Source organism: Allobosea rubneri (assembly GCF_032464875.1).
GTDB classification, from domain to species: Bacteria; Pseudomonadota; Alphaproteobacteria; order Rhizobiales; family Beijerinckiaceae; genus Allobosea; species Allobosea rubneri.
Genome location: NZ_JAWDID010000006.1, coordinates 113545 through 157338, shown reverse-complemented (window position 1 = coordinate 157338; position 43794 = coordinate 113545). Strand labels below are relative to the sequence as shown.

Sequence of the window (43794 nt, the reverse complement as noted above, 5' to 3'; positions counted from 1 at the left end):
CGTCAGGACGCGGCGCGTGCGGAAGCGGCCCGCCGGCAGCCGGACGCAGCTCCGGCCAAGTCCGGCTGGCTCTCCGACCTGCTCAACCGGGCCTCGCGCGACGAGCGTGCACCGGAAACCTCGAAGCCGACCGCCCACAGCATCGAGAAGCTCGACTCGCTCTCGGTCGACATCGCCCGGATGATCGACCATGACGCGGCCGTCGAGCTCTGGGATCGCTACAAGCGCGGCGAGCGCAACGTCTTCACGCGCCGCCTCTACACACTGCAGGGCCAGCAGACCTTCGACGAGATCCGGCGCAAATACCGCCGCGACGCCGAGTTCAAGGAGACCGTCGACCGCTATATCGAGGAGTTCGAGCGCCTGCTCGGCGAGGCGGCCAAGGATGACCGCGACTCGATGGTGGCCAAGACCTACCTGACCTCGGAGACCGGCAAGGTCTACACCATGCTGGCCCATGCCAGCGGGCGCTTCGAGTAAGCGCCCCCTCCTTCCGGACCAACAAGATCGAGGGCCGCCCGTCAGGGCGGCCTTTTCCTTGCCGGCGGCTAGCGCAGGCGGCGCGCGGGCGCCGTCCCTTTGCGAAGCCCGCAGCCCCGCCTATCTACGAGCAATGAGCAGGATCGCTTTCGACAACTCCTACGCGCGGCTCCCCCCGCGCTTCTTCGCATCGGTCGAGCCGACAGCCGTCAGCGCGCCGCGCCTCGTCAAGCTCAACGAGGCGCTGGCGACAGAGCTCGGCCTCGATCCGGCCTGGCTCAGCAGCCCACAGGGCGTTGCGACGCTGGCCGGCAACAGCCTCGTCGAGGGCGCGATGCCGATCGCGACCGCCTATGCCGGACACCAGTTCGGCGGCTTCAACCCGCAGCTCGGCGACGGCCGCGCCATCCTGCTCGGCGAGGTGGTCGACCGCGCGGGCCGCCGTCGCGACATCCAGCTCAAGGGCGCGGGCCCGACCCCGTTCTCGCGCCGGGGAGACGGCCGGGCCGCGCTCGGGCCGGTTCTGCGCGAGTACATCGTCGGCGAGGCGATGGCGGCGCTCGGCATCCCGACGACGCGGGCGCTCGCCGCTGTGCGGACCGGGGACTGGGTCAGGCGGGAGCGGATGCTACCCGGCGCCATCCTGACGCGCGTCGCCGCCAGCCATATCAGGATCGGCACCTTCCAGTTCTTCGCGGCGCGCGGCGATGTCGAGGGGTTGCGCGTGCTCGCGGACCACGCGATTGCCCGGCATTATCCGGACTGCGCCGGCAGCGATGCGCCCTATCTTTGCCTGCTCGAGGCCGTCATCGCGGCGCAGGCCGCACTTGTCGGGCAATGGCTGCTGATCGGCTTCATCCACGGCGTCATGAACACCGACAACATGTCGATCGCCGGAGAGACCATCGATTACGGGCCGTGCGCCTTCATGGACAGCTATGATGCGGGCACGGTGTTCAGCTCGATCGACGAGCATGGCCGCTACGCCTACGGCAACCAGTCGGCGATCGCGCGCTGGAACCTGACCCGCCTCGCCGAGGCGCTGCTGCCCCTGCTGGCTGAGGACGTCGATCAGGCGATCCCGATCGCGCAGGCGGCGCTCGACCGCTTCGAGCCCCTGTTCCAGAGCGGGCTCGTCGCCGGCTTCCGCCGCAAGCTCGGCCTCGCCACGGAGGAGCCCGAGGACATCGAGCTGATCAGGACGCTGCTGGAAACGATGCAGCGCGGGAAGGCCGACTTCACGCTGACCTTCCGGCGTCTGAGCCAGGACGCGACGTCTCTTGCCGATGGCGAAGCTTGCCGTCACCTGTTCGCTAACCCCGCCGAATTCGATGGCTGGGAAAGCCGCTGGCGCCAGCGGCTGGAGAAGGACACGCTCTCGGCCGAGGCGCGGCGGGCGGCGATGCGCGCCGTCAATCCGCTCTTCATCCCGCGCAATCACCGTATCGAAGCGGTGATCCGGGCTGCCGAGGAACGGGACGACCTCGCACCTTTCGAGGAACTGCTGTCCGTGCTGGCAAAGCCCTATGAGGAGCAGCCGGGGCGCGAGAGCTATGCCTTGCCGCCGGCCGCCCATGAGCGCGTGCTGGCGACCTTCTGCGGTACCTAGAGCAGCGCCGCGCCCCGAAGCGCGGAAGTGCTCTATCCCTTTGATTTACCGTACCTTCTTCACGCGAACAGGCACCCGCCTCGGCCGACGACGTTCCGGCTTCGCTACGCGCCGGAGGCGGCTCAATCTCGCGGCAGGAGGCCGGCGCGCAGCAGGTCCTTGGGACGCCCGAAGCTCTCGACGATGGCGCGGAGCTCGCCGCGTTTGGGAACGTGGAGCTCAACGCCGCCGATCTGGACGGCCTGCCGCGTCGCAGGAACAACCGCGCGCCAGGCATCTCCGGAGCGGACTGCGAAACCCGCCATGAACTCGACGGGAAGCGGAGCACCACCCCAGGCCAGATAGAGCTCGGAGCGAAACCGGGGATGCGGCGCGGGAGCGCGGAGTTCGAGACCGAGATGGCGCGCGATGCGCCTGGCATCCGCGGCGCTGGTCAGGACATCGACGTCGGCGACGTCGCCGACGCGCCCGCCATGCAGGGCAATGGCGGCGCTGGCGATGATCCACCACGGCTCCCGCGCGACAGCCAGGATATCGGCGGCGGCGACGAGCGTGTCGTGCAGGGCTCCGGGCAAGGCGATATGCGCCGCCCCGGACATCGGCCTCAGCCGCGCCCGGCCCAGCGCACGATATCGATCAGCACCTGCGACAGCGCCTTGTCGAGGGCATGCGCCGCTGCGGCGCCATCGACGGCACCGGCCGGAACGCGCGCCGAGAACAGCTTGGCGCGCTGGATCTTGCCGGTGCGGTCGCCGACCAGTTTGGCGGTGATCTCGACCACGGCCTGACCGCTGGCGGCCTCGATATTGAAGCTGCGGATGTCGGTGTTGAGCTGGACGTCGGGCACCATACGCTCGCCCGGCCGGCTGACCGAGGCGATCCGGCTGCCATTCTCGAAGGTCTGGATCAGCCGGGTCTGGACCAGCCGCGGCACCCGGTCGGCCCATTGCGCGCTGCCGAGGAAGGAGAGCGCGCCGGCCGAATCCTTGACGATGAGCCGGTCGGAATCGAGCGCCTGCACCGTGGTCGGCTCGGCAACGACGAGGGCCGCCTGCGAGCCGCCGACGCGGCCGAAGTCACGCGGTGCCGAGAGGTCGAAGGTCGTCGGCGTCGGGCCGCCGCCGCAGCCGGCCAGCAGCAGGGCGACCGCGATCGCGCCGGAAGCGGCACGCGCGCGAGCGGAAAGCGACGAAAGCGGGCTGGGCATCAGCATCGAACTAGCGCGATCCACCATATTGGGGAAGCGGCGGGCGACCGCCGAAGATGAACTGCTGGGGATTACGCTCGAAGCTGCGCAAAGTTCGGTTCACTTCGGAGAGAGTCCGCTTGCCGTCGGATGCCAACGTTTCCAGATCGCGCAGGCCGGGGCCGGTGAAGCGGTTGATCCCGGTGGTGATCTCGGCCGTGCGCTTGTCGAGATTGTCGGCGAGGACGCGAATCGACTTTGCGGCATTACCGACCTCGGCGAGAGCACCCTGCCCGTCCTCGGCATTGAGGAAGGACTGCGCCGCCTTGAGGACGCCCTCGACCTGATCGGCGGCGCGATTGAGCTTCTCGGTGATCGAGGCGACGTCGCTGACCACCTTCGAGACATCGTTGCTGGAGCCGCCGAGCGCCGCGGTGAACTTGTCGATGTTGTTGATGATGTTGGATATCTTCTGGTCGTCGACCGAGCGGACGACTTCCGTCAGCTCCTCGCTGAGCACGCCGAGCTTCTGGGTCAGCGGCGAGATCGTCTCGGCGATCTGCCCGAAGCTCGCCATCAGCTTGTCGATGCCGTCGGCGTTGTTGCCGAGCGCCGCCGAGAACTTCTCGACATTGCGGACGGTCGCGGTGATCGAGCCGGCGTTCTCCTTGATCAGCCCGTCGAGGCTGCCGAGCACTTCGTCGGCCTTCTGCGCGACGTTGCGCACGGATTCGATGATGTCCTGGAACTCCGAGCGCTCGGCGTAGATCGTCGGCAGCTTCTCATCGGGTTTCACCTCGAGCATCGGCGCATTCGGCTCGCCGCCGATCAGCTGCAGAGCCACCACACCTGCCAGCCCTTGCGCTTCGATGCGCGCCCTCGTGTCTTTTCGGAGCGGCGTCGTGTTCTCGACCTCGATCACCCCGTAGATGCGGCTCGGATCGTCCGGCTGGAGGCCGATCTGCTTGACCTCGCCGACGCGAAGGCCGTTGAAGAGCACGCTCGAGCCTCGTGCCAGCCCGGTCACCGAGCCGGTGAAGATCACCCGGACGTCCTGCTTGCGGCCGGTGCCGCCACTACCGAACCAATAGACGAACCCGAACATCGCCGCGATCACCGCGAGCGTGAACAAACCGACCAGAGCATAGTTGGCGCGAGACTCCATGATGCTCCGTCAGGTCCTCAGATTGTCTTTCGGCAATCGGGCCCGGGCCCGCTCGCCACCGAAATAGGCTTTCAGCCAGGGATGGTCGGAGGCCAGCATGTCAGCGAGCGAACCAACGGCGATGACACGCTTGTCCGCCAGGGCGGCTATTCTGTCGCACGCAACGAAGAGACTGTCCAAATCATGCGTTACCATGAACACGGTCAGTCCCAAAGTCTGCTTCAGCGTCATGATCAGTTCGTCGAAATCCGCCGCGCCGATCGGGTCGAGCCCGGATGTCGGCTCGTCTAGGAAGACGATCTCGGGATCGAGGGCGAGCGCACGGGCGAGCGCCGCGCGCTTGATCATGCCGCCCGAGAGCTCCGAAGGCGCCTTGTCTGCGGCGTCCGGCGGCAGGCCGACCATCTCGATCTTGAGCATGGCAAGCTCATCAAGCAGGCGCGGCGAGAGCTTCAGATATTCGCGCATCGGCAACTGGATGTTCTGCTTGACGCTGAGCGCCGAGAACAAGGCGCCATGCTGGAACATCACGCCGAAGCGCCGCTCGAGCGTCCGGTGCGCCCGCTGGTCGAGCTTGTCGACATCCTCGCCGAAGACCTCGATCGTTCCGCGCTGCTTGCGCACCAGGCCGAGGATGGTGCGGGTCAGCACCGACTTGCCCTGGCCGGAGCCACCGACGAAGCCGAGGATCTCACCGCGCATCACGTCGAGGTCGAGCCCGTCCATGATGACCTTCTCGCCGAACGCGACCTTGAGGTTGCGCACGCGGATGACGGCATCGGCCTCACCGGGAGAAGCATCCTTCGCCGGGGTCGCCGACATTGCCAGATCGCTCTGCATCGCGGCTGCCTGCCCTCTCAGAACCGGATCGAGGCGAAGAACATGGCGAAAAGCCCGTCGACGACGATGACCATGAAGATCGCCTTCACCACCGAGGCCGTGACCTGACGCCCGAGCGATTCGGCGGAGCCCTTGACCGCGAGGCCCTCGATCGAGGCGATCAGGCCGATCACGAACGCCATGAACGGGGCCTTGATGAGGCCGACCGCGAAATGCTGCCAGGTGATCACGGATTTCAGCCGGGCGAGGAAAGTGTCGAGGCCGATGCCGCCATAGAGCCAGGCGACGAGCCCGGCCCCGACCAGCCCCGACATCGCCGAGATGAAGGTCAGGATCGGCAGCGAGATCATCAGGGCGAGGATGCGCGGCACGACCAGGACCTCGATCGGCTCCAGGCCCATGACCCGCAGCGCGTCGATCTCCTCGCGCATCTTCATCGAGCCGATTTCGGCGGTGAAGGCCGAGCCAGAGCGGCCGGCGACCATGATCGAGGTCAGGAGCACGGCGAGCTCGCGCAGGATCAGGATGCCCGTCAGATTGACGACGAAGACCGCGGCGCCGAACTGCTGCAGCTGGAAGATGCCCTGCTGCGCGACGATGCAGCCGACCAGGAACGAGATCAGGATGATGATCGGCGCGCCGCTGAAGGCGATCAGCTCGATCTGGTTGATCAGGGACGGCCCCCGGAACTTGCGCGGCCCGAACAGCGCTCCGACGCAGGCGATCATCACCTCGCCGAGGAAGACCGCACCACCGACCAGGTCGCGACCGAAATTGGTGACCGCCTTGCCGATGTTGACGAGCACGGTGACAAGGCCGGTCGGTCGTGCCGGCGGCTCGTACTCGGTGGCGCGCAGATTGACCTCGCGCAGCAGCACGCCGTGCTCGGGGCGGCGGCTCGCCAGCTCGACCCCGGCGCCTGCTGCCTCGCCGTCCTCCTTGAGGCGGGCGAGGAGATAGGCGCCGAGCGTGTCGAGGCGCCCGATAGACGAAAGGTCGAGCCGCGCCTGCCGGACGGCGGCGACGCGCGCTGCCATTTCAGCGATCAGCTCTTCGAGACGCGGCGCGCGATCGGCGCTCCAGCTGCCAGCCAGGGCAACCGCCAATACGCCGTCATCATCGCGATAGATCGCCTGCGGTTCAGCGTCGTCGACGGCAGCCATGAGGGTTTGCGCGCCCTTTGCGATCGAATCTGTCACCCCCGGCCTGTATCGCTGCGCAACCTTGCAATGGCAAGCGTCGCCAGCCCGGCACCAATCAGCGCGACCGGAACCATGGCAAGGAAGACACCGGGACCGAGCAACCGGTAGAGATAGCCGGAGAGCACCGTCAGCGAGCCCATTGCGAGCGCGCCTACCGCCACCAGCCGGCCCTGCGCCGCAGCCCGGCGTGTCTCCGGGGCCAGGGCCGAGACCGCGGCGAGCGCGCCGAGATGAGCGCAGGCGAAGCTGACACCGTGCAGCAACTGAAGCCCGACCGTAGCGGAAAAGCCGGGATCGAGCGCCATGGCGCCGAAGCGCAGCGCAGCCGCCAGAGCGGCAACGATGATCCAGCGCAGGCCACCGGCACCGCGCGCGGCGATACTCCCGACGAACAGGAAGACGCCGATCTCGGCGACGACGGCAATCGCCCAGAGAAAGCCGATCCTTTCGTCGCTGAAGCCGAGGCTACGCCAGTGCAGCGAGCCGAAGGCATAAAGGGCGGCATGGGTGGCGTTGACGCAGGCCGCGGCCGTCACCGCCAGCCAGAAAGTGGTCGAGAAGCCGCGGACCGCCGCGCCCTGTTCGCCTGCTGGCGCGGCCGTGGCCGGAGGCGGCGGCGCCTGCAAGGCCGCGAGCGCCGCCATCAGACTGCAGCCGGCCAGCACCAGCGGGATCGGCCAGGCGCCGTGGCGCGCGACGAGGTAGCCACCGGCGATGTTGCCGAGGACGAAGGTGACCGAGCCCCAGAGCCGGACCCTGCCATAGTCGCGCAAACGGCCGGCGCGAACCTGTGTCGTCGTCAGGATGTCGGCGAGCGGCACGACTCCCGAGAGTGCGACCGCCGCGAGCGTGGTCACGAGCGCGATCGGGACGAGCGTATCGAGCCTGGAGAGCCCGAAATAGGCCGCGGCCGCGCAAGCGTTCAGCAAGGCCAGCAGCAGCACCGGCGGGATATGCCGATCGGCGAGACCGGTGATCCAGGATGCCGCCAGCACACGAACCAGGATCGGAGTCGCCAGAACGTAGCCGATATCGACGTCGCTCAGCCCCTTCGAACCGAGCCAGATCGGAAAGAACGGCAGATAGAAGCCGATGCCGACGAAATTCAGCCCGTGCATCAGCGACAGGCGCGCGGCAAGCCAGCGGCTGGGGCCCGACCCGGATGATGAGGAGGAGGACATGCCCTTGGCAGCGATTTCTTAAAGAATCACCAGCAGATTGCCGGATGGGCATCTTCGATCGGCCAGACGCGATTTGACCAGCCCGTGGAGAGCAGCCTTGCCATGAGCGACGCGCGTTCGCTGACCCCGCTGAGCGAGATGGACTACGCCGCCATCGCCGATGCGGTGATGGAAACCTCGCGTGGCCGGTGGTTCCTCGCCGAATATGCCAAGCGCAACCGGCAGGCCGACACCGAACAGGTGCTTTCCGCCATAGCAAGGCTCGAAGGGCTTTTCGCAGCACCGAAGCCGGTCTTCGATGCCGGCATCGGCTTTCCCGAGGCAGCGCGGGCGATCGCCGAGCTGCGCGAGGATCTCGATCGTGCCGGCGTCGGCAACCTGTCGTCGACGCGGCTTTCGGGACGGATTCACGAAGCCGCGTCCAACATCATCGCTGCCGCCGAGGGCATTCAGGAAGCCGCCTGGACGCTGCGCGAAAGCGGCGCCGCCCCGGACATCTGCGACCGGCTCGACCGCCGCGCGACCGAAATCTACAGCGCTACCGCGACCGTCGAAGCTTCTGCCGACCAGATCGAGAAGATGGCCGACACCGTCGCCATGCTCGATTCGAGCCTGCGCGCCGTCGTCGACGGCGCGAGCTTCGCGCTGGAGTCGTCCGCCGCGCCGGCGCAGGCCGATCCGCCATCCGAACCACGGGTTCAGCCGCTGACGCGGCCCTCGCTGACCGATCCCGGCGATATCGACATCGTCGAGATCGACACCCACAGGCGGGCTCCGCTGGCGCAGGACGGGACATTGTCCGGCAAGGTGCCGGGGCTGCGGCGCTTCGCGGGTCGTCCGATCGTCGACGAGGACATCGTCTTCAGCGATATCGGCTCTCCGGCCGAGGCCGTGCCCGCCAGGCCGGCAGCCAGCTCGGCCCGGCTCGAAATCAGCTATTCCGAGGCGGACCTGCGGGCGATCGATTCACTGCCCACCGAGGAACGGCTCCGGTTCTTCGCCTGAGCGGCGGCCGGTCGATCGCCACAACCCGATCGGACGGAAAGTGGCGCTTGGAGGCGCGGCCGCGGCCACTCAGCTCTCGCGCTTCAGCGCGCTCTCGTGCCAGCGCCGCAGCAGGAGGTGCGAGATCCAGCTCGTCACCAGGAAGATCGCGACGCCGGTCAGCGAGATCATGATCAGTGCCGCGAAGACGCGCGGGATCTTGAGCTGGTAGCCGGATTCGAGGATGCGATAGGCGAGCCCCGACGCGCTGCCGCCGGTGCCGGCGACGAATTCGGCGACGACCGCACCGATCAGTGCCAGCCCCCCCGAAATCTTCAGACCTGCAAGAAAATACGGCAGGGCCGCCGGTAGCTTGAGATAGCGCAGCGTCTGCCAGCGCGTCGCGCCATGCAGCTTGAAATAGTCGACCAGGTTATGGTCGGCCGAGTTCAGCCCGAGGATGGTGTTGGAGAGGATCGGGAAGAAGGCGACGATCCAGGCGCAGATCAGCAGGGACAGGTCGATATCGCCGGCCCAGATGATGATCAGCGGCGCGATCGCGACGATCGGCGTCACCTGCAGGATCACCGCATAGGGCAAGAGCGCCATCTCCAGCCATTTCGACTGGGTGAACAGCACGGCGAGCGTGACGCCGAAGAACACCGCCGCTGCCAGCGCCATGAAGGTGATGCGCAGCGTGACCCAAAGCGAGGCCGAGAGCGTCGCCCAGTCGGCGATCAGCGTCTGGCCGATCAGCAGTGGCCCGGGCAGGACATAGGACGGAACCTCGTTCCAGCGCACCAGGAATTCCCAGAGCCCGAGCGCAAGGGCGCCGATGCAGAGCGGCGCCAGCAGGCGCGGCCAGGCGCTGACTGGCAAACCGAGCAGATGCGGCTCCCGGTCGACGACCGGGCGGGCCTCGGCATCGGTGCCGTCATGGGCGGGGGTAGCTGTGGCAGGGGCGCTCATGAGCCGATCGCCTCCTTGAGCCGGCCGGAAGCAAGCCGGCAGAGGCTGGCATAGTCGGCCGAGGTACGGAACAGATCGTCGCGCGGATAGGGCGCGTCGACCGCAAAATCGGCCATGACGCGGCCGGGGCGCGCCGCCATCACGACGATGCGCTGCGAAAGATAGACCGACTCGAACACCGAGTGGGTGACGAAGACCGCGGTGAAGCGCTCCTTCCACCAGAGCTGGAGCAGGTCGTCGTTGAGGCGGTGGCGGGTGATCTCGTCGAGCGCGGCGAAGGGCTCGTCCATCAGCAGGATCTTCGGCCGCATCACCAGCGCACGCGCGATCGAGACGCGCATCTTCATGCCGCCGGACAATTCGCGCGGATAGGACTTCTCGAAGCCTTTCAGGCCGACCAGCGCCAGCATCTCGGCGGCGCGCTCGGCGGCCTCGCGCTTCGGCACATGCTTCAGCGTCAGCGGCAGCATGACGTTGCTCAGGGCGTTGGCCCAGGGCATCAGCGTCGGATCCTGGAAGACGAAGCCGAGATCGGGGCGTCCCCCCGACGCGCCATCGGAGGCCGCACCGTTCCACTCGATCGTGCCCGTGCTCGGGTTGGCGAGGCCGGCGATCATGCGCAGCAGGGTCGACTTGCCGCAGCCCGACGGGCCAAGCAGGCTGATGAACTCGCCGGCGCCGAGGTCGAGATCGACATCGCGCACGGCGAGCGTGCCGTTGGCGAACTGCTTCGAGACCCGGCGGACGCTGACCAGGGGGCTCGCGCCACTCGTCGCTGTCGCCGGGGATGTGCTCAGATAGGCCGTGTCCAAAGCCTGATAGTCCAATCGGTAAGGGCTTGTTTGGAATGGCGATAACCCGGATGAGCCGCGACGCAAAGCGCGCTGCGGTCATGCCGGGCTGTCATCCCCAGAAGGTTCCCCCCGCTCCGGCCTGCGACCGTCGCAGCGGCGGAACCCGGAGGCTATGGCGATCAGGCCTTGCCGACGCCCTTGTTGACGAATTCCAGGCTGTAGGCCTTGCGGAAGTCGACGCCGGCCGGGAGGACCCCGGCCTGGGTCATGCTGTTGTAGAAGCGCTCCCAGCGCGCATCGGTCATCGCGCCGATGCCGAGGGTGAGCGCGTCGCCGGACAGCACGATGCCGTTATCGCTCATCGCCTTGAGGGCGTAGTCGAGCTTTTCCTGGTCGATATCGGGATTGTCCTTGAGTATCCGGGCATTGGCCGCGGCGATGCCCGGCCCGCCCTTCATGTACTCGGCCCAGCCTTCCAGCGAGGCGGTAACGAAGCGCTGAACCAGGTCCTTCTTCTCGTCGACCATCTTCTTCGAGATGGTGATGGTGGTGTTGTAGTTCTCGAAGCCGGCATCGGCGAGGAGATGCACCACCGGCTCGACGCCGGCCTTACGGATGGCGAAGGGCTCGGAGGAGAGGAAGCCCTGCTGCGAGAGCTTCTTGTCCGCGAGGAAGGGCGCCATGTTGAAGGTGTAGGGCCTGACCTGCTCGTCGCGATAGCCGAACTTCAGCTTCAGGAAGGGCCAGAAGGCCACCCTGCCCTGCGCGCCGATCAGGATCGGCTTGTCCTTCAGGGCGGCGAGCGAATCATTGCCCTGGCCAGGATGCGAGATCAGGACCTGCGGGTCCTTCTGGAAGATCGAGGCGATGCAGAGGAAGGGAATGCCCTCCTGCGCGAAATGCAGCGCTTCCAGCGAATTGCCCATGATCATATCGACGCGCCCGCCGAGCAGGAGCTGGGTCGGGTTCTGCTGCGGGCCGCCCGGGCGGATGTCGACGTCGAGCCCGTACTTCTTGTAGATGCCGTTGGCCGCGGCGAGATAGAAGCCGCCATGCTCTCCCTGGGCGCGCCAGTTGGTCTGGTAGCTGACCTTGTCCAGCGTCTGCGCGTTGACGCGCGCACCGGGAACCGGGATCAGCACCGAAGCGGCCGAACCACCGATCAGACCGAGCGCGGCGCGCCGATCCAGGCGATACTTCATCGTCATGTCTGAAATCCCTTCCGCAACTGACCAGGATGGCGGCTCGCGGCGGGCGACGCACGAGCGCTGGGCGGCGACCGGCGGAGAATGCCTTCAGCCCGGCCGGCACACAAGCGCCAGACAGCGGCTCCGACAGCGCTTGTCCATGCATGACGCCGCCTGAACCGGCGCGATCCACAGCTAAGCCGCGTGCCTTGCCTCCCCGGCGTGCGCGAAGGCGGGTTCCCGCGCGGGGTTTGCGATGTAGAAGACAGCGACGGGACCTGACACCGGCCTAGCAAGGACCAGACGAGATGAGCGCGCGCTTCTGGGGCGATCTGAAGACCACCGATTTCCAGGGGCTCTCGCCCGACTCCACCATCGCCGTGCTGCCGCTGGCAGCGATCGAGCAGCACGGCCCGCACCTGCCCGTCTCGGTCGACACCACCGTGATGAATGCGATGCTGGCGCTGGCGATGCCGCAGGTTCCGGCCGAGCTCGACGTGCTGGTGCTGCCGACGCTGGCGATCTGCAAGTCGAACGAGCACCTGCATTCGCCGGGCACGCTCACCCTCTCCTGGGAAAGCGCGATCCGCAGCTGGATCGAGATCGGCGAGAGCGTGAAGCGCGCAGGGCTGCGCAAGCTCGTCCTCGTCACCTCGCATGGCGGCAATGTCGACCCGATGAAGGTCGTCGCCCGCGAATTGCGCGTCGGCCACGGCATGCTCGCAGTCTCGACCTCCTGGAGCAATTTCGGCCTGCCGCCGGGCGTGTTCGAGCCCATGGACGCGCTGCACGGCATCCATGGCGGCGATGTCGAGACCGCACTGATGCTGCATTTCCGGCCGGACCTCGTCGACATGAGCAAGGCCGGCCGCTTCGAGCCGCTGACGGCCGCGATGGCCGACGAATACAAGTGGCTGCGGCCGACGGGGGCCCACCCCTTCGCCTGGATGGCGCAGGACGTGAACCCGTCCGGCGCCGTCGGCGATGCCAGCCTCGCGACCGCGGCGAAGGGCGAGGCGACGGCTGCCTTCCAGGCCAAGGGCTTCGTCGAGCTGCTCGCCGATGTCGCAAAGTTCCCGCTGGAAAAGCTCCACAACGCAGGGTGAAATCCCGCCTTCACGGGAGGCTGGCTTAGCGAAGCGTCCACCCACACGCGACATCGACCCAGCGCGTCATGCTCGCCCTTGTGGCGAGCATCCACGTCTTGAACACCGGACTTCGCAAAGCAAGACGCGGATGGTCGGGACAGGCCCGACCATGACGGTGGAGGCGCCGCGCCTCAGAGACGGCGGCAACCTCAATCCGGATCGAGCAATCTTGGCCCCGGCCCCTGCTGTCCGAGCTCGTCCCAGGGATTGTGGAGCGGGCAGCTCTTCACCGAGAGGCAGCCGCAGCCGATGCAGTCGGTGAGATGGTCGCGCAGATTGGTCAGGCGCTTGATGCGCCGCTCCAGCTCGACCTTCCATGCCGCGGAAAGCCGGCTCCAGTCCTCGGCCGTCGGGGTGCGCTCCGCCGGCAGGGTCTGGAAGGCCTCGCGGATCGTCTTAAGCGGAATGCCAGTCCGCTGGGCGACCTTGATGATCGCGACCCGGCGCAGCACCTCACGCGCATAGCGGCGCTGGTTTCCGGCGCTGCGGCGGCTGCGGATCAGCCCCTCCGCCTCGTAGAAATGCAGGGCCGAGACGGCAAGGCCGCTGCGGCGCGCCACCTCGCCGACGCTCAGATCCTCGGCAAAAACCTTGCTTGCCTTTGCGGCCATGGCACTTGACCTCAACCTTGGTTGAGGTCTTATACGAAGTGCTCCGCTGGTTCGCCAGCCCAAGGAGCGCCTTCCATGCATCGCCGGCTCACGCCCGCCATCCACCTTGCCGTGATCTACGGCAGCTCACGCGAAGGCCGCCTTTGCGACAAGGTCGCCGGCTGGACGCTGGCCCAGGTCGAGGGCGAAGGCCCGTTCTCGGCCGAAGCGATCGATCCCGCCGTGCACGACCTCGCGGAGGTCAAGACCCGGCTCGGCCGTGCCGACGCCTTCATCGTGGTGACCCCCGAATACAATCGCAGCTTCCCGGCACCGCTGAAGGCGATGATCGACGACACCGGCCCGGAATGGCGCGGCAAGCCGGTCGCCTTCGTCTCCTATGGCGGGGTCTCGGCGGGCCTTCGCGCGGTCGAGCAACTGCGCCTCGTCCTCGCCGAGCAGCACGCCGCGACGATCCGCGACGGCGTCTGCTTCGCCAATGCCTGGAACCAGTTCGACGAGACCGGCCGGCTCGCCGATGCGGAACGGGCCGAGCGGGCGATGGCGACGATGCTCGGACAACTGCACTGGTGGGCGAGCGCCCTGCGCAGCGCCCGCAACAGCGTGCCCTACGGGCAGTTCGCGGCCTGAGCGGCGGCAATCGCCCTAGCCTGGGTCTGCAGAAATCCGAAACGAGCCTAACGCCGCGATGCAGTTTCCTTCACAAATCGGAACTGGTCGCGACGCGGCTTTGGCGGAAGGATCGGCATGGACCGATCCACCTGCCTAGGAACCGCCATGCAGATCCAGCTCCTGCGCAACGCCCTGCTCAAGCTCACCTATGCCGGCCGGACGCTGCTGATCGACCCCGATCTAGGCGCCAAGCACAGCCGGCCTTCCTTCACCGGACGCTCGCAGAATCCGATGGTCGACCTCCCGGAGCCGATCGAGAGCATCCTTGCCGGCGTCGACCAGGTCATCGTCTCGCATCTGCATGCCGACCATTTCGACGCGGTCGCGAAGGAGCGGCTTCCAAAGGAGCTGGCCGTACTCTGCCAGCCAGGCGACGAGGAGACGATCCGGGCCGCGGGCTTCACCAACGTGACCCCGCTCGAGCATTTCCTGCGCCTCGGCCCGATCGTGATCACGCGCCAGCCGGCCCAGCACGGCACGGGCGCCGTGGTCGAGAAGATGGGAAAGGTGATGGGGCTGACCTTCGAGGCACCGGGCGAGCCGACGCTCTACTGGTGCGGCGACAGCGTGCTCTACCCGCCTCTGCGCGACGCAGTCGCGGCGACGGCGCCCGAGGTGATCGTCTCCCATTCCTGCGGCGCGAAATGGGACGACCGGCTGATCGTGATGGACGCGGAACAGACGCTGGAACTCTGCGAGACGCACCCTGCCGCCGTCGTGATCGCAACCCATATGGAGGCGCTCGACCACGCCACCGTCAGCCGCGCGGCGTTGCGGCAGGCGGCGCAGGCGCGCGGAATCGGGGAGGAGCGGCTGCGGATCCCGGCCGATGGCGAGACGATCGAGATCAGGTGCCCGGCGCCCGCGGGCGCCTGAACAGATTTCTTCGTCATCCCGGACGAGCCGCGCCAGCAGCGCCGATCCGGGATGACCGGGCTTGAATCCGGGCTTTCCTCGTCCTCGCCTATTTGGCGTAGATGTCCTTGTAGGTGTCGCGCAGCAGGTTCTTCTGGACCTTGCCCATGGTGTTGCGCGGCAGCTCCGGCACGATGAAGACCTGCTTCGGCAGCTTGAACTTGGCGAGGCGCTGGTCGAGCGCCTTCGAGATCGAAGCCGCGGTGATGTCGGCACCGGACTTCACCACCACGACGGCGGTGACGCCCTCGCCGAAATCCGGGTGCGGGCAGCCGATCACGGCGCTTTCGATCACGCCCGGCATCTCGTCGATCTCGGTTTCGACTTCCTTGGGATAGACGTTGTAGCCGCCGGTGATGATCAGGTCCTTGCCGCGCCCGACGATGTGGACGTAGCCCGCGGGATCGATCTTGCCGAGGTCACCGGTGATGAAGAAGCCGTCCTCGCGGAATTCGGCCTTGGTCTTCTCGGGGTTGCGCCAATAACCCTTGAAGACGTTTGGGCCCTTGACCTCGATCATGCCGATCTCGTCGCGGGCGAGCTCCTTGCCCGTCTCGGGATCGACGACGCGCGCCGAGACCCCCGGCAGCGGAAAGCCGACCGTGCCGGCAACCCTATCACCCGCATAGGGGTTCGAGGTGCTCATATTGGTCTCGGTCATGCCGTAGCGCTCGAGGATGGCGTGGCCGGTGCGCTCGCGCCATTCGCGATGGGTCTCGGCCAGCAGCGGCGCCGAGCCGGAAACGAACAGGCGCATATGGGCCGTTGTGTCCTTGCCGAGGCGCTTGTCCTGAAGCAGGCGGACATAGAAGGTCGGGACGCCCATCATGCAGGTCGCCTGCGGCAGGTACTTCAAGATCTGCTCCGGATCGAACTTCGGCAGCAGGATCATCGAAGCACCGGAGAACAGCACCGTGTTGGTGGCGACGAACAGGCCGTGCGTGTGGAAGATCGGCAGGGCATGCAGCAGCACGTCGTCCTTGCCGAAGCGCCAATAGTCGACCAGCGCCAGCGCGTTGGACGAGAGATTGTCGTGGCTGAGCATCGCTCCCTTGGAGCGGCCGGTCGTGCCCGAGGTGTAGAGGATCGCGGCGAGATCGTCGGCGCCGCGCGCGGCATCGGCGAAGTCGGCGGATGCGGCGGCGGCCTTGTCGAGCAGGCTGCCGGTGCCGACGCCGAGCGTCTCCAGCTTCGCGCCGGCCTTGTCTGCATAGAGCTTCAGCGCCTGCGCCTTGGCGGCATCGCAGACGAAGACGGCCGGCTCGGCATCACCGAGGAAATACTCGATCTCGGCCGGGGTGTAGGCGGTGTTGAGCGGCAGGAAGATGGCGCCGGCACGGACCGAGCCGAGATAGAGCATGAGCGCCTCGATGCTCTTCTCGACCTGGACCGCGACGCGATCGCCTGGCTTGACGCCGAGCGCGACCAGCGCACCGGCGTAACGGCCGGAAGCCGCGACCATATCGGCGTAGCTGAAGACCCGGCCGTCATCGATCAGCGCGAAACGTGCTTCCGGCGCCGGAATCCGCGCCCGGACGAGATCGAAGAGGTGGTTACCCATGAGTGCGGGTCCTTTCAGGCAAGGTCAGTTCGTGATGTTCAGGCGCCGGCCGGGCGCAGGAGCTTCTTCACGGCGGACGAGGCGACGACCGTGCTGCGGCTGGCAAAAGCCTCGTGATTGGCCTCGATATCCGCGAGGTCATAGCGGTAGTTGACCATCACCCCATGCGACTCGCGCAGGCCGCGCTCCGCCAGGTTGCCGCCGACATTGATGCGCTCGAGCCTCGCGCCATTACCGAGATGGAAGCGCGCGACCGGGTCGATCACCCGGCCCGAGCTTGTGCGCGCCCGCAGCATGTACTGCGCCATCATCTGGCCGAGCAGCTTGTCGCGCCTTGCGCGGCCGGCATCGTCGAGCGCCGCGACCTCGGCGGGCTTCGCCATCAGGGAGGCAGCCTCCTCGTTGCCGAGGCCGAGCGCCGCTGGCTCAGCCAGCTCCTTGCCGAGCCAGCGCGCGAAGCCGGGCACGGGCGAGAGGGTCACGAAGACGTCTAGCCCCGGCAATTCGCGCTTCAGATCCTCGGCCACTTGCTTGATCAGGAAATTGCCGAAGGAGATGCCGCGCAGGCCCTCCTGGCAGTTCGAGATCGAGTAGAACACCGCCGTGGTCGCAGCCGAGGCCGGCAGGACCTCGCGCTGCTCGCTGAGCAGATCGTCGATACGCTTGGGTATCTCGCCGGTCAGCGCGACCTCGACGAAGATCAGCGGCTCGTCGACGAGCTGCGGGTGGAAGAAGGCGAAGCAGCGCCGGTCCGCCGGCTCGAGCCGGCGGCGCAGATCGTCCCAGTCCTCGATGGCGTGGACCGCCTCGTAGCGGATGATCTTCTCGAGCACATTGGCGGGGGTGTGCCAGTCGATCCGGCGCAGCACCAGGAAGCCGCGGTTGAACCAGGAGGCGAAGAGATGCCGGAAATCGGCATCGACCACCGACAGTCCCGGCTCGGTCTCCAGCATCTGGAGCAGGCTCTCGCGCATCCGGACCAGCACATGGGTGCCGCCGGGCGCCAGATTGAGCCGGCGGAAGAGTTCCTGCCGGCGCGGCTCGGAGGCGAGGTGCAGCTCCGACACCGCGCTCGCGTCCGGCGTCTCGCGATAGCGCGCGATCGCGGCTTCCAGCCGGTCATGGTCGGGCCCGAAGCGGTCCTGCAGCATCTGGAAGAAGGCGAGCCGGCCGGCTGCGTCGAGCCGCTCCCATTCCTCCAGCACCGCCTGCGCCAGCGCCATGCCCGAGGCCTCGCCGCGCCCCGAGAGCAGATGCTCGCAGAGCTTGGCCAGCGGCTCGCGACGGCCAGACGAAAAGCGCTCGAAATTGATCAGCGCCCGTCCGCGATCAGCGACGCTCGTCAGGAGATCACCGAGAAACGCCATGTCCATGCCTGCCCCCGCTCCGATCTACCCGTATCCTATACGAGTTTCCCGCAGTGCAAACGCGCGCCGCCCTGCCTCAGCGGAGCAGGTCCCAGGCCTTGAGGAAGAAGTCGGGCGCGCCGAAATTGCCCGACTTCAGCGCAACCACCAGCTCGGGACCGTCGACGACGCGGGTCCATGGCACGCCCGGATCGATCTCCGGCCCGATTTCCAGGGTGCGCACATCGAGCCCCTGCACCACGGCACCCGAGGTCTCGCCGCCCGCGACGAGCAGCCGGGAAACGCCGCCCGCGATCAAAAGACGCGCCGTCTCCGCGAAAGCGTGCTCGACGGTCTCGCCGGCCTTCTCGCGGCCGAGCTTGTCCTGGACGGAGGCGACCTCGGCCGGATCGTCGCTCGAATAGACCAGGAAGGGCTTGTCGGCCGGCTGGGCGAGCGCCCAGGCGGCGAGATCCGCCGCCTTCTGCGAGCCGTCGGCCAGGGCGAGCGGATCGACCTTCAGCGCGGGAATGCCGGCAGCGCGGGCCGCAGCGATCTGGCCGCGCGTCGCGGTCGAGCAGCTGCCGGAGATGATGCCGGCGCGCCCGGCCGATGCGGAGAGATGGGTCGCGGTCTCGCGCCACGGCAGCAGCCCCGCCTTGCGGAAGTTCTCGGGCAAGCCCATCGCGATGCCGGAGCCACCGGTGAGCAGGACATGGTCTGAGATCGCCTCGCCGAGCACCATCAGATGGCCGTTGTCGAGCGCATCGGTGACGACATAGCGCACGCCGTCGGCGGCGAGCTCGGCCAGGCGCTTGCGCACCGCGCTCGCCCCCTGCGAGACGGCCGAATACGCGACGAGGCCGACCGGATGCTGCGTCTGCGCGCCCATCAGGCGCATCAGGTTGGAATCGCGCATCGGCGTCAGCGGATGGTCCTTCATCGAGCTTTCATGCAGCGGCACGGCGCCGACGAAGAGGTAACCCTGGAAGATCGAGCGGCCATTGGCCGGAAAGGCCGGGCAGACGATCGCCTGGCTAGCGCCGAGGCGCTGCATCAACGCGTCCGCCACCGGGCCGATATTGCCCTGCGCGGTCGAATCGAAGGTCGAGCAGTACTTGAACAGGATCTGGCGGGCGCCGGCGGCGAGCAGGGCCTCGCAGGCGGCGAGCGAATCGGCGACGGCCTCGGCGACCGGATTGGTACGCGACTTCAGGGCGACGACGACGGCATCCGCCTCGGGAAGTTTCGCCCCTTTTGCCGGCGCGCCGATGACCTGAAGGGTGCGCATGCCGGCGCGGTTCAGCATCAGCGCGACATCGGTCGCCCCGGTCATGTCGTCGGCGATCACACCCAGCAGCATGGTCTTGCGCTTCCTCGTCGGCTCTTCAGGTCGTCGGCTCGTCCGGAGGATCGCCGGACGCGCGCCTGAATAACAGAGTTCCCCCGCGATGCGACAGACCTGACCGCGCCTCAGCCATGCATGCCACGGCAACACCGTGGAATGGCCACTTACTTGCATCCGCCGCCGCCGGCGGGGCAGGATGCATGCAAGCTTGAAAAAAAGCGCGAGGGGTCAGAGCTGTGCTGTTGGCGGCGATGCTATCGACGCGGACCGTGGAATGCGCCACGCTGGTTCCGCGTGGGACCAACTCGCATGGCTGACCGGAACAAGGCCGAACAGGAAACGACAATCCGGCCAGCCCCGGCCGGAGCCCCGGTGCTTGCCGTCGAGGATCTGTCGATCCGCTTCGATGGCCTGCCGGAAGGGCTTTCGCTGGTCGACGGCTTGAGCTTTTCGGTGGAAGCCGGACGCACGCTCTGCCTCGTCGGCGAGTCCGGCTGCGGCAAGAGCCTGGTCTCGCTGGCGATCATGGGCCTGCTCGCCTCCCCTCCGGCACGCATCACCTCCGGCTCCGTTGCGCTGGAGGGCGAGGCGATCCTCGGCGCCCCTGCGGAACGGCTGATGCAGCTGCGCGGCAACCGGATGGCGATGATCTTCCAGGAGCCCATGACGTCGCTGAACCCGGCTTTCACCATTGGCGACCAGCTCGCCGAGGCCGTGCTCTGCCATCATCAGGTGGGCCCCGAGGAAGCCCGCCGACGCGCGATCGAGATGCTGCGCAAGGTCCGAATTCCGGCGCCGGAGGCGCGGATGAACGCCTACCCGCACCAGATGTCGGGCGGCATGCGCCAGCGCGCCATGATCGCCATGGCCCTCGCCAACAGCCCGAAGCTGCTGATCGCGGACGAGCCGACGACGGCGCTCGACGTCACCATCCAGGCACAGATCCTGAAGCTGATCCGCGATCTCCAGAAGGAGGCCGGCACGGCGATGATCCTAGTGACGCATGATCTCGGTGTCGTCGCCGAAGTCGCTGACGAGGTCGCGGTGATGTATGCCGGCCGCATCGTCGAGCAGGGACCTGTCGAGCGGATCTTCGAGGATCCGCAGCATCCCTATACGCTCGGGTTGATGGGCTCGCTGCCCTCTCTCGGGCCGCGCCAGGGCAAGCTCGCGGCCATTCCCGGCGCGGTGCCGCCGCCGGCGCGCTGGCCGCAGAGCTGCCGCTTCGCCTCGCGCTGCCCCTTCGTCGCGCCCGAATGCACCGAGAGCCGCCCGCCGCTGCGGGAATTCGGTGGGGGGCACAGGGCTGCCTGCTTCCGGGCACCGGTCGAGGACCTCGCCATGGTGGCGGCATGAGCGACAGGGGCGCGGAGACGATGGTCGAGGCCGTTGGCCTCACCCGGCATTTCAAGGCGAAGAAGCCTTCGCTCTTCGCCAGGGCGCCGCTGGTCCGGGCGGTCGAGAACGTCTCCTTCAAGGTCCGGCGCGGCGAGACCTTCGCCATCGTCGGCGAATCCGGCTGCGGCAAGTCGACCCTGTCGCGCCTGCTGCTGCGATTGATCGAACCGACCGCGGGCACGATCCGGTTCGAGGACCGGGACATCACCGCCCTTCCCGCCGAAGAGATGCGCCGGCTCAGGCGGCGCATGCAGATGATCTTCCAGGACCCTTATGCCTCGCTCAACCCGCGCATGAGCGTAGGCGAGCTGATCGGCGAGCCGCTGTCCGTCCACGGCATCGCCAACGGCAAGGAGAAGGCGGCGCGCGTCGCCGAACTGCTCGCCAAGGTCGGCCTGCTGCCCGACCATGCCAACCGCTATCCGCACGAATTCTCCGGCGGCCAGCGCCAGCGCATCGGCATCGCCCGGGCGCTCGCCTGTGGCCCGAGCCTGCTGATCGGCGACGAGCCAGTCTCGGCGCTCGACGTCTCGATCCGCGCCCAGGTGATCAACCTGCTCGAGGACCTCAAGGCCGAGTTCGGCCTGACCATCATCCTGGTCGCGCACGACCTCGCAGTGATCCGCCACACCAGCGACCGGGTCGCGGTGATGTATCTCGGCGAGATCGTCGAGCTGGCGGATGCGGCGACATTGTTCTCGCGGCCCCTCCACCCCTACACACGCATGCTGATGGCGGCGATCCCGGTGCCGGACCCGCGCGCCCGCAGCGCCGAGCCGATCACGGAAGGCGACCTGCCGAGCCCGACCGATCCGCCGCCCGGCTGCCTTTTCCATCCGCGCTGCCCGCATGCCCGCGAGCGCTGCCGGCAAGAGCATCCGTCGCTGCGGGACAGCGCCTCCGGCCATGCCGTCGCCTGCCATTTCGCCGAGGAGATCGCTGCCGGTCAGTCCGCTGGCCTGGCGCTACCGCCGGAAAGCCAGAACCGCCGCCGCCGAATCGCGCTGTTCGCCGCAGCGCAGGCCGCAGGAGGCGCGGCACCATCGCAATAGAACGACAACAAGAGGGGACGTTACGATGAAACGCTTCGCATTGCTCGCTTCCGCCGCCCTTATCGGCCTTTCCGCCCTGCCGGCGCTGGCACAGTCGCCCTCGACCCTGCGCATCGGCCTGCAGGAAGATCCGGATGTGCTCGACCCGCACAAGGCGCGCACCTTCGTCGGCCGCATCGTGTTCAAGGGCCTGTGCGACAAGCTCCTCGACATCACGCCCGAGCTGAAGATCGTCCCGCGGCTCGCCACCGAGTGGTCGTTCTCCGCGGACGGGCTGACGCTGACGATGAAGCTGCGCAGCGACGCCAAGTTCCACGATGGCGAGGCCTTCGACGCCGCCGCCGCCAAGGCCAATCTCGAACGGGCGATGACGCTACCCGACTCGCTGCGCAAGTCCGAGCTCGCCTCGATCGAGAGCATCAGCGTGGTCGATCCGACCACCATCGCGATGAAGCTGAAGCGGCCGGACGCGACACTGCTCGCCCAGCTCACCGACCGCGCCGGCATGATGCTCTCGCCGAAGAGCCTTGGCGCCGACATCGGCGCCAAGCCGGTCTGCTCGGGCCCCTACCAGTTCGTCGAGCGCGTCCAGAACGACCGGATCGTGCTCGACAAGTTCAAGGGGCACTGGGAGGCGGCGAACTACCATTTCGACCGGGTGATCTACCGCGCCATCCCCGACACCACGGTCAGGCTCGCGAACCTGCGCGCCGGCGAGCTCGACATGCTGGAGCGCCTCGCGCCGACCGACGTGAAATCGGCGCAGGGCGACAAGACCCTCAAGGTCGCGAGCATGCCCAATCTCGGCTACCAGGGCATCACCATCAACACCAACCATACCGACGCCGCCAACCAGCCGATGGGCAAGGACAAGCGCGTCCGCCAGGCGCTCTCGCTCTCGATCGACCGGAAAGTGCTGAGCCAGGTGGTGTTCGAGGGGCTCTATGCCCCGATCATCCAGCCCTTCCCGCCGACCAGCACCTTCGTCGACGCCAAGCTGCCGGTGCCCGAGCGCGACGTCGCCAAGGCCAAGGCGCTGCTCAAGGAGGCCGGCCACAGCAAGGTCTCGGTCGAGCTCTTCGTCACCAACAACCCCGTCGACGCGCAGCTCGGCCAGGTCATCCAGGCGATGGCGCAGGAGGTCGGCATCGACATCCAGATCCGCTCGACCGAGTTCGCCAGCCAGCTGCGCGACCAGCAGCAGGGCAAGTTCCAGATGAGCCGGATCGGCTGGTCCGGTCGCATCGACCCGGACGGCAACATCCACCAGTTCGTCACCACCAAGGGCAACCAGAACGACGGGCGCTACTCCAACGCCGAGGTCGACAAGCTGCTCGACGAGGCCCGGACCATCTACGACGTGGCCGAGCGCAAGAAGCGCTACGACGCGGCGCAGAAGATCCTCACCGACGAACTGCCGATCGTCTATCTCTACAACCAGACGGTGTTCTTCGCCCTACGCTCGAACATCGAGGGTTTCGTGATCAATCCCGACGGGATGATCCGTCTCGCCGGACTGAAGCGGTCGTAACGGCCTTGCTCCTGCCAGCACCAACTGCGCCGTCATCCCGGACGACCGAAGGTCGCTCCGGGATCGATGGAAGGCCGTCGCGACCTATGATGGATCCCGGCGCTCCGCGGAGCTGGTCCTTGGGCCGACCGAAGGTCGGTCCCGAGGGCTGCGGCCGGGATGACGGCGAATCCGGAAGCGCGCCATGCTCGCCCTGATCGGCCGGCGCGTCCTGATCGCGATCCCGACGCTGTTCCTGGTGTCGCTCTTCGTCTTCGCCCTGCAAAGGGCGCTGCCGGGCGATCCGTTCCTGGTCATTGCCGGCGAGGAGCGCGACCCGGAGGTGATCGCGCGGCTGCGCGAGATCTATCGGATGGACGATCCGATCGTCGTCCAGTTCTTCGCCTGGCTCGGGCAGGTCGTGCAGGGCGATTTCGGCCGCTCGCTGCGCACCGGCGAGCCGGTGCTGAACCTGATCCTGCAGAAGCTGCCGGTGACGATCCAACTCGCCACCGCCTCGATCATCATCGCGATCGGCATCGGCATTCCCGCCGGCATCCTGGCGGCGCGGCGCAAGGGCACCTTTGTCGATTACTCGACCAGCGCCCTGGCGCTTTCGGGGCTGTCGATCCCGAATTTCTGGCTCGGCATCATGCTGATCCTGCTGTTCTCGGTCGAGCTCAAGCTGCTGCCGCCCTCGGGCTATGAGTCGATCTTCAGCAATCCCTGGGGGGCGATCGAGCGGCTGATCATGCCAGCCTTCGTGCTCGGCGGCGGTCTCGCCGCCTTCATCATGCGTCATACCCGCTCGGCGATGCTGGAGGTGCTGCGCTCCGACTACATCCGCACCGCCCGCGCCAAGGGGCTCGACGAGCGCAAGGTCGTCAACAAGCACGCCCTCGCCAACGCGCTGGTGCCGATCATCACGCTCTCAACCCTGCTGTTCGGCGAATTGCTGGCCGGCGCGGTGCTCACCGAGCAGATCTTCACCATTCCCGGCTTCGGCAAGCTGATCGTCGATGCGGTCTTCAACCGCGACTACGGCGTCGTCCAGGGCGTGGTGCTGTGCACCGCCATCGGCTTCATCTTCATGAACCTCGTCGCCGACGTGCTCTATGTTCTGGTCAATCCGCGCCTGAGGACGGCCTGATGGCGGACGCTGCGCTTCCTGCCGGCGCCGCCGGCCGCCCCGCGGGCGCCGAAACGCCGCTGCGCCGGGCCTGGCGCAAGCTCCGGCGCAACCGGGCCGCGCTGATCGGCGGCACGATCGTGCTCGTCTTCGTGCTGATGGCGCTGCTGGCGCCATTGCTGCCGCTCGCCGACCCCCTGAAGTCGAACTTCCTCGCCATCCGCAAGCCCCCCTCGGCGCTGCACTGGTTCGGCACGGACGAACTCGGCCGCGACCAGGTTTCGCGGCTGTTCTTCGGCGCGCAGGCCTCGCTGCTCGCCGGCATCGTCTCGGTGCTGATCGCGCTGGGCGTCGGCGTTCCCGTCGGGCTCGTCGCCGGCTGGTATGGCGGCTGGGTCGATGCGGTGATCTCGCGCATCACCGAGGCGCTGCTCGCCTGTCCGTTCCTGATCCTCGCCATCGCCTTCGCCGCGGTGCTCGGCCCGTCGCTGACCAATGCGATGATCGCGATCGGCCTGTCGGCGGTGCCGATCTTCATCCGGCTGGTCCGCGGCCAGGTGATCAGCGTCAAGACCGAGGATTTCGTCGAGGGCGCCCGCGCCGTCGGCGTGCGCGATTCCGTCATCCTGTTCCGCCACGTCGCGCCGAACACGCTGCCGCCGATCGTGGTGCAGTCGACGCTGTTCATGGCGCAGGCGATCATCCTCGAAGCCGCCCTCTCCTTCCTCGGCCTCGGCCAGCAGCCGCCTTCCCCATCCTGGGGGCAGATGCTCAACGTCGCCAAGAACTTCATGGAGCAGGCGCCCTGGATGTCGGTTGCGCCCGGCGCCGCGATCTTCCTCGCCGTGCTCGGCTTCAACCTCCTCGGCGACGGGCTGCGCGACGCGCTCGATCCGAAGGAGAGCTGATTGAGCCCCGCTTCTCCAGCCCTCATCCTGAGGAGCCATTCCGCTAGGAATGGCGTCTCGAAGGATGCTCCAGATGGTTCCAGAGCCTCTTGGCCCATCCTTCGAGACGCCGCTGCGCGGTTCCTCAGGATGAGGGCTGCTGCGCAGACCTGCACTCGCCACAAGAGGGGCATCGCTGGAAATGCGAGAGCATGATGGCTGCTGGCTCTACATCGTGCGCTGCAGCGACGGCAGCTTCTATACGGGAACGACGAGAGCCAGCGTCGAGACGCGCATTGGGCAGCACAATGCCGGCGTCTTTCCGGAAAGCTACACGTTCAGGCGGCGCCCCGTGACACTGGCCTTCGCCGAGCACTTTCCGAGCATTACCGACGCGATCTCGATGGAGCGGCGGATCAAGGGTTGGTCGCGTCGCAAGAAACAGGCGATCATCGACGGGAACTGGGAAGCCCTGCCCGAATTGGCAAGGCGCAAGACATGAAGCTTACCGCGCGGTTCCCGAAGCCTCTGGACCATCCTTCGAGACGCGCCTGCGGCGCTCCTCAGGATGAGGGCTGAGATCAGGAACACGGCCAATTTCCCACCTCAACGGTTCCTCCTGACAAACATTGGACAGCCCCATGTTCACCACCCGCCCCGAAATCCTCGGCACTTTCGGCGTCGTCACCTCGACGCACTGGCTCGCCACCGCCTCGGGCATGGCGATGCTGGAAAAGGGCGGCAACGCCTTCGATGCCTGCGCCGCCGCCGCCTTCGTGCTGCAGGTGGTCGAGCCGCATCTGGTTGGTCCCGGCGGCGATATGCCCGCGGTGTTCTATTCGGCGGAGACCAAGAAGGTCGAGGTGCTGTGCGCCCAAGGCACGGCGCCGCAGGCGGCGACGATCCAGGCCTACAAGGCGCTCGGGCTCGACATGATCCCGGGCGACGGGCTGCTCGCCACCGTGGTGCCCGGCGCCTTCGGCGGCTGGATGGCGCTGCTGCGCGACCATGGCCGGCTGAAGCTGCGCGAGGTGCTGGAGCCGGCGATCGGCTATTTCGAGAACGGCCACCCGATGCTGCCGCGCGTCTCCGACACCATCGCCGGGCTGACCGAGCTGTTCGGCGGGGACTGGCCGACATCGGGCGCGGTCTATCTGCCGGGCGGCAATGTGCCCGAGGGCCGCGAGCTCTTCCGCAATCCGGCGGCGGCCGAGACCTACAAGCGCATCCTCGCCGAGGCTGAAGCCGCCGGCGGCGACCGCCAGGAGCAGATCCAGGCCGCCCATGACGCCTGGTACAAGGGCTTCGTCGCCGAGGCGATGGATGCATTCTGCCGCGGCGAGGCCGTTCTCGATTCCTCGGGCCGGCGCCATAGGGGCCTGCTGACCGCCGACGACATGGCGCGCTGGCAGCCGCGCTACGAGGCGCCGGCGAGCGCGACTTATCATGGCTGGGAGGTCTTCAAGACCGGGCCCTGGGGCCAGGGCCCGGTTTTCCTGCAGACGCTCAAGATCCTGGAGGGCATCGACCTCGCCGGCATGGGCCCGGCCAGCCCGGATTATGTCCACCATGTCGTCGAGGCGATGAAGCTCGCCTTCGCCGACCGCGAGGCCTATTACGGCGACCCCGATTTCGTGAAAGTGCCGCTGGCGACGCTGCTCTCGGACGACTACGCCGCCGGGCGCCGCGCACTGATCGGCGAGCAGGCCTCGCATGAGCTGCGCCCCGGCATGATCGCGGGCTATGAGGGCCAGGTCGAGAAGATGCTCGGCAGCCTGCGCATCGCCGGGCAGAACGGGGCAGCCGCCAGCGCGACCGTCGGCGAGCCGACCTTGGCCTCCATGGTCGCCGCCTCGCGCCGCGGCGACACCGTGCATATCGACGTGATCGATCGCTGGGGCAACATGATCGCCGCGACGCCGTCAGGCGGTTGGCTGCAATCCTCGCCGGTCATTCCCGAACTCGGCTTCCCGCTGAACTCGCGGGCTCAGTCCTTCTATCTTCAGGAGGGACTGCCCTCCTCGCTGGCGCCGGGCAAGCGGCCGCGCACCACGCTGACGCCAAGCCTCGCCTTCGAGAACGGCGAACCGCGGCTCGCCTTCGGCACGCCGGGCGGCGACCAGCAGGAGCAATGGCAGCTAGGCATGTTCCTGCGCCGGGTGCACCATGGCCTCAATCTGCAGGAAGCGATCGACCTGCCGCTTTTCCACACCCAGCATTTTCCCTCGAGCTTCTATCCGCGCGAGGCACGGCCGGGACAGATCACCGTCGAGGAGAGCCTCGGCGAGGCGGCGCTGGCCGAGCTCGTCCGGCGCGGCCATACGGTGGAAAGGGCCCCGGCCTGGACGGTGGGGCGGCTGACTGCGGCCGAACGCAGCGCCAATGGTCTCTTGCGCGCGGCCGCGACCCCGCGTCTGATGCAAGCCTACGCAGCCGGTCGGTAGGAGTTCTGCATCCATGACATGGTCAATCGTCGCCCGCGACGCCGCGACCGGCGCCTATGGCGTCGCCGTCTCGACCTGTGCCTTCGCCGTGGGGTCGCGCGTGCCCTATGGCTGCGGGCGCGTCGGCGCGATCGCGACGCAGGCCTTCGTCAACCCGCTGTACGGCGTCGACGGCTTGCGCCTGCTGCAGGAAGGGCGCTCGGCGGTCGAGATCATCGCCAGCCTCACCGCCGCCGATGAGGGCCGCGCCCACCGCCAGATCCACCTGATCGACCGCAACGGCAAGACCGCCTCCTATACCGGCAACGCCTGCATCGAATGGTGCGGCGCCGTCGACGGGCCGCAGGTCTCGGTGGCCGGCAACATGCTGGCCGGGCCGGAGGTCGTCCAGGAAACGCTCAAGGCCTATGTGCAGAATTCGGGGCTCGACTTCGACGAGCGCCTGCTGGTGGCGCTGGAGGCCGGCGAGAAGGCCGGCGGCGACAAGCGCGGCCGGCAATCCTGCGCCATCCGGATCTGGGCCGACGACCCGGTGCCGAGCTTCGACATCCGCGTCGACGACCATGCCGATCCGCTCGCCGAGCTGCGCCGGATCTGGCGTGTCGCGCATCAGCGCTATGTACCGTTCCAGAAGGCCTCACCGTCGCGGACGCGGCCCGCGGGCGTCACCGACCGGGCCGAGCTCGATCGGCTGTGCTCGGAATATGCCGCCGCCTGGAACGAACGGCATCCGGAATAGCTGCAACCTGTCCCCTCCCCCCTTGCGGGAGAGAGTCAAGGTGAAGGGTCGGACGACGCTTTATCGTCATGGTCGGGCTTGTCCCGACCATCCACGTCTTCCTGTGACGAGTGCGGTGTTCGAGACGTGGATGCTCGCCACAAGGGCGAGCATGACGGAGAGACCTGAGCGACCCCTCATCCGGCCCTGCGGGCCACCTTCTCCCGCAGGGAGAAGGAAAGCGCCTGCCTCAAGCCGCCTTGGCAGCCCTGCCCTCGCCGACCCAGTTGGCGTACCAGCTCTTGAAGCGGCGCCATTCGGCTTCGACGAAATTGCGCTGGGCCAGCGAGAGCGCGTCGCTCTCGTTGAAGTGCAGCGCATAGGCCGCGTGGCCTTCGAGCACCATCAGGTGCTTGTAGAACAGCACGAGGTCGACGCCCTCGTCGAACTTCGAGAGGACGTAGAGGGCGCGCTCCAGTTCGAGCGCCCGGCGCTCGGCCTCCGGATCGCCCGCCGCCGCCTTCTCGCTGAGGGCGACGAGGTGAAGCACTTCCTTCGGCAGGGCGTTGCCGATGCCGGTGATCGAGCCGGTCGCGCCGCAGCGGATGAAGCCGTGCGTGACCTGCGTGTCGACGCCAACCATCAGGGTCAGGGCGCGGTCCTTGCTGGTGATGTGCTCGGCCGCATAGGAGAGCGCCTCGCCGCCGCCGAACTCCTTGAAGCCGAGCAGGTGCGGATAGCGCTCGCGCAGCGCGAAGAACAGGTCGGCGCGGGTTTCGTAGCCGTAATGCGGGCTGTTGTAGATCACCGATGGCAGGTCGACGGCCGCTTCCAGCACCGCCTCGAAATGAGCGCGCTGGGCCGGGACCGAGGAGCCGCGCGAAAGCACGCGCGGGATGATCATCAGGCCCTGGGCGCCGACCTGCTTGGCGTGGGCGGCGAGCGCGGCGGCCCGCTTCGGGTTCTGCGCGCCGGTGCCGACGATCAGCGGGATGCCGGCCTCGACCAGGCGCCGAACGCCTTCCATGCGCTGCTCGTCGGTGAGCAACGGCCAGTCGCCCATCGAGCCGCAATAGACCACGGCCGACATGCCGGCGCCGATCAGGTGGCGGCCGGTGCGGACGAGCTCGTCATAGTCGACGTCGCGCGACGGGGTGCAGGGGGTCATCAAGGCGGGGATCGTCCCGCTGAAGATATTCTGGGTCATGACAAGAAGTCCGCTTGGGAGGGGCAGACGGCCGCCGGCATGGCGGCGGCCGCGATGATAGCGTGGGATCAGGCCGTGATCGACTGGCCGGCCTTGCGCAGCTCGGCCAGAACCGGCGCCTTGGGCAGCCAGATCTTGTCGAACTCCGCGACAACGGCCTCCGCATCCTTGGGGTTGGCCAGCTTGAAGTTGGCACCCGCCGCCTTGAACTGCTCGACGAGCTTGGGCTCGTTGACGGCGAGCTCGTCGATCTGCTGGTCGAGCGCCGCCTTGATGGTCTTGGTGATCAGCTCGCGGTCGGCCGCCGGCATACCCTGCCAGACGCGGCCCGAGGCGAGCGCGATCACCGGCATGAAGATGGCGTTCATCTGGAGGATGGTCTTCGAGACCTTGTCGAAGCGCTGGTTCCAGGAGAATTCGAGATCGGCCTCGAGCCCGTCGACCTGACCGTTGGTCATCGCGTCGAAGACCTGCGGCGTCGGGATCGGGGTCGGGGCGGCACCAAGCAACTGGTAGAAGTCGCGATAGACCGGCGTCGGATTGATGCGCAGCTTCATGCCCTTGATGCCGGCGACACCATCGATCTCCTTGGCGGCGAAGACGGCGCGCATGCCGGTGATGCCCCAGGCGAGGCCGACGCAGCCGGTCTCGCGCGGCAGCACGTCGAAGAGCTTCATCGCGACCGGATGGCGGACGAGCTTGGCGATCTTGGCGGTGGAATCGACGATATAGGGCGCGGTAATCGCACCGATCGCCGGGACGCGTGAGCCGAGCTCGGCCGCCATGATCCAGCCCATGTCGAGCGCCCCGGACTGCATCTGCTGCAGCATCGCCGCCTCGTTGCCGAGCTGGCCGGAGTGGAAGACCGTGAGGTTCAGGCGGCCATTGGTCTCGGCCTTGAGCATCTCGCCGACCTTGACCGCCGCGCGGTTCCAGGGGTGGCCGTTCGGGGTGAGGATGCCGAGCCGCAGTTCCTTGCTCTGGGCGCGCAGCAGAGCCGGCTTGGCGATCGGCAGGACAGCGGCGGCGGCGATCAGGTGACGGCGCGAGATGGTCATGACGGAACTCCCCTTATTGGTTGATGGACGAACTCACTTCACCAGGGCCAGCGAGAGCCATGGGTAGATCGAGAGCAGAACCAGGAGGACGCAGGAGATGATGAAGAAGGGCAGCGTCACCAGGAACATCTTGCCGGGCTTGGCCCCCGTTACCGCGGCGGCGACGAAGAAGCAGAGGCCGACCGGCGGCGAGAGCAGGCCGAGCACGAGATTGATCACCACGACCACGCCGAAATGGCGGGGGTCGATCGCGTAGACCTCGGTCGCGATCGGCAGCAGGATCGGCACCGTCATGATCAGGCCGGGGATGCCGTCGATCACCGTGCCGATGACCAGCAGGATGACATTGACCAGCAGCATGAAGGTCACCGGATCCTTGGCGATCGCCTGGATCGAGGCGGCGACGCTCTGCGGGACCTTGCCGTAGACCAGCACCCAGGAGAACACCGCGGCGGCAGCGACGAGGAATAGCACGATCGCGGAATAGACTCCGGCGCGCAGCATCATCTGCGGCAGCTGGTCGAAGCTGAGTTGCCTGGTCCAGTAGCGGCCGATCAGCAATGCCGCGACCGAGCCGACCGCTGCCGCCTCCGTCGCATTGGCGAAGCCACCGAGGATCGAGCCGACGATGACGATCGGGATCAGCAACGTCGGGGCGGAGTTCAGCACGATCTTCGTGCGCTCGCGCAGGGTCAGCTTGTCGCCGGCCGGGTAGTTGTAGACGAAGCCCATGGCCGCGATGATCAGGAAGAACAGGATGGTCAGGAGCACGCCCGGCACGATGCCGGACATCAGCATGTCGCTCACCGAGACCTGCGCCAGAACGGCGTAGACGACGAACATCACTGAGGGCGGGATGATCGGGCCGAGCATGCCGCCATAGGCGGTGAGGCCAGCGGCGAAGTCCTTGTCGTAGCCCTTGCGCTCCATCTCGGGGACCATGACCTGCGCCATGATCGCGACCTGAGCGGTCGCGGATCCCAGGATCGAGGCGACGAACATGTTCGCAAGGATGTTGACATAGGCCAACCCGCCCTTGAGCGAGCCGACGAAGGCCATTGCGAGGTCGACAATGCGGCGGGTGATGCCGCCGCCATTCATGATCTCGCCGATCAGAATGAAGAGCGGGATCGCGATCAGCCCGTAGCTGTCGACGCCGCCAAACATCTGCAGCGGGTAGTTCGGCAGGAGCTGCATGTTGCCGGTGGCGGCGATGAAGATCAGCGCGCCGAGGCAAAGGCAGAGCGCGATCGGCACGCCCGCCAGCATGATCCCGAAGAAGGCTCCGATCGTGAGTGCCATCAGTTCACCACCCCGTCTGCATTGGCGGCGAAGCCGGGCAGCGCCTGCTTCGCGACGAGGCCGAGATCCTCGAAGAGATTGGCGAGCGCATGCAGGCTCATCGAGAACGCGAAGAGCGGCATGATCAGGTAGATCACCCAGGTCGGCCAGTTCAGCGTCTGGGTCCGCTCGGTGTAGATGAAGTTGAAGGACTGGCCTGCGTATTCCCTGGCATCGAAGCCCGCCTGCGCGATGCCGACCGGATCGAGCCAGAGCCAGCACATCACCAGAAGCCCGATGCCGAACAGCAGCACGCCGAGCGTCGCGACAACCCGGAAGATCGCGGCGCCGCGCTCGGAGAAGCGCTCGGTCAGCATGGTCACCGCGAAATCGAGCCGCATCCGGGTCATCGCCGAGGCGCCGATGAAGGTCAGCCAGACCACGCTGTAGACCGCCGATTCGTCGATCCAATAGATCGGATGCCCGGCATAGCGGGTCACGACGTTGAGCAGGATCAGGGCCGAGAGCAGGAACATCAGCCCCTGGATCGCCTTGTGCTCGAGCCGCAGCCAGCGCCCTGAGAGCGCGACCACCACCTCCGGAACAGCCATCGCACGGCTTTTCGCCGCCATCGCCTGGTTGATCATTTTTGTGTCCCCTTGCGGCTTTTGTAGATTGTATAAAATCTACATGTCAATGGCTTTTCGCCGCGCGGCCCGCTAGGATGCCCCGGCCATGTCAACCACTCTGAAGCACCGGACGCTGTCCTCGGCGATCGTCGACCAGCTCCGCCAAGCCATCCTCGACGGCAGCTATCCGGCCGGCTCGCAATTGCGGCAGGACGCGCTGGCGCAGGCCTATGCGGTCAGCCGGATCCCGGTGCGCGAGGCGCTGTTCCAGCTCGAGGCGGAAGGTTTCGTGAAGATCGTGCCGCACAAGGGCGCGATCGTCTCCGGGCTGTCGCTGGACGAGATCAACGACGTCTTCGAGCTGCGCAAACTGCTCGAGCCGCGGCTACTGGCGAGTTCGATACCGGCGATGACGGCGGCTGATTTCGAGGCGGTGGCGGGTATGGAGGCCGCCTTCGAGGCGGCGATGTCGGCAGGGGACATCAGCCGCTGGGGCCTGCTCAACGCGGACTTCCACATGGCGCTCTATGCCCGCGCGACGCAGCCACGGACGCTTTCGATCGTCTCGGGGCTGCTTCAGACGAGCGACCGCTATACGCGGCTGCAGCTCCAGCGCGGCTCGTCGATCGAGCGGGCGCAGGCCGAGCACAACGAGCTGATCCAGCTCTGCCGCGGCGGGGAGCTCGGCGAGGCCGAACGCCTGCTGATCGACCATATCGAGCTGGTCCGGCGCGATCTGGTGGAGTTTCTGGAGGCCGGCGGGAAAGAGTGAAGCTCTCCCCGCCGGACACGCCGCGAAGCGGCGCAAATCCGAATTACCGGCGCACTGCCGTCATGGTCGGGCTTGTCCCGACCATCCACGTCTTCGTTTCACTGATCGCATGCGGTGTTTAAGACGTGGATGCTCGCCACAAGGGCGAGCATGACGGTGTAGTACCTGAACGAAAGCCGTTCAGGTCAGCTTGCCGCGGGCGGCGACCGGCAATTCGCCGATCAGCTTGTCGCCGCGCACCGTCACCAGACGGTCGACCATGTTGACGACGACGCAGACATGGTTCGGCACCACGCGCACGATCTCGCCGACATTGGGCCGCTCATTGCTGCCGGAAAGGTCGAGGAAGCCGTGCTCCTCGGCGAACTGCGCGATCCGGGCCAGCGGGTATTCGAGAATGTAGCCGTGGCCGTCGAGATTGCCCTTGTCGCTGGTCAGCGTCTTCGAGCCGGAATCGAGGATGCCGCGCTCCGGCCCCGCCCGGCTGACGACGGTCGCGTAGACGGTCAGCGCGCAGTCCTCCAGACCCGCAACCCCGGCCGCGATCTGCATGCGGTCGTTGAAGATCGAGGTGCCCGAGCGATGCTCGGTCGAGCCCTTGAGCTTGCCGATATTCGGGATGTTGGGCGAGCCGCCGGTCGAGACGATACCGGCTTCAAGGCCTGCGTCGCGGAGGCCGGCATTGGCAGTGTCGAGGAAATCCTGCGTCGCCGGCCAGCCGTCTTCCGGCGGGTACATCAGGAAGCCGGCGAAGGTCAGGCCCTTGGACGCGGCGATCTGCCTGGCGAGTTCGACAGCCTCGCGCGGCGTCTCGACGCCGGCGCGCTTGCGGCCGGTGTCGCATTCGACCACGACCTCGAGATCGCGGCCGGCGATCTCGGCCGCCTTCGGCAGCCCGGCGATGGTGACGGGATTGTCGGCCGCGACGATCATGCGGACGCGGCGCTGGAGCGCGCCGAGGCGGCCAAGCTTTTCCTCGCCGAGGATGTTGTAGCTGATCAGGATGTCGTCGATGCCGCCATCGGCCATCACTTCGGCTTCGCCGAGCTTCTGGCAGGTGATGCCGCGCGCGCCGGCCGCGACCTGGAGCCGTGCCAACTCGGGCGATTTATGCGTCTTGATATGCGGGCGGTTGGCGACGCCGGCAGCGTCGCAGGCCGCCTGAAGCCTCGCGATATTGGCCTCGACCTTGTCGAGGTCGATGACGACGGCGGGCGTGCCGTAGACGCGGGCGATTTCCTCAGCGAGCGCGGTCGTCATGGCAGCACCTTGATGATCACTTCGATCTCGACGGTCATGCGGTTCGGCAGCGAGCCCATGCCGACGGCAGAGCGGGCATGGCGGCCATTGTCCCCGAGCACGGCGACGAACAGGTCCGAGCAGCCGTTGATGACCTTGGGATGATCCGAGAAATCGGGCGCGGCGTTGACCATGCCGAGCAACTTGATGACCTCGACCTTGTCGAGCGAACCGGCCGCCTTCTTCATCGCCGCCAGCAGGCCGAGGCCGGTCTGCTTGGCATGCTCATAGGCTTCCTCGATCGAGACGTCAGCGCCGACCTTGCCGGTCGGATAGGTCCCGTCGGCGCGCTTCGGCCCCTGCCCCGAGAGATAGACCATGTCGCCGACCCGCTTGAAGCTGACATAGGTCGCGACCGGGCTCGGCACTTCCGGCAGGCTCAAACCGAGATCCTTGAGCTTCTGATCGGCACTCATTCGTATTTCCTCCAGGCAGGTTCCGGCACCGTCTCGGCACCGGCCATCAAAGTTCGCGCGTCATATAGCGTGCGTCATCGTCGTAGCTCGCCAGCTTGCGATCAAGCGAGGCGTCATGCGTCAGGCGAAAGCCATGACGCTGCCAGAAGCCGGCCGAGCGGTTGACGGCGATCAGCGCCATCCGGCGAAGCGCGGCCCTGCGCGCCTCCTCTTCCAGCAGCGCGACCACGCGCGACGCCGCGCCGCTGCCCTGCGCACGCGGCAGCAGAGCAAGGTCATGGATGTAGTAGGCGTCGGCATCCGGCGGGATCGCGCCGAGCAGGCTGTTCAGCGCCGGCGCCTGCAACAAGGGCCAGGGATGGCTGACGACATAGCCGGCGAGGTCGCCATCGGCACCGGCAAGCGACAGGCATCCGGCCGGCGACAGCATCAGCCGCTCGGCGAAGACCGCCTCGTCCTCGGGAAAGCCCGGATGGACTTTCGCCGCGACGCTCATCACGCCCGGCAGGTCGGCTGGCGCCATGGGGCGCCAAAGGAGAGCAGTCGCAGTCATCGTCTTCTTCTACCTGGAACGATCCCCGGAGGCGCCGCTCAGCGCCGCGTCCGGGGAAGTCGTGCCGGGTGTAGCAGGAACGCTCGGCCTGCGGCTACGCCGCCGCGACCTTCCTGAACTTGTTGCTGCGCTTCGGGTGCCACCAGGCTCCTTTGAGCACGACACCTTCCGAAACGATCTTCTTGTCGCCGATCAGGTGCTCGCCGACGACGTCGACATAGTCGAACTTGCCTTCCTTGATCGTCAAGATCGTCGCATCGCCGAGCGAGCCGACCTTGAGCGAACCGTATTCCGGCCGCTTCAGCGCCATGCCGGCATTCAGCGTCGAGGCGGCGATGACGTTGTTGAGGCTCATGCCCATGCAGAGGAACTTCGACATGGTGGTGACCTGGTCATAGGCCGGGCCATCGATGCAGAGCTTGTGCACGTCCGAGGAGATCACGTCCGGCTCGAAGCCGTTGGCGAGCATGGCGCGCGTCGTCTTGAAAGAGAACGAGCCCTTGCCGTGTCCGATGTCGAAGATGACGCCGCGCTTGCGGGCGGCGAGCACCTCGGGCTTCACCGTGCCTTGTGCCGTCGAGGGCGCATTCGGGAACGGGCGGAAGGCGTGGGTCAGCACGTCACCCGGCCGCAGCATGCCGATGACTTCTTCATAGGATGGCGGCGGATGGTCGATATGGCACATCAGCGGCATGCCGACCTCGTTGGCGACCTGCAGCGCGATGTTGAGCGGCACCGTGCCAGAGGTGCCCGAGGCATGCAGGCCGACGCGGACCTTGATGCCGACGATCAGGTCGCGGTTCTTGTCGGCGACCTCGACGCAATCGATCGGGTTCATCATCCGAAGGTCGCCGCTCTCACCGACCATGACGCGGTGGTCGAAGCCGTAGATGCCGGCATGCGAGACATGGAGATAGGCGAGGATGCGGGCCTGGCTCTTCTCGATGACGTGTTTGCGGAAGCCCGGCCAGTTGCCGGGTCCGGCCGAGCCCGTGTCGACCGAGGTGGTGACGCCCGAGACGCGGCAGAATTCGTCGGCGTCGATGCCGAGCGAGGTGCCGCCCCAGTAGACATGGGTATGCAGGTCGATCAGCCCGGGCGTGACGATATAGCCGGAAACGTCGCGGATCTCCTTGGCGCCCTTGAGGTCCTTGCCGAAGCCGGAGACCTTGCCGTCGGTGAAGGCGACGTCGAGGACTCCGTCATGCTTCTGCGAGGGGTCGATGACCCGGCCGCCCTTGAGAATGAGATCGTGGGTCATGACAGCTCCATGGGGAAACCGGGCGGGCGGACGCTTCGTTCTCGCACGAAGCGGGCCGTCGCACCCTTCTGGACAATCGTAAAGGGCTTTTCACAACGAAGGGGCAGATTCTGAACAGCGTGCTGCGCCGGGGCAGGAGCGCCTCCAGGAGCGCCTTGCGCGCCTGGAGGTCTCACGCGACCACCGCGCCCTTGCGCTCGACGATCATGCCGTAGGTCTGCGGCTCGCGGTGTTTCGCGAAATTGAAGGTCGAGTTCTTGTAGCTCTTGCCGAGATCGAGGTCGCAGCGGGCGATGACGAGTTCGTCGCCCTCGGTCACCGCCTGCGCCACCACCTCGCCGGTCGGCGCGATGATGCAGGAGCCGCCGATCTGGTCGACGCCGGCTTCGAGGCCTGCCTTGGCGACGCCGACGACCCAGGTCGCGTTCTGGTAGGCGCCGGCCTGCATGACGAGCTGGTTGTGGAAATTGCCGAGCCGGTCATGGTCGGGCGCCGGCGGGTTGTGCTTGGGCGTGTTGTAGCCGAGCACGATCATCTCGACGTCCTGCAGGCCCATGACGCGGTAGCTCTCGGGCCAGCGCCGGTCGTTGCAGATCATCATGCCGATGCGCCCGCCCATCGTCTCCCAGACCGGCCAGCCGAGATTACCGGTTTCGAAATAGCGCTTCTCGAGATTCTGGAAGACCGCGCCCGGCCGATGCTCGGGATGGCCGGGCAGATGGATCTTGCGGTACTTGCCGACGATCGCGCCTGATTTGTCGACCAGGATCGCGGTGTTGAAGCGGCGCTTGCGCCCGTCCTCGTGGGCGAGTTCGGGATAGCCGAGATGAAAGCCGATGCCGAGCTTCGCAGCTTCGGCGAAGAGAGGCGCGGTCTCGTTCGAGGGCATGGCACTCTCGAAATAAGAGTCGATCTCGGCCTCGTCCTCCATCCACCAATGCGGGAAGAAGGCGGTCAGCGCCGCCTCGGGGAAGACGACGAGGTCGCAGCCATTGGCCTTGGCCTGGCGCATCAGCGCGATCATCCGGGCGACGGCAGAGGCCCGGCTCTCATCGCGGTGAATCGGCCCGAGCTGGGCGGCGGCAACGGTCAGGATACGGCTCATGCCCAGCCCCTCCTCAGGGCTACTTCGAAGATGACAGGGGGCTGCTCCGGCGCCGCTTCTGCGCCGATTGCGGGGCCATGGAGGCGGGCGTAGCATCGCCTTGTCGCTCGCCGGCGCCGCCGCGAATGGTCGCCTCGCGGTTTCCGGACGGTCGCGACGCCGGGGACATTGCGATGACCACGTTCAATGTCGTGCGGTTCCGGATCAAGCCGGGCCGCGAGGAGGAATTTCTCGCAGCCCATCGCGACGGCAAGGCGGCCTGGCCGGGCCTCGCCGAAGGGCACATGATCCGCACCGGCGAGCGCGCCTATTGCCTGATCGGCCGCTGGCGCGACGCGGAGGCACTGAAAGCGGCGCGGCCGGAGATGATCGCCACGCTCGACGGCTTCCGAGACACGCTGGAGGATCTGGGCGACGGGCGCGGTGTCACCGATGCGACCTCCGGCGAGAGCGTCGTCGACCTGCTCCGTTGATCGCGGGGCAGGCCCGCGCGCCGCCGCTCCGCCCTCAGGCAGCACGGCCGACCTCCTCGGCGCTGCGGCCGACGACGGCACGATAGACCTCCGGATCGGTCGCGCCCTCGGTGCCGTAACAAAGCACGCGAGACGAGGCGTCGAGCTGAAGCGTGCTGCGCAGAGCGGGATCGCGCGCCGCCTTGATCAGGCCGGCGAGCCCGGCGACGCCGGATTCGCCGCCGACCACGCCGAGCGTCGCAAGCTGGCGCATCGCATCGGCTGCGGCCGCATCGCGCACCGTCATGAAAGCGTCCGCGCCGGGCTGGAGGATGCGCCAGGCCAGGATCGAGGGCTCGCCGCAGGCAAGCCCGGCCATGATCGTCTCGAGATCGCCGCCAACCGCGGTGACTGCCCCGGCCCTGGCCGATTCAAGTAGACAGGCCGCGTTCTCCGGCTCGACCACCACGAAGACCGGCCGCGCGGCGCCATGGCGCTCCCAGCTATCCGACAGAACCGCCGCCGCGATGCCGCCGACGCCGCCCTGGACGAAGACATGGGTCGAGCGCGCGCCCTGCGCCTCGACCTCGTTGGACAGCACCGAATAGCCCTGCATCACGTCCTTCGGCACATCCTCATAGCCCGGCCATGAGGTGTCGGAGACGATCTGCCAGCCATTGGCCTTGGCAGCCTGCGCGCAGGCGCGGACGCTGTCGTCGTAATTGCGGCCCTCGCGGACGACGGTGGCGCCATAGGAGCGGATCGCCTCCGCCCTGCCCTCGCTGACATTCTCGTGGATGTAGATCACCGCCCTAACGCCGGCGCGCCTTGCGCCCCAGGCGACCGAGCGGCCGTGATTGCCGTCGGTCGCGCACGCGACGGTCAGCCCCTCAGGGCCACGCGCCGCCAGCAGCCGGTCGACGGCATAGGCGCCGCCGAGCGCCTTGAAGCTCCGCAGGCCGAAGCGCCCGCCCTCGTCCTTGTAGAGCACCTGGCCGAGATCGAGCGCATCGGCAATGGCCGGAAGATCGCGCAGCGGCGTCGGCGCATAGCCGTCCCAGGCCGAGATCGCCTTATGGGCGGCACGGCCCTTCTCCAGGGAGAGGATGGCAGGCAGATCCTCGCCATAGGGCGCCTTCCGATCGAGCCGCGGATTGAGGAGGAAATCGGGACCGGAAAGGTCTGAGCTGGCGTCTGGCATGGGTGGATCGTCGGCCTCGCGCGGCCTCTCGGTCAAGCGTCGGCGAGCGCAGCCGCGGCCTGCTTCAGGAGCGGGTTATCCGCGGCCGGCAGGTCGTGCAGATGGCAGGCCGCAACATGGCCCTGCGCCATCGGCCGCAACTCCGGCTCCTCCGAACGGCAGCGGTCGAAGACGTAAGGGCAGCGCGTGTTGAAGCGGCAGCCCTTGGGCGGATTGATCGGGCTCGGCACGTCGCCCTTGAGCAGGATGCGCTCGCGCCTGACCTTGGGATCGGGCACCGGCACAGCCGAGAGCAGCGCCACCGTGTAGGGATGGCGCGGCGCGCCGAAAATCTGCTCCTTGGTACCCATCTCGACGATCTTGCCGAGATACATCACCGCAACACGGTGGGTCATGTGCTCGACAATGGCGAGGTCGTGGCTGATGAAGAGCAGGGCCAGGCCGAGCTCCTTCTGCAGGTCGCAGAGCAGGTTGACGATCTGCGCCTTGACCGAGACGTCGAGCGCCGAGACGGCCTCGTCGCAGATGATCAGCTCCGGCTCGGCCGCGAGTGCCCGGGCGATGCCGATGCGCTGGCGCTGGCCGCCCGAGAACTCGTGCGGCCAGCGATTCACGGCGTCCCGCGGCAGGCCGACCTTGTCCATCAGCGCCATGGTGCGCTCGGTGACCGCGTCCTTGCCCTGGACGATGCCGAAATTGGTGATCGGCTCGGCCAGGATGTCACGGACGCGCATGCGCGGGTTGAGGCTGGAAAACGGGTCCTGGAACACGACCTGGACCCGCTGGCGCAGCGGCCGGAGCTTGCCGGTGGAGAGCTGGTCGATGCGCTGTCCGTCGAGCACCACCTCGCCGGAGGTGATGTCGAACAGGCGCAGGATCGCCTTGCCGACGGTCGACTTGCCGCAGCCGGATTCACCGACCAGCGACAGCGTCTCGCCCTTGGCGATCTCGAAGGAGACGCCGTCGACGGCGTAGACATTGGCGGTGATGCCGGAAAGCAACCCGCCGCGGATCGGATAGTGCTTCTTGAGGTCGTTGACCTGGAGGATGGGCTGCGTCGTGCTCATGCCGCGACCGCGTCCTTCGGCGCATAATGGCAGGCGGCGATATGACCGGCGGCCTTGAGTTCGAGGCCGGGCGCGACCTGGCGGCAGAGATCGGTCGCCTTCGGGCAGCGGCCGGCGAAGACGCAGCCGTCGATCCGCTTCTTCAGGCTCGGTACCAGACCGGGGATTTCGGAGAGGCGTTCGGTATGCCCGGAGAGCGACGAGCCGAGCTTCGGCACGGCGCCGAGCAGGCCTTGCGTATAGGGATGGCGCGGATTGGCGAAGAGCTCGCCGACCGGCGCTTCCTCGACCTTGCGGCCGGCATACATCACCACGACCTGGTCGGCGACTTCGGCGACGACGCCGAGATCATGAGTGATCAGCATGATCGCGGCGCCGACGCGGGCCTTGAGATCGCGCATCAGGTCGAGGATCTGGGCCTGGATGGTGACGTCGAGCGCCGTCGTCGGCTCGTCGGCGATGAGCAGCTTGGGCGAGCAGGCGAGCGCGATCGCGATCATCACACGCTGGCGCATGCCGCCGGAGAGCTGATGCGGATACTCCGCGACGCGTCGGCGGGGCTCGGGAATGCCGACGAGCTGAAGCATCTCGACGGCGCGCTCGGTCGCCTGCGCCTTCGACATGTTCTGGTGCAGCCGGAGCGTCTCGCCAATCTGGCGGCCGACGGTCAGCACCGGATTGAGGCTGGTCATCGGCTCCTGGAAGATCATCGAGATCTCGTTGCCGCGGATCTGCCGCATCTCGGCGTCCGAGCATTCCAGGAGGTTGCGGCCCTGGAAGCGGATGGCGCCGGCCATCTTGCCGGGGGGCTCCGGGATCAGCCGCAGGATGGACATGGCGGTGACCGACTTGCCGCAGCCGGACTCGCCGACCACGGCGAGCGTCTGCCCCGCCTCGATGGAGAAGGAGACCCCGTCGACGGCACGGTTGATGCCGTCGGGCGTACGGAAATGGGTCTGGAGCTTGTCGATCTCGAGCAGGGCCATGGTCAGAGCCTTTTCGCCATGCGCGGGTCGAGCGCGTCGCGCAGGCCGTCGCCGAGCATGTTCACGGCCAGGACGGTCAGCGAGAGGAAGATGGCGGGGAAGAGGATGATGTGCGGGCGGACCTGCCAGAGCGCACGGCCCTCCGCCATGATGTTGCCCCAGGACGGGGTAGCCGGTGGCACGCCCGCCCCGATGAAGGACAGGATCGCCTCGACGATCATCGCGCTGGCGCAGATATAGGTCGCCTGCACGCTCATCGGCGCCAGCGTATTGGGCAGGATGTGGCGAAAGACGATCATCGGCGTGCGGGTACCGGCAGCGATCGCCGCATCGACATAGGGCTGCTCGCGCAGCGACAGCACGACGCCGCGGACCAGGCGCGCGACGCGCGGGATCTCGGCGATGGTGATCGCGATGATGACGTTCTGCACCGAGCCGCGGGTCAGCGCCATCAGCGCGATGGCGAGCAGGATCGGCGGGATCGACATCATGCCGTCGATGATCCGCATGATGATGCCGTCGGCCCAACGCACGAAGCCGGAGAACAGGCCGATGACCAGCCCCGCGACCGAGGCCAGGATCGCGACGCTGAAGCCGACCAGCAGCGAGACCCGGGCGCCGTACATGACGCGCGAATAGATGTCGCGGCCGAGCATGTCGGTGCCGAACCAGTAGAGCTCGGAGGGCACGCGGGTGCGCCGCGCCGTCGAGATCGCGGTCGGGTCGACGGTGCCGAGCCAGGGCGCGAACAAGGCGATGAAGAACATGATCAGCAGCAGGAAGCCGCCGATCGCGATCGAGGGGTTCTTGCGCAGGAAGCCGGTGAAGCCGGTGAGCGGCTTCCTGGCCTTCAGCACGTCGGGCAGTTCGGGAGCGACCGCGAGGTCGCCCGGAACCGGGGCGGGTTGCTGCACGGTCAATAGCGTATCCTCGGATCGACGAGCGTGTAGATCAGGTCGATGGCCAGGTTCACCAGCACGTAGACGAAGGAGAAGATCAGCACGACGCCCTGGATGACGGGGTAGTCGCGGCGCAGGATCGCATCGAGCGTCAGGCGCCCGAGGCCGGGAATGGCGAAGACGCTCTCGGTCACCACCGCGCCGCCGATCAGCAGCGCGACGCCGATGCCGATGATGGTGATGATCGGCACCGCCGCATTCTTCAGCGCGTGCAGGAAGAGGATGCTGTTCTGGGCCACGCCCTTGGAGCGAGCGGTGCGGATGTAGTCCTGCTGCAGCACGTCGAGCATGGTGGCGCGGGTGATGCGGGCGATCAGGGCGATGTAGACGGTGCCGAGCGTGATCGCGGGCAGGATCAGGTTCTTGAACCAGGGCCAGAGCCCCTGCGCGATCGGGGTGTAACCCTGCACCGGCACCCAGTCGAGCTTCAGCGCGAAGGTATAGGCGAGCAGATAGCCGATGACGAAGACCGGCACGGAGAAGCCGAGCACCGCAAAGCCGACCACGGCCCGGTCGACCCAGGTGCCGGCCTTCCAGGCAGCGACGACGCCGAGCGGCACGGCGATCGAGACCGCCAGGATCAGCGTCAGAACCATCAGCGAGAGCGTCGGCTCGATGCGCTGGGCGATCAGTTGGGTGACGGGGAGCGAGGTGAAGATCGAGGTTCCGAGATCCCCCTGGAGGACCCGGAAGAACCATTCGCCGAAGCGGACCAGATAGGGCCGGTCGAGGCCCAAGCTGGCGCGGATGCGCTCAACATCGGCAGGCGAGGCCTGGTCTCCGGCGATCACGGCGGCCGGGTCGCCGGGAGCAATGTAGAGAAGCGAGAAGACGAACAACGCCACGAAGGCCATGACGGGTATCGTCGTGATGATGCGTCTGACGATAAAAGCGAGCATCCTCAGCCTGTCACTGGAGGGCGGGCGCCGGGCAATTTCGGACTGGAACAATCCGAAGCCGTCCGGCGGACGTGCTTGGAAGCCGGCGCCGGGGCAGCAGCCCGGGCGCCGGCCTTGCTCCGGTCAGGCCTTGGCGACGTTCCAGAAGAACGGCAGCGGGCCGCTGACCACGCCGGTGACGTTCTTCCGCCAGGCCTGGTAGCCCAGATAGAATCCGGTCGGCGCGTAGACGACGTTCTCGACGGCGGCCTTGTTGAGGCGGGCCATCGCAGCCTTTTCCTCGGCCATGTCCTTGGCGTTGAACCAGTTGGTG

The 43794-nt window shown here is 67.2% G+C and carries 44 protein-coding genes (1 of these 44 only partly in view); 16 read left to right on the top strand and 28 right to left on the bottom strand.

The window, feature by feature from the left end:
• Together RKE40_RS06475 and RKE40_RS06470 are read left to right on the top strand one after the other, a co-directional pair.
• On the top strand, nucleotides 1–480 hold a 480-nt coding region (locus tag RKE40_RS06475; protein WP_316017416.1), incomplete at its 5' end, for a hypothetical protein.
• 133 nt (nucleotides 481–613) lie between these two features.
• Nucleotides 614–2089: a protein adenylyltransferase SelO gene (locus RKE40_RS06470; RefSeq protein ID WP_316017415.1), complete on the top strand. Its 1476-nt coding sequence runs from the start codon at nucleotides 614–616 to the stop codon at nucleotides 2087–2089.
• Between the two features lie 122 nt (nucleotides 2090–2211).
• Here RKE40_RS06470 and RKE40_RS06465 read toward each other — a convergent pair whose 3' ends face one another.
• From RKE40_RS06465 to RKE40_RS06440, 6 genes are read right to left on the bottom strand one after another with little or no spacing between them, the layout of a single operon-like run.
• Complete coding sequence (locus RKE40_RS06465; RefSeq protein WP_316017414.1) at nucleotides 2212–2688, bottom strand: hypothetical protein; 477 nt, start codon at nucleotides 2686–2688, stop codon at nucleotides 2212–2214.
• A 5-nt stretch (nucleotides 2689–2693) separates the two neighbouring features.
• Nucleotides 2694–3302: an ABC-type transport auxiliary lipoprotein family protein gene (locus tag RKE40_RS06460; protein WP_316017413.1), complete on the bottom strand. Its 609-nt coding sequence runs from the start codon at nucleotides 3300–3302 to the stop codon at nucleotides 2694–2696.
• A gap of 4 nt (nucleotides 3303–3306) precedes the next feature.
• Nucleotides 3307–4440 carry an MlaD family protein gene (locus RKE40_RS06455; RefSeq protein WP_316017412.1) on the bottom strand — a complete coding sequence of 378 codons (1134 nt, stop codon included), beginning with the start codon at nucleotides 4438–4440 and terminating at the stop codon, nucleotides 3307–3309.
• Between the two features lie 9 nt (nucleotides 4441–4449).
• Nucleotides 4450–5262, bottom strand: coding sequence for an ABC transporter ATP-binding protein (locus RKE40_RS06450; protein WP_316017420.1), 813 nt, complete (start codon nucleotides 5260–5262; stop codon nucleotides 4450–4452).
• A gap of 35 nt (nucleotides 5263–5297) precedes the next feature.
• Nucleotides 5298–6443: an ABC transporter permease gene (locus RKE40_RS06445; RefSeq protein ID WP_316017411.1), complete on the bottom strand. Its 1146-nt coding sequence runs from the start codon at nucleotides 6441–6443 to the stop codon at nucleotides 5298–5300.
• A gap of 32 nt (nucleotides 6444–6475) precedes the next feature.
• A complete protein-coding gene (locus tag RKE40_RS06440; RefSeq protein ID WP_316017410.1) occupies nucleotides 6476–7663 on the bottom strand; it encodes an MFS transporter in 1188 nt (395 codons plus the stop codon).
• Nucleotides 7664–7765: 102 nt separating this feature from the next.
• Between RKE40_RS06440 and RKE40_RS06435 the strand changes: the two genes are divergently transcribed.
• Nucleotides 7766–8668 (top strand): hypothetical protein, encoded by a 903-nt coding sequence (locus tag RKE40_RS06435; protein ID WP_316017409.1) that lies wholly within the window; start codon nucleotides 7766–7768, stop codon nucleotides 8666–8668.
• A 69-nt stretch (nucleotides 8669–8737) separates the two neighbouring features.
• Here the strand turns inward: RKE40_RS06435 and RKE40_RS06430 are convergent, their stop codons facing one another.
• The 3 genes from RKE40_RS06430 to RKE40_RS06420 form a co-directional block, all read right to left on the bottom strand.
• A complete protein-coding gene (locus tag RKE40_RS06430; RefSeq protein WP_316017408.1) occupies nucleotides 8738–9616 on the bottom strand; it encodes an ABC transporter permease in 879 nt (292 codons plus the stop codon).
• Nucleotides 9613–10428 carry an ABC transporter ATP-binding protein gene (locus RKE40_RS06425; protein WP_316017407.1) on the bottom strand — a complete coding sequence of 272 codons (816 nt, stop codon included), beginning with the start codon at nucleotides 10426–10428 and terminating at the stop codon, nucleotides 9613–9615. The genes RKE40_RS06430 and RKE40_RS06425 overlap by 4 nt, the downstream gene beginning before the upstream one ends.
• A 161-nt stretch (nucleotides 10429–10589) precedes the next feature.
• On the bottom strand, nucleotides 10590–11618 hold the full coding sequence (locus RKE40_RS06420; protein ID WP_316017406.1) for an ABC transporter substrate-binding protein: 1029 nt from the start codon (nucleotides 11616–11618) through the stop codon (nucleotides 10590–10592).
• A gap of 287 nt (nucleotides 11619–11905) precedes the next feature.
• Here RKE40_RS06420 and RKE40_RS06415 point away from each other — a divergent pair, with 287 nt between their 5' ends.
• The gene (locus RKE40_RS06415) at nucleotides 11906–12703 is read left to right on the top strand and encodes a creatininase family protein (protein WP_316017405.1); all 798 of its coding nucleotides are present in this window, start codon (nucleotides 11906–11908) and stop codon (nucleotides 12701–12703) included.
• Between the two features lie 191 nt (nucleotides 12704–12894).
• Here RKE40_RS06415 and soxR read toward each other — a convergent pair whose 3' ends face one another.
• On the bottom strand, nucleotides 12895–13356 hold the full coding sequence (gene soxR / locus RKE40_RS06410; RefSeq protein WP_316017404.1) for a redox-sensitive transcriptional activator SoxR: 462 nt from the start codon (nucleotides 13354–13356) through the stop codon (nucleotides 12895–12897).
• A 75-nt stretch (nucleotides 13357–13431) separates the two neighbouring features.
• On the opposite strand from soxR, the gene RKE40_RS06405 reads away from it, so the two are divergent.
• Together RKE40_RS06405 and RKE40_RS06400 are read left to right on the top strand one after the other, a co-directional pair.
• The gene (locus RKE40_RS06405; protein ID WP_316017403.1) at nucleotides 13432–13986 is read left to right on the top strand and encodes an NADPH-dependent FMN reductase; all 555 of its coding nucleotides are present in this window, start codon (nucleotides 13432–13434) and stop codon (nucleotides 13984–13986) included.
• A 147-nt stretch (nucleotides 13987–14133) separates the two neighbouring features.
• Entirely contained in the window at nucleotides 14134–14904 is a 771-nt protein-coding gene (locus RKE40_RS06400) for an MBL fold metallo-hydrolase (protein WP_316017402.1), read from the top strand.
• Between the two features lie 88 nt (nucleotides 14905–14992).
• Here the strand turns inward: RKE40_RS06400 and RKE40_RS06395 are convergent, their stop codons facing one another.
• From RKE40_RS06395 to otnK, 3 genes are all read right to left on the bottom strand, one after another.
• Nucleotides 14993–16504: a malonate--CoA ligase gene (locus RKE40_RS06395; RefSeq protein WP_316017401.1), complete on the bottom strand. Its 1512-nt coding sequence runs from the start codon at nucleotides 16502–16504 to the stop codon at nucleotides 14993–14995.
• A gap of 38 nt (nucleotides 16505–16542) precedes the next feature.
• On the bottom strand, nucleotides 16543–17877 hold the full coding sequence (locus RKE40_RS06390) for a malonyl-CoA decarboxylase (RefSeq protein WP_316017400.1): 1335 nt from the start codon (nucleotides 17875–17877) through the stop codon (nucleotides 16543–16545).
• Nucleotides 17878–17947: 70 nt separating this feature from the next.
• Nucleotides 17948–19213, bottom strand: coding sequence for a 3-oxo-tetronate kinase (gene otnK, locus RKE40_RS06385; protein ID WP_316017399.1), 1266 nt, complete (start codon nucleotides 19211–19213; stop codon nucleotides 17948–17950).
• 294 nt (nucleotides 19214–19507) lie between these two features.
• Here otnK and RKE40_RS06380 point away from each other — a divergent pair, with 294 nt between their 5' ends.
• The 8 genes from RKE40_RS06380 to RKE40_RS06345 all read left to right on the top strand — a co-directional run bounded on the left by RKE40_RS06380 (nucleotide 19508) and on the right by RKE40_RS06345 (nucleotide 28357).
• Nucleotides 19508–20554: an ABC transporter ATP-binding protein gene (locus tag RKE40_RS06380; RefSeq protein ID WP_316017398.1), complete on the top strand. Its 1047-nt coding sequence runs from the start codon at nucleotides 19508–19510 to the stop codon at nucleotides 20552–20554.
• On the top strand, nucleotides 20551–21648 hold the full coding sequence (locus RKE40_RS06375; protein ID WP_316017397.1) for an ABC transporter ATP-binding protein: 1098 nt from the start codon (nucleotides 20551–20553) through the stop codon (nucleotides 21646–21648). The genes RKE40_RS06380 and RKE40_RS06375 overlap by 4 nt, the downstream gene beginning before the upstream one ends.
• Nucleotides 21649–21673: 25 nt before the next feature.
• Complete coding sequence (locus tag RKE40_RS06370; RefSeq protein WP_316017396.1) at nucleotides 21674–23179, top strand: ABC transporter substrate-binding protein; 1506 nt, start codon at nucleotides 21674–21676, stop codon at nucleotides 23177–23179.
• 184 nt (nucleotides 23180–23363) lie between these two features.
• Nucleotides 23364–24308 carry an ABC transporter permease gene (locus tag RKE40_RS06365; protein ID WP_316017395.1) on the top strand — a complete coding sequence of 315 codons (945 nt, stop codon included), beginning with the start codon at nucleotides 23364–23366 and terminating at the stop codon, nucleotides 24306–24308.
• Nucleotides 24308–25195: an ABC transporter permease gene (locus RKE40_RS06360; RefSeq protein WP_316017394.1), complete on the top strand. Its 888-nt coding sequence runs from the start codon at nucleotides 24308–24310 to the stop codon at nucleotides 25193–25195. Before RKE40_RS06365 ends, RKE40_RS06360 begins: the two co-directional genes overlap by 1 nt.
• A gap of 181 nt (nucleotides 25196–25376) precedes the next feature.
• Nucleotides 25377–25676, top strand: coding sequence for a GIY-YIG nuclease family protein (locus RKE40_RS06355; protein ID WP_316017393.1), 300 nt, complete (start codon nucleotides 25377–25379; stop codon nucleotides 25674–25676).
• A gap of 139 nt (nucleotides 25677–25815) precedes the next feature.
• On the top strand, nucleotides 25816–27618 hold the full coding sequence (locus tag RKE40_RS06350) for a gamma-glutamyltransferase family protein (protein WP_316017392.1): 1803 nt from the start codon (nucleotides 25816–25818) through the stop codon (nucleotides 27616–27618).
• Nucleotides 27619–27631: 13 nt separating this feature from the next.
• Nucleotides 27632–28357, top strand: a complete 726-nt coding sequence (locus tag RKE40_RS06345; protein ID WP_316017391.1) for a DUF1028 domain-containing protein — start codon at nucleotides 27632–27634, stop codon at nucleotides 28355–28357.
• Nucleotides 28358–28586: 229 nt separating this feature from the next.
• Here RKE40_RS06345 and RKE40_RS06340 read toward each other — a convergent pair whose 3' ends face one another.
• The 4 genes from RKE40_RS06340 to RKE40_RS06325 form a co-directional block, all read right to left on the bottom strand.
• The gene (locus tag RKE40_RS06340) at nucleotides 28587–29543 is read right to left on the bottom strand and encodes a dihydrodipicolinate synthase family protein (RefSeq protein WP_316017390.1); all 957 of its coding nucleotides are present in this window, start codon (nucleotides 29541–29543) and stop codon (nucleotides 28587–28589) included.
• Between the two features lie 68 nt (nucleotides 29544–29611).
• Nucleotides 29612–30601, bottom strand: a complete 990-nt coding sequence (locus RKE40_RS06335) for a TRAP transporter substrate-binding protein (protein WP_316017389.1) — start codon at nucleotides 30599–30601, stop codon at nucleotides 29612–29614.
• Between the two features lie 33 nt (nucleotides 30602–30634).
• Nucleotides 30635–31903 (bottom strand): TRAP transporter large permease, encoded by a 1269-nt coding sequence (locus RKE40_RS06330; protein ID WP_316017388.1) that lies wholly within the window; start codon nucleotides 31901–31903, stop codon nucleotides 30635–30637.
• The gene (locus tag RKE40_RS06325; RefSeq protein ID WP_390893265.1) at nucleotides 31903–32526 is read right to left on the bottom strand and encodes a TRAP transporter small permease; all 624 of its coding nucleotides are present in this window, start codon (nucleotides 32524–32526) and stop codon (nucleotides 31903–31905) included. The genes RKE40_RS06330 and RKE40_RS06325 overlap by 1 nt, the downstream gene beginning before the upstream one ends.
• Nucleotides 32527–32617: 91 nt before the next feature.
• Here RKE40_RS06325 and RKE40_RS06320 point away from each other — a divergent pair, with 91 nt between their 5' ends.
• Complete coding sequence (locus RKE40_RS06320; RefSeq protein WP_316017386.1) at nucleotides 32618–33283, top strand: GntR family transcriptional regulator; 666 nt, start codon at nucleotides 32618–32620, stop codon at nucleotides 33281–33283.
• Nucleotides 33284–33463: 180 nt separating this feature from the next.
• On the opposite strand, the gene RKE40_RS06315 is transcribed toward RKE40_RS06320, so the two are convergent.
• From RKE40_RS06315 to RKE40_RS06295, 5 genes are all read right to left on the bottom strand, one after another.
• Complete coding sequence (locus RKE40_RS06315) at nucleotides 33464–34543, bottom strand: alanine racemase (RefSeq protein ID WP_316017385.1); 1080 nt, start codon at nucleotides 34541–34543, stop codon at nucleotides 33464–33466.
• Entirely contained in the window at nucleotides 34540–34998 is a 459-nt protein-coding gene (locus tag RKE40_RS06310) for a RidA family protein (RefSeq protein WP_316017384.1), read from the bottom strand. The genes RKE40_RS06315 and RKE40_RS06310 overlap by 4 nt, the downstream gene beginning before the upstream one ends.
• A gap of 46 nt (nucleotides 34999–35044) precedes the next feature.
• Nucleotides 35045–35551, bottom strand: a complete 507-nt coding sequence (locus RKE40_RS06305) for a GNAT family N-acetyltransferase (protein ID WP_316017383.1) — start codon at nucleotides 35549–35551, stop codon at nucleotides 35045–35047.
• A gap of 94 nt (nucleotides 35552–35645) precedes the next feature.
• Nucleotides 35646–36812 carry an amidohydrolase/deacetylase family metallohydrolase gene (locus RKE40_RS06300; RefSeq protein ID WP_316017382.1) on the bottom strand — a complete coding sequence of 389 codons (1167 nt, stop codon included), beginning with the start codon at nucleotides 36810–36812 and terminating at the stop codon, nucleotides 35646–35648.
• 172 nt (nucleotides 36813–36984) lie between these two features.
• A complete protein-coding gene (locus tag RKE40_RS06295; RefSeq protein WP_316017381.1) occupies nucleotides 36985–37917 on the bottom strand; it encodes an N-carbamoyl-D-amino-acid hydrolase in 933 nt (310 codons plus the stop codon).
• A gap of 173 nt (nucleotides 37918–38090) precedes the next feature.
• Here RKE40_RS06295 and RKE40_RS06290 point away from each other — a divergent pair, with 173 nt between their 5' ends.
• The gene (locus RKE40_RS06290; RefSeq protein WP_316017380.1) at nucleotides 38091–38390 is read left to right on the top strand and encodes an antibiotic biosynthesis monooxygenase; all 300 of its coding nucleotides are present in this window, start codon (nucleotides 38091–38093) and stop codon (nucleotides 38388–38390) included.
• 34 nt (nucleotides 38391–38424) lie between these two features.
• Here RKE40_RS06290 and RKE40_RS06285 read toward each other — a convergent pair whose 3' ends face one another.
• The 6 genes from RKE40_RS06285 to RKE40_RS06260 all read right to left on the bottom strand — a co-directional run.
• A complete protein-coding gene (locus tag RKE40_RS06285; RefSeq protein WP_316017379.1) occupies nucleotides 38425–39570 on the bottom strand; it encodes a diaminopropionate ammonia-lyase in 1146 nt (381 codons plus the stop codon).
• 32 nt (nucleotides 39571–39602) lie between these two features.
• Nucleotides 39603–40637 (bottom strand): ABC transporter ATP-binding protein, encoded by a 1035-nt coding sequence (locus tag RKE40_RS06280; RefSeq protein ID WP_316017378.1) that lies wholly within the window; start codon nucleotides 40635–40637, stop codon nucleotides 39603–39605.
• The gene (locus RKE40_RS06275; RefSeq protein WP_316017377.1) at nucleotides 40634–41623 is read right to left on the bottom strand and encodes an ABC transporter ATP-binding protein; all 990 of its coding nucleotides are present in this window, start codon (nucleotides 41621–41623) and stop codon (nucleotides 40634–40636) included. The genes RKE40_RS06280 and RKE40_RS06275 overlap by 4 nt, the downstream gene beginning before the upstream one ends.
• 2 nt (nucleotides 41624–41625) lie before the next feature.
• A complete protein-coding gene (locus RKE40_RS06270) occupies nucleotides 41626–42543 on the bottom strand; it encodes an ABC transporter permease (protein ID WP_316017376.1) in 918 nt (305 codons plus the stop codon).
• A complete protein-coding gene (locus tag RKE40_RS06265) occupies nucleotides 42540–43481 on the bottom strand; it encodes an ABC transporter permease (protein ID WP_316017375.1) in 942 nt (313 codons plus the stop codon). Before RKE40_RS06265 ends, RKE40_RS06270 begins: the two co-directional genes overlap by 4 nt.
• A gap of 123 nt (nucleotides 43482–43604) precedes the next feature.
• Nucleotides 43605–43794 carry the 3' end of an ABC transporter substrate-binding protein gene (locus RKE40_RS06260; protein WP_316017374.1) on the bottom strand. The gene runs 1409 nt beyond the window's last position, so only the last 190 of its 1599 coding nucleotides appear in the window; its start codon lies off the right edge, out of view; the stop codon is at nucleotides 43605–43607.

What these genes read in the sequence shown, in the direction of transcription:
- RKE40_RS06470 (WP_316017415.1), top strand. Translation starts at nt 614, where the DNA reads ATGAGCAGGATCGCTTTCGACAACTCCTACGCGCGGCTCCCCCCGCGC.
- RKE40_RS06465 (WP_316017414.1), bottom strand. Translation starts at nt 2,688, where the DNA reads ATGTCCGGGGCGGCGCATATCGCCTTGCCCGGAGCCCTGCACGACACG.
- RKE40_RS06460 (WP_316017413.1), bottom strand. Translation starts at nt 3,302, where the DNA reads ATGCTGATGCCCAGCCCGCTTTCGTCGCTTTCCGCTCGCGCGCGTGCC.
- RKE40_RS06455 (WP_316017412.1), bottom strand. Translation starts at nt 4,440, where the DNA reads ATGGAGTCTCGCGCCAACTATGCTCTGGTCGGTTTGTTCACGCTCGCG.
- RKE40_RS06450 (WP_316017420.1), bottom strand. Translation starts at nt 5,262, where the DNA reads ATGTCGGCGACCCCGGCGAAGGATGCTTCTCCCGGTGAGGCCGATGCC.
- RKE40_RS06445 (WP_316017411.1), bottom strand. Translation starts at nt 6,443, where the DNA reads ATGGCTGCCGTCGACGACGCTGAACCGCAGGCGATCTATCGCGATGAT.
- RKE40_RS06440 (WP_316017410.1), bottom strand. Translation starts at nt 7,663, where the DNA reads ATGTCCTCCTCCTCATCATCCGGGTCGGGCCCCAGCCGCTGGCTTGCC.
- RKE40_RS06435 (WP_316017409.1), top strand. Translation starts at nt 7,766, where the DNA reads ATGAGCGACGCGCGTTCGCTGACCCCGCTGAGCGAGATGGACTACGCC.
- RKE40_RS06430 (WP_316017408.1), bottom strand. Translation starts at nt 9,616, where the DNA reads ATGAGCGCCCCTGCCACAGCTACCCCCGCCCATGACGGCACCGATGCC.
- RKE40_RS06420 (WP_316017406.1), bottom strand. Translation starts at nt 11,618, where the DNA reads ATGACGATGAAGTATCGCCTGGATCGGCGCGCCGCGCTCGGTCTGATC.
- RKE40_RS06415 (WP_316017405.1), top strand. Translation starts at nt 11,906, where the DNA reads ATGAGCGCGCGCTTCTGGGGCGATCTGAAGACCACCGATTTCCAGGGG.
- soxR (WP_316017404.1), bottom strand. Translation starts at nt 13,356, where the DNA reads ATGGCCGCAAAGGCAAGCAAGGTTTTTGCCGAGGATCTGAGCGTCGGC.
- RKE40_RS06405 (WP_316017403.1), top strand. Translation starts at nt 13,432, where the DNA reads ATGCATCGCCGGCTCACGCCCGCCATCCACCTTGCCGTGATCTACGGC.
- RKE40_RS06400 (WP_316017402.1), top strand. Translation starts at nt 14,134, where the DNA reads ATGCAGATCCAGCTCCTGCGCAACGCCCTGCTCAAGCTCACCTATGCC.
- RKE40_RS06395 (WP_316017401.1), bottom strand. Translation starts at nt 16,504, where the DNA reads ATGGGTAACCACCTCTTCGATCTCGTCCGGGCGCGGATTCCGGCGCCG.
- RKE40_RS06390 (WP_316017400.1), bottom strand. Translation starts at nt 17,877, where the DNA reads ATGGACATGGCGTTTCTCGGTGATCTCCTGACGAGCGTCGCTGATCGC.
- otnK (WP_316017399.1), bottom strand. Translation starts at nt 19,213, where the DNA reads ATGCTGCTGGGTGTGATCGCCGACGACATGACCGGGGCGACCGATGTC.
- RKE40_RS06380 (WP_316017398.1), top strand. Translation starts at nt 19,508, where the DNA reads ATGGCTGACCGGAACAAGGCCGAACAGGAAACGACAATCCGGCCAGCC.
- RKE40_RS06375 (WP_316017397.1), top strand. Translation starts at nt 20,551, where the DNA reads ATGAGCGACAGGGGCGCGGAGACGATGGTCGAGGCCGTTGGCCTCACC.
- RKE40_RS06370 (WP_316017396.1), top strand. Translation starts at nt 21,674, where the DNA reads ATGAAACGCTTCGCATTGCTCGCTTCCGCCGCCCTTATCGGCCTTTCC.
- RKE40_RS06365 (WP_316017395.1), top strand. Translation starts at nt 23,364, where the DNA reads ATGCTCGCCCTGATCGGCCGGCGCGTCCTGATCGCGATCCCGACGCTG.
- RKE40_RS06360 (WP_316017394.1), top strand. Translation starts at nt 24,308, where the DNA reads ATGGCGGACGCTGCGCTTCCTGCCGGCGCCGCCGGCCGCCCCGCGGGC.
- RKE40_RS06355 (WP_316017393.1), top strand. Translation starts at nt 25,377, where the DNA reads ATGCGAGAGCATGATGGCTGCTGGCTCTACATCGTGCGCTGCAGCGAC.
- RKE40_RS06350 (WP_316017392.1), top strand. Translation starts at nt 25,816, where the DNA reads ATGTTCACCACCCGCCCCGAAATCCTCGGCACTTTCGGCGTCGTCACC.
- RKE40_RS06345 (WP_316017391.1), top strand. Translation starts at nt 27,632, where the DNA reads ATGACATGGTCAATCGTCGCCCGCGACGCCGCGACCGGCGCCTATGGC.
- RKE40_RS06340 (WP_316017390.1), bottom strand. Translation starts at nt 29,543, where the DNA reads ATGACCCAGAATATCTTCAGCGGGACGATCCCCGCCTTGATGACCCCC.
- RKE40_RS06335 (WP_316017389.1), bottom strand. Translation starts at nt 30,601, where the DNA reads ATGACCATCTCGCGCCGTCACCTGATCGCCGCCGCCGCTGTCCTGCCG.
- RKE40_RS06330 (WP_316017388.1), bottom strand. Translation starts at nt 31,903, where the DNA reads ATGGCACTCACGATCGGAGCCTTCTTCGGGATCATGCTGGCGGGCGTG.
- RKE40_RS06320 (WP_316017386.1), top strand. Translation starts at nt 32,618, where the DNA reads ATGTCAACCACTCTGAAGCACCGGACGCTGTCCTCGGCGATCGTCGAC.
- RKE40_RS06315 (WP_316017385.1), bottom strand. Translation starts at nt 34,543, where the DNA reads ATGACGACCGCGCTCGCTGAGGAAATCGCCCGCGTCTACGGCACGCCC.
- RKE40_RS06310 (WP_316017384.1), bottom strand. Translation starts at nt 34,998, where the DNA reads ATGAGTGCCGATCAGAAGCTCAAGGATCTCGGTTTGAGCCTGCCGGAA.
- RKE40_RS06305 (WP_316017383.1), bottom strand. Translation starts at nt 35,551, where the DNA reads ATGACTGCGACTGCTCTCCTTTGGCGCCCCATGGCGCCAGCCGACCTG.
- RKE40_RS06300 (WP_316017382.1), bottom strand. Translation starts at nt 36,812, where the DNA reads ATGACCCACGATCTCATTCTCAAGGGCGGCCGGGTCATCGACCCCTCG.
- RKE40_RS06295 (WP_316017381.1), bottom strand. Translation starts at nt 37,917, where the DNA reads ATGAGCCGTATCCTGACCGTTGCCGCCGCCCAGCTCGGGCCGATTCAC.
- RKE40_RS06290 (WP_316017380.1), top strand. Translation starts at nt 38,091, where the DNA reads ATGACCACGTTCAATGTCGTGCGGTTCCGGATCAAGCCGGGCCGCGAG.
- RKE40_RS06285 (WP_316017379.1), bottom strand. Translation starts at nt 39,570, where the DNA reads ATGCCAGACGCCAGCTCAGACCTTTCCGGTCCCGATTTCCTCCTCAAT.
- RKE40_RS06280 (WP_316017378.1), bottom strand. Translation starts at nt 40,637, where the DNA reads ATGAGCACGACGCAGCCCATCCTCCAGGTCAACGACCTCAAGAAGCAC.
- RKE40_RS06275 (WP_316017377.1), bottom strand. Translation starts at nt 41,623, where the DNA reads ATGGCCCTGCTCGAGATCGACAAGCTCCAGACCCATTTCCGTACGCCC.
- RKE40_RS06265 (WP_316017375.1), bottom strand. Translation starts at nt 43,481, where the DNA reads ATGCTCGCTTTTATCGTCAGACGCATCATCACGACGATACCCGTCATG.